Annotated in this window: 51 protein-coding genes (1 of these 51 cut by a window edge); 21 read left to right on the top strand and 30 right to left on the bottom strand. The window is 65.4% G+C overall.

Going from position 1 to position 56,084, the window contains the following annotated elements; genetic code table 11:
* Positions 1-523: 523 nt before the first annotated feature.
* Positions 524-793: a DUF1427 family protein gene (locus HAP48_RS07630; protein WP_166214264.1), complete on the bottom strand. Its 270-nt coding sequence runs from the start codon at positions 791-793 to the stop codon at positions 524-526.
* A gap of 10 nt (positions 794-803) precedes the next feature.
* The gene (locus HAP48_RS07625) at positions 804-1,772 is read right to left on the bottom strand and encodes a quinone oxidoreductase family protein (RefSeq protein WP_166214265.1); all 969 of its coding nucleotides are present in this window, start codon (positions 1,770-1,772) and stop codon (positions 804-806) included.
* Positions 1,773-1,883: 111 nt separating this feature from the next.
* On the opposite strand from HAP48_RS07625, the gene HAP48_RS07620 reads away from it, so the two are divergent.
* A complete protein-coding gene (locus HAP48_RS07620; protein ID WP_166214266.1) occupies positions 1,884-2,783 on the top strand; it encodes a LysR family transcriptional regulator in 900 nt (299 codons plus the stop codon).
* Between the two features lie 78 nt (positions 2,784-2,861).
* Here HAP48_RS07620 and HAP48_RS07615 read toward each other — a convergent pair whose 3' ends face one another.
* The 7 genes from HAP48_RS07615 to HAP48_RS07585 all read right to left on the bottom strand — a co-directional run bounded on the left by HAP48_RS07615 (position 2,862) and on the right by HAP48_RS07585 (position 11,113).
* Entirely contained in the window at positions 2,862-4,625 is a 1,764-nt protein-coding gene (locus HAP48_RS07615) for an MOSC and FAD-binding oxidoreductase domain-containing protein (RefSeq protein WP_166214267.1), read from the bottom strand.
* Between the two features lie 71 nt (positions 4,626-4,696).
* Positions 4,697-5,560 carry a DUF427 domain-containing protein gene (locus HAP48_RS07610; protein WP_166214268.1) on the bottom strand — a complete coding sequence of 288 codons (864 nt, stop codon included), beginning with the start codon at positions 5,558-5,560 and terminating at the stop codon, positions 4,697-4,699.
* A 262-nt stretch (positions 5,561-5,822) separates the two neighbouring features.
* Positions 5,823-6,059 (bottom strand): hypothetical protein, encoded by a 237-nt coding sequence (locus HAP48_RS07605; protein ID WP_176399261.1) that lies wholly within the window; start codon positions 6,057-6,059, stop codon positions 5,823-5,825.
* A 144-nt stretch (positions 6,060-6,203) separates the two neighbouring features.
* Complete coding sequence (locus HAP48_RS07600) at positions 6,204-6,926, bottom strand: SDR family NAD(P)-dependent oxidoreductase (protein ID WP_166214269.1); 723 nt, start codon at positions 6,924-6,926, stop codon at positions 6,204-6,206.
* 109 nt (positions 6,927-7,035) lie between these two features.
* Positions 7,036-8,280: an acyl-CoA dehydrogenase family protein gene (locus HAP48_RS07595; RefSeq protein ID WP_166214270.1), complete on the bottom strand. Its 1,245-nt coding sequence runs from the start codon at positions 8,278-8,280 to the stop codon at positions 7,036-7,038.
* Positions 8,281-8,406: 126 nt separating this feature from the next.
* On the bottom strand, positions 8,407-9,342 hold the full coding sequence (locus tag HAP48_RS07590; RefSeq protein WP_166214271.1) for a helix-turn-helix domain-containing protein: 936 nt from the start codon (positions 9,340-9,342) through the stop codon (positions 8,407-8,409).
* 166 nt (positions 9,343-9,508) lie between these two features.
* Positions 9,509-11,113: a TonB-dependent receptor domain-containing protein gene (locus HAP48_RS07585; protein ID WP_224496950.1), complete on the bottom strand. Its 1,605-nt coding sequence runs from the start codon at positions 11,111-11,113 to the stop codon at positions 9,509-9,511.
* Between the two features lie 47 nt (positions 11,114-11,160).
* Between HAP48_RS07585 and HAP48_RS07580 the strand changes: the two genes are divergently transcribed.
* Complete coding sequence (locus tag HAP48_RS07580) at positions 11,161-11,451, top strand: hypothetical protein (RefSeq protein ID WP_224496949.1); 291 nt, start codon at positions 11,161-11,163, stop codon at positions 11,449-11,451.
* A gap of 466 nt (positions 11,452-11,917) precedes the next feature.
* Here HAP48_RS07580 and HAP48_RS07575 read toward each other — a convergent pair whose 3' ends face one another.
* Together HAP48_RS07575 and tuf are read right to left on the bottom strand one after the other, a co-directional pair.
* Complete coding sequence (locus HAP48_RS07575) at positions 11,918-12,289, bottom strand: DUF2946 family protein (protein WP_166214272.1); 372 nt, start codon at positions 12,287-12,289, stop codon at positions 11,918-11,920.
* A gap of 196 nt (positions 12,290-12,485) precedes the next feature.
* Complete coding sequence (tuf, locus tag HAP48_RS07570; RefSeq protein ID WP_166214273.1) at positions 12,486-13,691, bottom strand: elongation factor Tu; 1,206 nt, start codon at positions 13,689-13,691, stop codon at positions 12,486-12,488.
* 363 nt (positions 13,692-14,054) lie between these two features.
* Between tuf and HAP48_RS07565 the strand changes: the two genes are divergently transcribed.
* Both HAP48_RS07565 and HAP48_RS07560 read left to right on the top strand, forming a co-directional pair.
* Entirely contained in the window at positions 14,055-14,675 is a 621-nt protein-coding gene (locus HAP48_RS07565; protein ID WP_166214274.1) for a hypothetical protein, read from the top strand.
* 122 nt (positions 14,676-14,797) lie between these two features.
* Positions 14,798-15,565 carry an SDR family NAD(P)-dependent oxidoreductase gene (locus tag HAP48_RS07560; RefSeq protein WP_166214275.1) on the top strand — a complete coding sequence of 256 codons (768 nt, stop codon included), beginning with the start codon at positions 14,798-14,800 and terminating at the stop codon, positions 15,563-15,565.
* 226 nt (positions 15,566-15,791) lie between these two features.
* Here the strand turns inward: HAP48_RS07560 and HAP48_RS07555 are convergent, their stop codons facing one another.
* Complete coding sequence (locus HAP48_RS07555; RefSeq protein WP_275949031.1) at positions 15,792-18,275, bottom strand: TonB-dependent receptor; 2,484 nt, start codon at positions 18,273-18,275, stop codon at positions 15,792-15,794.
* Between the two features lie 327 nt (positions 18,276-18,602).
* Positions 18,603-19,277, bottom strand: coding sequence for an RraA family protein (locus HAP48_RS07550; protein WP_166214276.1), 675 nt, complete (start codon positions 19,275-19,277; stop codon positions 18,603-18,605).
* Positions 19,278-19,515: 238 nt separating this feature from the next.
* Here HAP48_RS07550 and HAP48_RS07545 point away from each other — a divergent pair, with 238 nt between their 5' ends.
* A complete protein-coding gene (locus tag HAP48_RS07545; protein WP_224496526.1) occupies positions 19,516-20,682 on the top strand; it encodes an integrase core domain-containing protein in 1,167 nt (388 codons plus the stop codon).
* A 169-nt stretch (positions 20,683-20,851) separates the two neighbouring features.
* Here HAP48_RS07545 and HAP48_RS07540 read toward each other — a convergent pair whose 3' ends face one another.
* Genes HAP48_RS07540 through HAP48_RS07525 form a run of 4 tightly spaced genes read right to left on the bottom strand, consistent with a single transcriptional unit; the run spans position 20,852 to position 25,631 of the window.
* A complete protein-coding gene (locus HAP48_RS07540; protein WP_166214277.1) occupies positions 20,852-21,877 on the bottom strand; it encodes an amidohydrolase family protein in 1,026 nt (341 codons plus the stop codon).
* A gap of 22 nt (positions 21,878-21,899) precedes the next feature.
* Entirely contained in the window at positions 21,900-23,228 is a 1,329-nt protein-coding gene (locus HAP48_RS07535; RefSeq protein ID WP_166214278.1) for an MFS transporter, read from the bottom strand.
* A 29-nt stretch (positions 23,229-23,257) separates the two neighbouring features.
* Positions 23,258-24,589 (bottom strand): MFS transporter, encoded by a 1,332-nt coding sequence (locus tag HAP48_RS07530; RefSeq protein WP_166214279.1) that lies wholly within the window; start codon positions 24,587-24,589, stop codon positions 23,258-23,260.
* A gap of 55 nt (positions 24,590-24,644) precedes the next feature.
* Complete coding sequence (locus tag HAP48_RS07525; RefSeq protein ID WP_166214280.1) at positions 24,645-25,631, bottom strand: hydroxyacid dehydrogenase; 987 nt, start codon at positions 25,629-25,631, stop codon at positions 24,645-24,647.
* Between the two features lie 196 nt (positions 25,632-25,827).
* Here HAP48_RS07525 and HAP48_RS07520 point away from each other — a divergent pair, with 196 nt between their 5' ends.
* The gene (locus HAP48_RS07520; protein ID WP_029082783.1) at positions 25,828-26,763 is read left to right on the top strand and encodes a LysR substrate-binding domain-containing protein; all 936 of its coding nucleotides are present in this window, start codon (positions 25,828-25,830) and stop codon (positions 26,761-26,763) included.
* A gap of 101 nt (positions 26,764-26,864) precedes the next feature.
* Here the strand turns inward: HAP48_RS07520 and HAP48_RS07515 are convergent, their stop codons facing one another.
* Positions 26,865-27,761, bottom strand: coding sequence for a LysR family transcriptional regulator (locus HAP48_RS07515; RefSeq protein WP_166214281.1), 897 nt, complete (start codon positions 27,759-27,761; stop codon positions 26,865-26,867).
* 119 nt (positions 27,762-27,880) lie between these two features.
* Here HAP48_RS07515 and HAP48_RS07510 point away from each other — a divergent pair, with 119 nt between their 5' ends.
* Positions 27,881-28,759 carry an NmrA/HSCARG family protein gene (locus HAP48_RS07510; RefSeq protein ID WP_166214282.1) on the top strand — a complete coding sequence of 293 codons (879 nt, stop codon included), beginning with the start codon at positions 27,881-27,883 and terminating at the stop codon, positions 28,757-28,759.
* Here HAP48_RS07510 and HAP48_RS07505 read toward each other — a convergent pair.
* The 3 genes from HAP48_RS07505 to HAP48_RS07495 form a co-directional block, all read right to left on the bottom strand.
* Positions 28,756-29,466: a type 1 glutamine amidotransferase gene (locus tag HAP48_RS07505; protein ID WP_166214283.1), complete on the bottom strand. Its 711-nt coding sequence runs from the start codon at positions 29,464-29,466 to the stop codon at positions 28,756-28,758. The two genes, HAP48_RS07510 and HAP48_RS07505, sit on opposite strands and share 4 nt — an antisense overlap.
* 85 nt (positions 29,467-29,551) lie before the next feature.
* Positions 29,552-30,511 (bottom strand): hypothetical protein, encoded by a 960-nt coding sequence (locus tag HAP48_RS07500; protein ID WP_166216776.1) that lies wholly within the window; start codon positions 30,509-30,511, stop codon positions 29,552-29,554.
* Positions 30,512-30,713: 202 nt separating this feature from the next.
* Complete coding sequence (locus HAP48_RS07495) at positions 30,714-31,202, bottom strand: Lrp/AsnC family transcriptional regulator (RefSeq protein ID WP_029082788.1); 489 nt, start codon at positions 31,200-31,202, stop codon at positions 30,714-30,716.
* 126 nt (positions 31,203-31,328) lie between these two features.
* On the opposite strand from HAP48_RS07495, the gene ald reads away from it, so the two are divergent.
* On the top strand, positions 31,329-32,444 hold the full coding sequence (gene ald, locus HAP48_RS07490) for an alanine dehydrogenase (protein WP_166214284.1): 1,116 nt from the start codon (positions 31,329-31,331) through the stop codon (positions 32,442-32,444).
* A gap of 255 nt (positions 32,445-32,699) precedes the next feature.
* Here ald and HAP48_RS07485 read toward each other — a convergent pair whose 3' ends face one another.
* Positions 32,700-33,488: an IclR family transcriptional regulator gene (locus HAP48_RS07485; RefSeq protein ID WP_166214285.1), complete on the bottom strand. Its 789-nt coding sequence runs from the start codon at positions 33,486-33,488 to the stop codon at positions 32,700-32,702.
* 145 nt (positions 33,489-33,633) lie between these two features.
* On the opposite strand from HAP48_RS07485, the gene leuC reads away from it, so the two are divergent.
* Genes leuC through HAP48_RS07455 form a run of 6 tightly spaced genes read left to right on the top strand, consistent with a single transcriptional unit; the run spans position 33,634 to position 39,580 of the window.
* Positions 33,634-35,037, top strand: a complete 1,404-nt coding sequence (gene leuC, locus HAP48_RS07480) for a 3-isopropylmalate dehydratase large subunit (RefSeq protein ID WP_166214286.1) — start codon at positions 33,634-33,636, stop codon at positions 35,035-35,037.
* A 2-nt stretch (positions 35,038-35,039) separates the two neighbouring features.
* Positions 35,040-35,690: a 3-isopropylmalate dehydratase small subunit gene (gene leuD, locus HAP48_RS07475; protein WP_166214287.1), complete on the top strand. Its 651-nt coding sequence runs from the start codon at positions 35,040-35,042 to the stop codon at positions 35,688-35,690.
* Positions 35,687-36,820 carry a 3-isopropylmalate dehydrogenase gene (gene leuB / locus HAP48_RS07470; RefSeq protein ID WP_166214288.1) on the top strand — a complete coding sequence of 378 codons (1,134 nt, stop codon included), beginning with the start codon at positions 35,687-35,689 and terminating at the stop codon, positions 36,818-36,820. Before leuD ends, leuB begins: the two co-directional genes overlap by 4 nt.
* Entirely contained in the window at positions 36,820-37,881 is a 1,062-nt protein-coding gene (locus HAP48_RS07465; protein WP_166214289.1) for an ABC transporter substrate-binding protein, read from the top strand. The genes leuB and HAP48_RS07465 overlap by 1 nt, the downstream gene beginning before the upstream one ends.
* Positions 37,878-38,711 carry an ABC transporter ATP-binding protein gene (locus HAP48_RS07460; protein ID WP_166214290.1) on the top strand — a complete coding sequence of 278 codons (834 nt, stop codon included), beginning with the start codon at positions 37,878-37,880 and terminating at the stop codon, positions 38,709-38,711. The genes HAP48_RS07465 and HAP48_RS07460 overlap by 4 nt, the downstream gene beginning before the upstream one ends.
* Positions 38,708-39,580, top strand: a complete 873-nt coding sequence (locus HAP48_RS07455) for an ABC transporter permease (protein WP_166214291.1) — start codon at positions 38,708-38,710, stop codon at positions 39,578-39,580. Before HAP48_RS07460 ends, HAP48_RS07455 begins: the two co-directional genes overlap by 4 nt.
* A gap of 51 nt (positions 39,581-39,631) precedes the next feature.
* Here HAP48_RS07455 and HAP48_RS07450 read toward each other — a convergent pair whose 3' ends face one another.
* Both HAP48_RS07450 and garD read right to left on the bottom strand, forming a co-directional pair.
* Positions 39,632-39,808 (bottom strand): hypothetical protein, encoded by a 177-nt coding sequence (locus HAP48_RS07450; RefSeq protein WP_166214292.1) that lies wholly within the window; start codon positions 39,806-39,808, stop codon positions 39,632-39,634.
* Positions 39,809-39,971: 163 nt separating this feature from the next.
* Positions 39,972-41,513 (bottom strand): galactarate dehydratase, encoded by a 1,542-nt coding sequence (gene garD, locus HAP48_RS07445; protein WP_166214293.1) that lies wholly within the window; start codon positions 41,511-41,513, stop codon positions 39,972-39,974.
* A gap of 166 nt (positions 41,514-41,679) precedes the next feature.
* Here garD and HAP48_RS07440 point away from each other — a divergent pair, with 166 nt between their 5' ends.
* A complete protein-coding gene (locus HAP48_RS07440) occupies positions 41,680-42,906 on the top strand; it encodes an integrase core domain-containing protein (RefSeq protein ID WP_420869824.1) in 1,227 nt (408 codons plus the stop codon).
* Positions 42,907-43,105: 199 nt separating this feature from the next.
* Here HAP48_RS07440 and HAP48_RS07435 read toward each other — a convergent pair whose 3' ends face one another.
* The 5 genes from HAP48_RS07435 to HAP48_RS07415 form a co-directional block, all read right to left on the bottom strand.
* The gene (locus HAP48_RS07435) at positions 43,106-44,554 is read right to left on the bottom strand and encodes an aldehyde dehydrogenase family protein (RefSeq protein ID WP_166214294.1); all 1,449 of its coding nucleotides are present in this window, start codon (positions 44,552-44,554) and stop codon (positions 43,106-43,108) included.
* Between the two features lie 18 nt (positions 44,555-44,572).
* Positions 44,573-45,928, bottom strand: a complete 1,356-nt coding sequence (gene gudD, locus HAP48_RS07430) for a glucarate dehydratase (protein WP_166214295.1) — start codon at positions 45,926-45,928, stop codon at positions 44,573-44,575.
* A gap of 58 nt (positions 45,929-45,986) precedes the next feature.
* Positions 45,987-46,928 (bottom strand): 5-dehydro-4-deoxyglucarate dehydratase, encoded by a 942-nt coding sequence (gene kdgD / locus HAP48_RS07425; RefSeq protein ID WP_166214296.1) that lies wholly within the window; start codon positions 46,926-46,928, stop codon positions 45,987-45,989.
* A gap of 126 nt (positions 46,929-47,054) precedes the next feature.
* Positions 47,055-47,951, bottom strand: a complete 897-nt coding sequence (locus HAP48_RS07420) for a LysR family transcriptional regulator (RefSeq protein ID WP_166214297.1) — start codon at positions 47,949-47,951, stop codon at positions 47,055-47,057.
* A gap of 128 nt (positions 47,952-48,079) precedes the next feature.
* A complete protein-coding gene (locus HAP48_RS07415; protein ID WP_166214298.1) occupies positions 48,080-49,417 on the bottom strand; it encodes an MFS transporter in 1,338 nt (445 codons plus the stop codon).
* Positions 49,418-49,634: 217 nt separating this feature from the next.
* On the opposite strand from HAP48_RS07415, the gene HAP48_RS07410 reads away from it, so the two are divergent.
* Entirely contained in the window at positions 49,635-50,666 is a 1,032-nt protein-coding gene (locus HAP48_RS07410) for an alpha/beta fold hydrolase (protein ID WP_166214299.1), read from the top strand.
* A 14-nt stretch (positions 50,667-50,680) separates the two neighbouring features.
* Positions 50,681-51,631, top strand: coding sequence for a fatty acid desaturase (locus tag HAP48_RS07405; RefSeq protein WP_166214300.1), 951 nt, complete (start codon positions 50,681-50,683; stop codon positions 51,629-51,631).
* 3 nt (positions 51,632-51,634) lie between these two features.
* Here HAP48_RS07405 and HAP48_RS07400 read toward each other — a convergent pair whose 3' ends face one another.
* Positions 51,635-52,246: a TetR/AcrR family transcriptional regulator gene (locus HAP48_RS07400; RefSeq protein WP_166214301.1), complete on the bottom strand. Its 612-nt coding sequence runs from the start codon at positions 52,244-52,246 to the stop codon at positions 51,635-51,637.
* Between the two features lie 151 nt (positions 52,247-52,397).
* Between HAP48_RS07400 and HAP48_RS07395 the strand changes: the two genes are divergently transcribed.
* The 4 genes from HAP48_RS07395 to HAP48_RS07380 form a co-directional block, all read left to right on the top strand.
* Positions 52,398-53,423, top strand: coding sequence for a histone deacetylase family protein (locus HAP48_RS07395; RefSeq protein WP_166214302.1), 1,026 nt, complete (start codon positions 52,398-52,400; stop codon positions 53,421-53,423).
* Between the two features lie 217 nt (positions 53,424-53,640).
* Complete coding sequence (locus HAP48_RS07390; protein ID WP_166214303.1) at positions 53,641-54,570, top strand: Gfo/Idh/MocA family protein; 930 nt, start codon at positions 53,641-53,643, stop codon at positions 54,568-54,570.
* Between the two features lie 2 nt (positions 54,571-54,572).
* Positions 54,573-55,643 carry an aldose epimerase family protein gene (locus tag HAP48_RS07385; RefSeq protein ID WP_166214304.1) on the top strand — a complete coding sequence of 357 codons (1,071 nt, stop codon included), beginning with the start codon at positions 54,573-54,575 and terminating at the stop codon, positions 55,641-55,643.
* A 35-nt stretch (positions 55,644-55,678) separates the two neighbouring features.
* Positions 55,679-56,084: the beginning of an SMP-30/gluconolactonase/LRE family protein gene (locus HAP48_RS07380; RefSeq protein ID WP_166216779.1), read on the top strand. Its footprint extends 473 nt past the window's final position; the window shows 406 of its 879 coding nt (coding positions 1-406); its start codon is at positions 55,679-55,681; its stop codon lies beyond the right edge, outside the window.

Raw genomic sequence — 56,084 nt, 5'->3', positions numbered from 1 at the left:
TTGAGCAGAGGGCGCAGGGAAAGCCGGGTGCCGATCGCACCCATGGGTCCGGTGCAACAAAAAGCACCGGGGGTAGGACCACAGGTGTAACCGGGAACATCCCGGCTTTCCCTGCGCGATGGTTTTACGGCTTACTTCGTGCTCTCCCCGGCGAGACTGGGCTTTTTTGTCACCGCCTTCGCAAAACGCTTTCGCGCTTTGCTTGGGGACACCGGCCGCTAGGGCGTCAGGACCACACGACTTCACCGTCCGCTTCATGCGCATTCGTCGACTGCGCGCTCGGCGTCCACCGCATCTCACCGCAACACCCGTGACGATGCGCAGCGCCCCTCGATCGGGTGAGACGGGACAATTCATACACTGAGTTGGGTGTGCCGATAAACAGAAATATTTCTGCGCGAGGGGCTTGCGCCGTCGGGCAACTCAGTGGCAGGGGCGGCCGCAGGAGCTGGTCCGCGACATCGAAACGTCCTTACCCCGGCCGATCTTTCACCACGACGCCGACCATCGATTGCAATTCGTGTCATGGAGACCGTGCCGCACCGTCGATGCGGTTCGGCATTTGCCTGGCGGAACGGCCGTGCGGATCCAGATGTGCATCGTCGGCCTGCGCAATGGGTGTTGAAGCGGGCGCGAAATGATGCCGGGCCGTATTGATCATCCGTTCTCCGACCACCATGCCCAACAGGCCAACCAGCGCGATCAGCGGCGGGGCTGGCGAGCGAACCTGGACGAGGCCGTAAGCGACCCCGGCGGCAACGCCCATCAGCAGGGACAGCATGTAGCCGATCATCGTCGTTCTCCTATTGCTGCGGCTTGATCACGATGCGACCTGCCGTGCCGGCAGCGACCTTGCGATAGCCGTGCGCGGCGTCAGCCAGCCCGCAGGTGTCCGCGATCGGGGCCGCGCGATAATCGCCGGCGATGAAGCCGGGCGTGAGCGCGTCAAGCACATCAGCTGAGGCCGCAAGATCGCGCTTCAAGGTATCGACGCCGAGCAGCCGGCTTTCATTGTGGTAGAAATCGGCGAGATCGAAGTGCACCTCGCGCTGGCCGGTCGCGGAAATTTCCACCAGCCGTCCGCGCAGCGCGAGGCTGTTGACGGCGCTGCGGAACACGACGCCGCCGACGAGGTCGAACACGACATCGGCGCCGTTGCCGCGGGTGACCGCGCGGATTTCCGCCGGCACGTCCTTCGCTCCGATGATCAGATGCTCCGCAATCGCATGGACAGGCGCGTCGGCATGCGGCGCATGCCGGTCGACGCCGATCACCCGCGCGCCGATGCGCCGGGCGATCTGGGCCGCGGCGCCGCCGACCCCGCCGCCGGCGCCGATCAGGACGATGGTCTCGCCGGCCTTGAGACCGGCGGCCTCGATGCCGCACCAGGCGGCGACATAGTTGACGCCGACCGATGCCGCCTGCTCGAAGCTGAGATTGTCCGGCTTCCGCCGCAGGCTCGTGACCGGCACCGCGAGCAGTTCGGCATGGGTGCCGTCGCGGGTGAAGCCGCTATCTCCGCCGGTGCCCCAGACCGCGGCGCCGCGCCATTCGGCCGGTCCCGCCTCGACGATGCCGGCGTAATCCCGGCCGGGGATGCGCGGCAGCGTGGTCTGGCTCATCGCGCCAGCCACGTTCTTGACGTCGCTGGGGTTGATGGACGCGGCGACGACGCGCACCAGCGCCGTCGCCGCGTCCACGGTCGGTGCCGGGACTTCGGTCAGTTTCAGCACCGAGGGATCTCCGAAGGTCTCGAACCGGATTGCGTGCATGAATCTTCCTCCTCATCTTTCCTAGGCAGGAAAATGGACCGGTCTGAGAGGGCCGGAAAGATGCCGCGAAGGATGCTATGCTTCCACTAGGTGAAAACATCGGAGGCTGGCGTGTCTGACAGCATCGGGGATATCGAGCTCTTCTGCGGCGTCGTTGAAGCGGGCGGAATCTCCGCCGGTGCCGTGGCGCTGCGCTCGTCGCCGCCCGCCACCAGCCGGCGGCTTGCCGCCCTCGAGGCCCGGCTCGGTGTGAAGCTTGCGGAACGCAATGCGCGGCGGTTTCGACTGACGGAAGAGGGGGCGCTGTTCTACGAACACTGCCGAAAGCTGCTTGCCGCGATGCGCGACGTCGAAGCGGAAGTGTCGGCCCGGGGCGCAACGGCGCGCGGGCTCTTGAAGGTCGGCGCGCCGATGGAACTCGGCCGACGGCGGATCGCGCCGTTGCTGGCGGAATTCGCCGGCCGGCATCCGGGACTGGAGGTCCATCTGGTGCTCTCCGATGCCGGCCTCGAGGTCGGACAGGACGGCATCGACGTTGCGCTTCGCGTTGACCGGCCCGACAATCCGGCGCTCATGACGCGCAAGATCGCGACCACACCGCGCGTGCTCTGCGCTGCGCCATCCTATTTCGCCAAACGCGGGATGCCCGAGCGGCCAGCCGATCTGATCGATCACGAATGCCTGCGCCTGGCGCGCCGGCATCATCTGCACGATCGCTGGCGGTTCCGGACAGCGCACGGCGTCGAGGAGGTCGTCGTGAAGGGTCACCTGTCCAGCAGCAGCGGCGACGTGCTCCACGGCTGGGCCCTCGAAGGCCGGGGCCTGTCATCGGAAGCGTTATGGGACGTGTCCGAGGACCTGCAGGCCGGGCGTCTGGTGGCCTGTCTTGCCGATCACGCGTGCGATGAAATCGAGCTGTTCGCCACGTTTCAGCCGGGCCATCCCGTGCCGCCACGCGTCCGCCTGTTCGTCGATTTCATCGCCGCGTCGCGCTTGAACCAGGCGTCGTAGCGGGACGCTTGGATCAGCTATCTCACAGCCGCGCGCGGATGGCGCTCGTTCGGTTCGGACACGTGCCGCGCTTGCAGTTCAGAGATCGATGACGAGATCACCAACCGGCCGTGAGCAGCAGATCAGGAGATTGCCGTCCGCGGGCCTGTCGAGCGGCTCCGGACCAAAAGCGACCGTGCCTGAAACCAGGCCGCTTTCGCAGTTGTGACAAACGCCGCTCCGGCACGCCCAGCGCACCGGGACATCGCATGCCTCGGCGAGCTCGAGGATGCTTTGGTAGGCCGACGCTTTCCAGTGCGCGGCAACGCCGCTTCTGGCGAAGGAGATCAACGGACCGGTGTCCGCGTCGTCGCTCGGCGGATGTGGAGCTCGGGTTGCGGCGCCGACGACGCCCGGTGTCATCGACTCGCTGCCGTTGAAGATTTCGAGATGAGTTCGCTGCGGCGCCACGCCGAAGGCCGTCAGCGCGTCTTTCATGTCGGCCATGAAGCGCGTGGGTCCGCAGAGGTAGACGTCGGCCTCGCTGGGAATGCCGATCTCGCCGAACACCTGTCGCGACAGATGGCCGCTGCCGTCGAAATCGACGCCCTTCCGGTCACGTGAGGCCGGCCTGCTGTAGCAAACGTAGCTGCGACCGTGGGTGAGGGCAGGCATCAGGCGGCGGACTTCGGCGGCGAACGGATGATGTTGCCCGTCGCGAGCCGTGTGCAGCCACAACACCTGTCGTGTCGAGCCGGTCTTCGCCAGGGCGTGCAGCATTGCCAGCACGGGCGTTGCGCCAATTCCCGCGCTGAGCAACACGACGGGCCGCGCTCCGGCCTGCAGCACGAAGCTTCCGCGGGGCGAACTGACGTCGAGACGATCGCCGGGCCGGATCTGCTCCCGCAGGTAAGATCCGGCAGCGCCGTTCGGCTCGAGCTTCACACTGATCCGGTAGCGCTCCGTCGAAGCCGGACCCGAGAGCGAGTAGCTGCGAAACAGCTGCGGCCCGTTGCCGGCGGGTCGAAGGCGCAGCACGACATACTGACCGGGCAGGGCCGTTGGCAGCTTCCGTCCGTCCGGATCTTGCATCGACAGCGAGAGGACGTCCGCGGCCTCGTGATCGATCGCGGCGACCACCAGCGGACGAAATCCCGGTGCAGCGGGATGCGCAGCCGCTGCCGGCGCCAGCCCCGCGTTGCCGGTGCCCGTGCCACTCGCCTGGTTCTGCAGTAAAGCCTCGAACGACGCCCGCCATCCCGGCGAGAGTTGCTCGATGCGCAAGGCGCGCTCCAGGCGATCACCCGGATGGTTCGGCGAATAGAGCAGCGCGTTGATCTCCGCGACGGTCATCCGCTCTTTCGTCTCGCCCACCTTCACGATGTCGTCGCCGGCGCCGACATCGCCTTCCCTGAGGACGCGGAAGTAGAAGCCCGGCCGCCCGCTTGAGGTCAGCAATGCCGGCATCAGCGGCTCGTTGACGCGAATGCCGACGCGGTAGCACGTCACGCGAGGCTGGGTGATCTCGAACAGCGCGCTGCCGATCTGGTAACGGTCGCCGATGCACACGGCATCGTCGGGCAAGCCCTCGATCGTGAAGTTCTCGCCGAACTGGCCGTGGGCGAAGTCGTCTCGCTTCAGCTCTTCCTGCCAGTGGCGATACGATTCGATCTGGTAGACGAAGACGGCGCGATGCTCGCCGCCGTGGCCTGCGAGGTCGCCCTGGCCGTCTCCGGCGAGATTGAGCCGGCCGACCCGGCAGCGGCCAGGCACCGGGCTTTTCCAGACTCCGGTGTGAACTGTGCGGCCCTTCCACTCAATGTCGCGCGGAAGCCCGACGTTCACGGATAGCAGTCGCGCCATGTTCTGCTCCGCCTTGAATGAGAATCGGACGCCTTCCCCGCGGCTCGCAATGGCAGCAAGCCGCCGGAGGCCTACTCGCGGACGATCTCGGCGACGTCGAGGTTGCGATCCGGGCCGTGCGGCACGACGGTCTGGCCCGGCTCGAGATGCAGCTGAACGCCGTCGAGATGGACGGTGACGATATCGGGTTCGAACGACACCAGGCCGGAGATGCGGCGCACCTCGGGATAGGCGTCCGGATAGGACCATGCCGCCTGGCGTGCCTCACCGATCGCGTAATAGCTGCACAATCCCTTGTAGGGGCAGAAGGTCTGGAGCTTGACCGGAACCAGGGCGGACTCGTCGAAATCGGCGCGCGGAACGTACCAGCGCGGCGCGAAGCCGGACTCGTAGAGCACCAGCGGCCGCCTGGTGTCGGCAATGGCGCGCTCGCCGTGGCTGACCACGAGATGACGGGAGGCCTGGCGGATGTCGATGCGATGGTAGGGGTCGGCGGCGTGACCGACGATCCGCTCGTCCTCCTCATAGAAGGCATCCATCGCCCGCCAGGCGAACGCGACCCGGCCTTGCAGTTCGCTTGCGTGGGCCGGCAGGCCGGTGTGCCGCCACGCGCCCCGCGCTGCGATATGCTGCTCGTCGGCGCGGACCCTATACCAGGACGTGGATCCGAGATCGGCGTGCTGGGTGACGTGCTCGGTGCGTTCCAGGACACCCGAAGCAACATCGGCTTCCGGAAAGTAAGCGACAGGATAGCGCGCCGGTTCGAACAACAGGAGGACCTGCTCGCTGTCGGCGATCCAGCGGTCGGCGAAGCGCACGCGCATGCGCCGGCGCAGCCGTTCGACGAACAACAACCTCTTGGGCAGCGGTTCGGGCACGAGGAACCGGCCGAGTGCTCCCGCCGAGAGCGGACCTTGTTGCCAGGACAGTCCCATTGTTGCCTCCCGCGAAGATTTGACGATCGAGGCTGGTACGATATCCGCGGAGCATTTGTTACGCCGAACGCGAATTCGACAGCAATAACGCGGATCCGACAGCAAGTTTTCACAATAACGATGGCAACTTTCGGGCCTGTCTGGCGCTTGCCCGCCGCACCCGGGTTCCGCGCAATGCGCGGTCGGCGCGGAGGCTCATGCCCGCGGGGGAAGGACGAGGCGAGCATCGCGGAGATCGCAGCGCAAGCGAGGCGCTACTCGTTCATCGCCATCGGCGATACGACAAATCCAGGCACTGCCGGACCCAGAAGCCATTCACATGGATGAGCTGGCACGGGCTCGGAGGCGGCTCCTTGATGATCGGGTAGCCGTGGATGTCGATGTTCGTCGGGGCGGTGACGCCGCGCCAAAACACCGCGTTGGCGGTCCGGGGACTGAAGGCGGCAGCGAATGCCGCGACCGCAAGGCAGCTCAAAAGAAGTTTGCGTGCGCACGCCATGCTTTCCGCTCCTTCCCCAAAAGTTGACGGGAGAAGCTTCCCGCAGCCGGCAGCGGAGCGCAAGCGGGGTTTTTACGGAGCGAGTGCCTGGTCCTCGTCGTCAATGACGACGGACGGCTCCTCGCGTAGTGCCTCTTGCATGCATCAGCCAGGCATGTGGTGGCCGGCAGCCTGTCCGCCGTCGACGTGGAGCACTTCGCCGGTCACGAAGCCTGCGCCGTCGAGGTAAAGCACCGCGTCGACGATGTCGGAGATCTCTCCCATCCTGCCGACCGGGTGAAGCGCCGCCAGCGCCTGATGCGCCTCTGCCGGGTGCATCGGGGTCTTGATGATTCCGGGCGACACCGCGTTGACGCGGATTCCGGTCCTTGCATATTCGATGGCGAGTGCGCGGGTTGCGGCGTTCAGGGCGCCCTTTGTCAGCGAGGCGAGGGCGGCCGGAACGCTGCTCATCGGCTGGTCGACAAGACTTGTCGTGATGGTGACGACGTGACCGTGGCCCTGTTTGCTCATCACCTCCAGCGCGCGCCGGGTCATGTTGAAAAAGCCCGTCACGTTGGTGGAGATGTAGGTGGCGTAGTCATCCTGCGTGTAGGCCGTGAACGGTTTCGCCATGAAGATTCCGGCGTTGTTGACCAGCGTGTCGACGCGGCCGAAACGCTCCATCGCCGCCTTGAACACGCTCGCAGCCGTATCAGCTGCGCCGACGTCGCCTGGCATCGTGAAAAAATCCACATCAGTGGCCGGCTTGATCGAGCGCGATGTCGCAACGACCCGAAAGTTGCGATCCCTGAATGCCTGAACGATGCCGGCGCCGATGCCTTGCGATGCGCCGGTGACGACAGCCACTTTCCGCTCTGTGCTCATGATCGCACTCCTTCGAAATTCGATTCTTGTTCTGACGCGTTTTCTTTGCGCGAACCGGTATCTACCCCGCATCACGAGCGGGGCAGGCTTCGCTCGAAAACGCTGTGGCCTACGCCGCGCCGCTTGCCGCAAGCGGGCTGTAGTCGCGGCTCTTGAACATCGTGTGCAGTTGCCGCCGCCTTATGCCGAGATTGCCGCCGTCGAAGATCGGCAGCGCGAGCGCGTCCTGCAGCAGGCCGCCGAACGGGGCTTCATGGTCATAGCTGTCGATCCCGACCACCCGCATCAGATCGGTGATGACGCGCACGGCGGCCTCGGAGCCGAAGATCTTGGCCTGCACCGCCAGCTCCTCGGCGGCCGGCGACTGGGTGTCCAGGGCATGGCAGGCGCGCCAGCTGAGAGTGCGCGCCGCCTCGATCGTGGTCTTGGCATCGGCGAGCGCGTATCCGACCGCCTGATGCTCGATGATGGGATGGACGCCGCCGCGCTTTTCGGTGTGGGCAAAATCAAGCGCGAACGCGAACGCTGAGCGCATCAGCGCGACGCCGAAGATTCCGACCAGCGCCGCGGTGCCGGTGAACGCCGCCGCCGTCAGCGCCAGGCCTGACCCCTGCTGTCCGAGCAGATTGTGGTGCGGCGCCACGACATCCTGAAAGCCAAACTCCGGGACGAGATGCGCGCGATGACCGATGCTGTCGATCGCGCGTTCGAACACAAGACCGGTCAGCGGTCCTTGCACGGCAATGATCGAGATGGCCGCGTCCGCCGCTGCCGCCGGATCGGTCCGGCACACGATGGTCAGGAGATCGGCGCCCTCGCGATTCCAGCCGGTGGCCGAGGACACCCATTTCTTGCGGCCGTTGATTACCCAATTGTCGCCCTCGCGCCGGGCCGTGGTGCGGACGCCCTCGCCGGGCGGCGGCGAGGCGGCGTTGGCGCTGCCGCCCGGCTCGCTGGAGCAGAAGGCGGCCAGCGGCGCGCCGCTGGTCTTCAGGAACGGCGCGAGCAACCGCTGGCATTGCTCGGGCGTGCCGCCGAGCAGCAACGGCAGCAGGCCGAGCACGCTGCCGAGCATCGTGAGCGTCACGCTGGGATTCACGCTGTAGAATTCCTCGGCCAGGATCGCCATGTCGATCATGCCGGCATTGTCGCCGCCTGCCGGCGCCGGAATGCACTTGCGCATATAGCCGGCCGCCACCATCGCCTCGTAGGTCGGTTTGGTCGCGAGAAAGCGCTGCTCCGGCGTTGCCAGCTTTTCAGCGGCCCTGGCCTCGGCCAGCACCTCCCTGGCAAATTTGCGGGACGCGAGTTGCAGCTCGCGCTGCTGCGCCGTGAGCGTGAAATCGATCGCCATGCCAATGCCCTCTGACCCTTGTGTCCTGGGTCAATCGCTATCCCGGAGTGCTCAAAAAGTCTTGGACGGCAGCGCCCGATTTCTTGGCGCGGAGTGAACCGGGTTGTGAACCGGTCTTGTCGTGCCTCAGTGCGCGGCGGCGCGGCGGAACTCGCGCGGGGCGAGGCCATTGTGGCGCTTGAACAGGCGGTTGAAATGCGAGATGTCGCGGAAGCCCGCGGCAAAGGCGATCTCGGCAATGGTCCTGTGAGCAGAGCTGCGATCGAGCAGGGCGCGCGTGCACGCGGCGATCCGCTGCTCGTTGACGTGTTCGCCGACGGAGCGGCCGGTGGTCGCAAACAGGCGGTGCACATAGCGCTCGGAGCAGCGGAATTTCGTGGCCAGCGCCGGGGCGCCGAGCTCGGGGTCGTCGCTGTGACGGGCGATATGGTCAAGCATCATCGACAGCAGCACCGGCGTATGCACGCGCTCCGCCGACATGTCGGCGAGGATGTCGGGTGCGTGCGCGATCAGCTCGGCGATATGCGTGCCGAGCATCGCCGAGGTCGTTGCGAGTTGACGGCTGCTCAGGCAGAGCTCGGCGTAGCTCGCCAGCGTTCGCGAGAGCGCGCGGCCGGTTTCGGTCGCCGACAGGCCGAGCCGTGGGCGGTCGAACAGCGCGTCCGGCAACAGGCGTCGCGGCACCGCAAAGCAAAAGAGCTTGAAATTGTGGCGGTGGGCGATCTCGAACGGCTGCGTCGTATCGGCAACCGCGAGATCGCCGGGCGCGCTGATCTGCTCGTGGCCGCGCTGCAAGGTGCGTCCCAGCCCTTCGAGCTGGAGGTTGACAAAGCAAAGGTCGTCGGTGCTCGCAGCGATGTGCGACGGCAGCCGCAGCACGGTGTGTCCGCTCGCCGTGACCCGCGAGATCTGCAGCGGCGCGGCGTCGATCTTGCAGATCGTGCCGACAAAGGACTCCTCGGCAATCCGGCGCGGCTCCAACCGCACGAAGGCAGCCGCGAGGTCATCAGCCCAACTGCCGAAGGGCTGATCCGGACGGGCCGGCCTGGTCGACCATTCCATGTGCGCCTCGAATAGACTGTCACTGCGAAGGGCCCAGCGCACGAAAGATATCGCCGGCAAAACCGGCGGTCAAATAGTGCCAGCCCGCGGGTCTCGGGACACCCGCGGACCGGAGCAATGACGATGCTGTGGGCATCGCCATCCCCCGGTTGACGTCGGCCTTTCGTCAAAACTTCTGGGTGATGCCGGCATAGACGCCGCGCCGCGGTCCGTATTGCGGCGCGAACACGCCGATGCCGGAGCCGTCGCGGATCTGGTAGACGGTATCGAACAGATTGACGACATCGAGACGCAGCGTGGTCGGCTTGTTCGGCGCGACAAGGTAGAAATCGTGCGAGACGCCGAGGTTGACCTGCGCGTAGGGCGGCACGGTGCCGATGTTGGCAAAGCCGTCGCGCAGGCCTGAGCCGTAGATCAGCGAGGCGCTGAACTTGGTGTCGTGCCACTGATACCAGCCGCCCACCGATGCCGTCAGGGTCTGGGCATGATCGGTGTTGACGTAATTGTTGGCGATGTAGGCCAGTTCGTCCGGATCGAACAGATACTGGTTCGACACGACGTTGGTCGCGACCTGTCTTGCGATGGCGACGTTGCCGTAGAGGTGCAGGTTCTCGTGGTCGTATCTCGCCGTCAGCTCGACGCCTTCGTTGGTGCCTTTTGCGTAGTTGAAAGCGGTCAGGACGTAGGCCGCGCCGAACTGGCCGTCGTCGAGCAGGTCGGTCGCGATCTTGTAATAGGCATCCATGCCGACTTCGAGGCCCGGGATCGCATAGACTTTCTGCGTGACGCCGACGTCGAACACGTGCGAGCGCTCTGGCAGCACGGGGTCGTTGGCGGTGACCGGCGGCTGCGCCGTGGTGTTCTGCACCAGTCCCAGATTGGTCGGCGCCGCCAGCACCTGCTCGGGCGGCGTGAAGTTGCGCGCATAGCCGGCATGGAAGGTCGTGCCCTCGAGGGGCTTCCAGGTCAGGCTGATGCGGGGGCTGAGCTGGTTGGCATCGACATATTGCCACATCTGGTCGAAGCGCAGCCCGGCGTTGAGCGTCAGCTGGTTGGTGATCTTCCACTCGTCGCTGATGTAGGTGGAGAACAGGTATCCGGTCTTGGCGCTGGAATCGAACACCGAGAGCGGCGCGTCGACGGGGTTGCCGGTATCGTCCAGCGGCAGCACGGTCGAGCCGTTGTTGACCAGCGACCGCTCGGCGCTAAAGGACACACCGAACTTCAGCGTGTGCGCGAAGCCTACTCTGTAGGACGTGTCTTCCTGGATGCCGTTGATGAAGCTCTGACGGTAGACGTCGGATGCGACCCCGTTGAAGACGAGATCGCCGACCGGATCCGGCGTGAAGTGCAACTGGCTGTAGCGGTTGAAATAGGCGATCTGGTAATCGAGCCCGTCGGCCGATTTCTGATAGGCCACGACGTTGAACTGGTTGAACTCCTGCTGCCGCTCGTTGAGCAGCGCGGAATCGAAATTGGAGACGCCGTAGGCGGTGAAGGCCGGCGACTGGCCCGGATTGTTGGGGATCTGATAGGCGCCGTTGGAGACGCCGCCGATATAGGTCAGCCGGCTGGTCGGATCGAGCGCCGTCGAGACATAGGCAAAACCCTTTTCCTGATCGGTCCGGTCGTGGATCGCGTTGTAGGCCGGCGTCGGATTCTCGATGCCGACATCGCTGCCGAAATAGCGTCCCGAGACCGTAATACTGCGTCTGTCCGATGGTGCCGCCGTAGTCGACGCTGGTCGTGAAATTGCCGTGGCTGCCGCCATAGACACTGACGCTGCCGGAATTGTTGAAGGCGTCGGTCTTGGTCTGGATGTCCAGCACGCCGGCGGTGCGCAGGCCGTATTGCGCGGGCAGCGCGCCGGTGAACAGCGCCATGCTGCCGACGATGCCGGTGTCGATGATCTGGCCGAAGGCGCCGACGCCGTCCGGCAGCATGATGCCGTTGATGCGGTATTGCAGGTTGGCGTGCTCGTTGCGCACGTGCAGCTCGCCGCTCGCGGCGGAGTCCTGCGAGACCCCGGGCGCCTGCAGCAGCGCCTTGTCCAGGGTGGTGTTGGTGCCCTGCGGCAGCGACTCCAGAAATTGCCGGCTCATCTCGTAGGTATTGGCGCCGGTCGGCGCGGGCCTGGTCGAGCCGCGCGTTCTGGCCTGCGACCCCACGAGCCTGAGCTTGCTCGGCGGATTCGGGCGCAGCCGATACCGCACCGGTTCTTCGCGCGCGTCGACCGGCTCCGGCGGCAACGTGTGTCTTCGGCTTGTTCGGCGCAGACGGCGCGGTGTGGTGCAGCGGCGCCGTTACCGTGATGTCAGGAAGTTCTGTGGTCGGCGCGGTCGTCTGCGCCCATGCGGCGCCGTTCATCCCGCAGACCAAAAGCGATGCCGCGCCTGCGGCGGCGTGTCGTCTGATACGTCCTGACATGTTGGTTTCCGATCTCACGAGGCCGCGATCCGGATCCTTCCGACGAGGACGCGGTCGAGCCCGCCGTCGATGCGCGACGGCCAGATTCCCCATTGATCAAACGGCAGCCGATGCGTGGCCGCGTTCGAAGTTCAGTTGTGCCGGGATGTCAGGAGATCGGAGGTGCGCGCGGCTGAAAGTGCGGCCGGCCGAACTCGACCGGGGCCGCATAATTGTCGACGTGCCAAGGAAGCAGACCGACGGCATCGGGCAGTTGCAGCGGCGGCAGCGCCGGTGCTGGCGTCGCCGTGTTGACCATCGCCACGACGGCGCAGACCGCGCAAAGGTCCGCGGCCTGATCGGAATCAGGGGCAGAACGCGGCTCGTCGCGCGAGGCGTTCTCGACATGCGCCGCGAACGAGGCCGTCGCCTGTGCCGATGCGATGGCATGAAAATGCCCGAACGACAGCGCGAACTGGATCGCCAGCGCGAAAAGCGCCAGCCCAGCCCCGTGCCTGATGTTCGAACGAAACCACTTCATGACGACGCCATTCCGCGTCGATGGTCACAACACCGACGGACGGCGCGTGCGACGCGGTGCCGCACCTTTTCGAAAACGTGCCAGCCTGTCAATCCGCATTGCTGAGCGGTGCGATCAATTTCTGAGCTGTTTTCTCGCCGGTCGTAGCGCTGCCCGCCTTGAAATGGGGGCCCGGCTCGCGCCAGGCCCCCATTCCTCACTCCACGATCGCGGTGACGACGCCGGCACCGACGGTGCGGTTGCCTTCCCGGATCGCAAAGCGCGACCGCTCCTCGAGCGCGATCGGCTTGTTGAGCTCGATCGTGAACTCGGCGCTGTCGCCCGGCATCACCATCTCGGCGCCGTCCGCGAGCCGGACGGTGCCGGTGACGTCGGCGGTCCGGAAGTAGAACTGCGGACGATAGTTGGCGAAGAACGGCGTGTGCCGGCCGCCTTCGTCCTTTGTCAGCACGTACACTTCCGCCCGGAAGGTCCGGTGCGGCGACGCACCGCCCGGGTGCGACAGCACCTGACCGCGCTGCACGAGAGCCTTGTCGATCCCGCGCAGCAAGCAGCCGACATTGTCGCCGGCCTGTCCCAGGTCGAGGATCTTCCGGTAGCTCTCGATGCTGGTCACGACCGACTTGCGGGTCTCGCCGAGGCCGACGATCTCGACCTCGTCGCCGAGCCTGATTGTGCCGCGCTCGACGAGCCCGGTCACGACCGTGCCGCGTCCTGCGATCGACTGCACGCCCTCGATCGGCATCAGGAACGGGCGATCCTTCGGCCGCTCGGGCAGCTCGATAGTGTTGTCGAGTGCCTCGAACAGGTTGAGGATCGCCTGATCGGCCAGCGGACCGCGCTCGCCGCGCAGCGCCGCCATCGCCGCACCGCGCACGACCGGCGCGTTGTCGCCGTCGTACTGGTACTTCGACAGCAGATCGCGCACCTCGATCTCGACGAGATCGACGAGCTCCGGATCGTCAGCGACGTCGCACTTGTTCAGGAACACCACGATGCGCGGCACGCCGATCTGGCGCGCGAGCAGGATGTGCTCGCGCGTCTGCGGCATCGGCCCGTCGACAGCGGAGACGACCAGGATCGCGCCGTCCATCTGCGCCGCGCCCGTGATCATGTTCTTCACATAATCGGCGTGGCCCGGGCAGTCGACATGCGAGTAGTGGCGCGCCGCCGTCGAAAACTCGACGTGGCTCGTCGCGATGGTCAGGATCTTCGTATCGTCACGTGTACCTTGCGCTGCCGACGCCCTGGCAACATCCTGATAGGAGACGAACGCGCCCCAGCCGTGATCGGCTGAAACCTTCGTCATCGCTGCCGTCAGCGTCGTCTTGCCATGATCCACGTGGCCGATCGTGCCAACATTGCAGTTGGGCTTGAGGCGGATGAACTTCTCTTTGGCCATGGGACACCTGTGGTGTTCGAGCTCCCGTGCTGGGTTTTCACGACTCGAGGCACCGTGAGAGCTCGTTCGGCGCCCGGAGCCGCTTCCGCTCCGGGCTGCCTTCCAATGTCAGGTGTGACGTGAGGTCAGGTCCAAAGCAGAATAGCGGCGGCTGAGGGCAATAGCCCTCCCGTCATCAGCATCGTTGCTTGCTGTGATCGCCGCATGTTGGAAACCTGGATCGCTCGCTCAAGAAAAGGAGGCGTGTACATAAGGGGTGGCCGCGCGATTGGCAAGAGGCGGGCGTGTTGCCGTGGAGCGGTACGCTGGCATTGTCGGCCTCCGGAGCGTATAGTTTGCGGGCACAAAATGACGGTCTCCGGAATGTCGGTCCTCGCAAGCAAAACCGGTCTCGCAATCATCTTGGCAGCGCTGTGTCTCGGCGGCCAGCAGGCTCATGCTCAGGCTGGCCCGGTGCGCTACTGGACGCCGGGGTCGCTGTTCGGCTTCGGCGGCAGCCTGGCCGATGGCCAGAAGGCGGACACCTATGGCAACTTTCCGGGCTTCGACGCCGCCGGCGCGCAGGGCGGCGATTTCTCGTATCTGAATGGCCGTCCGGACGGCTGGTTCATCGGCGGCGAAGGCGGCCGCGTCGGCTGGAACACGCTCAATCAATCGGCGGCCTTCGGCCCGCTCGAATATCAGGGCGCGCAGTTCGGCTACAATTTCAAGGGCGTCGGCAATACACCCGTGACGTTCTTCGCCGGCTTCGACACCTTGAAATACAATCCGCCCGGCGCCGGCGGGCCGTTGGCGCCGTTCAGCGGCAATCCCGGCGTCAACGCCGGCTATTCGGCGCGCGCGGGCCTGGAGTTTCGCCCGAGCTCGAATGTCACCCTGTCGTTCGGGGCCGGTTTCACCCAGCTAGGGGCGGAGCGGATGGACAGCGACATCCATTCGCAGCTGCTGCCCGGCCAGTCTCCGGTTCTGTTCGGCGGCCGCTAGCGTATTCCCGCGCAGATCGGGCGGATAGCGCTTCAGCGCAAGACTGCATCGCTGCGGTCCTGATCCAACCAGAGCCGAGAAGGCTCAAGGTCAAGAGCACAGCCGGGATCGAAAACGTGGACATGCAGGGCAAGATCGCGCTCGTCACCGCCGCAGCGTCGGGCGCCGGCCGCGCCGGAGCGCGCATCCTCGCCCGCGAGGGCGCATACGTCGCAGTGGTCGACCAGAACGAGGCCGGCGCGAAGGCGGTGGTCGACGAAATCAAAAAGGGCGGCGGGCGCGCGCTGGCGCTGACCGGCGATCTCCGCGACGACGGCTTTTCGCGCGAGATCGTCACCGCGACCGTGAAGGAATTCGGCGCGCTCGACTGCGTCTGGAACCATCTCGGCATTCCCGGTCCGTCAGTGATCGACGACATGGAGGGCTGGGACCTCAGCATCGATCTCAATCTGCGCTCGCAGCTGATCACCACCAATGCGGCGCTCGGTCAAATGACCGCGCGCCGCAAGGGCAGCATCCTGTTCACCGCATCGACCTCAGGGCTGACAGGCTCGCCGTGGAGCCCGACCTATTCCGCGGCCAAGGCAGGTGTGATCGGCCTCGCGCGGGCGCTCGCCAAGCGCCACGCCAAGGACGGCGTCCGCGTCAACGCGATCTGTCCCGGTGCGATCGACACGCCGATGCTGCGGGTGTTCGTCAACCGGCCGGACCAGCCGGGGCGCAACGAGGCCGATCCGGAGGAACTGATCAAGGCCGCGGTGACCCGCAATCCGATGGGCCGCGCCGCGCGCCCCGAGGAGATCGCGGAGGTCGCGGTGTTCCTGCTGTCGGACAAGGCGTCGTTCGTCACCGGCATCGCGATGCCGGTCGACGGCGGGACGCTGGCTTAGACACCCGCATCGTCATGGCCGGGCTTGTCCCGGCCATCCACGTCTTTGCCTGCGCGAGTGGAGATAAAGACGTGGATGCCCGGCAGCCGGCTACGCCAAGGCTTCGCCGGGCTTTGCTGTCGGCCTCGCCGAAGCTTTAGCGAAGGCGGGCACAAGGCCGGGCATGACGAGTTTCGCTGAAGGCTCCTTGCCCTCCCTCTGAGTCAGGCTCTCAGGGGCACTCGCCCTAAAACTTCGCCCTGATGCCGGCATAGGCGGCGAGCGGCATGCCGGGCACGAAGGTGCGGGGATCGCTCAGTTGCGCCATCAGGTTGGTGACTCCAGGCGTGGCGCTGGCAAAGCCGCCGGTCTGATAGAACGCGCCACTCAGATAGTAGTGCTGGTTGAACACGTTGTTGATCAGGCCGAACACCTCGATGTTCTTTGTGATCTGATATGAGGTGTGCAGATTGACGACCGAATAGGCCGGCACCTTCGGGCTCTGGTTGGTGTAGTCATGGATGATCCACTGGCTGCCCACGACGTTGAGGTCGGCGCCGACCTTCCACGCCTCGGTGACGTTGTAGTCGACGCCGGCCTTGAAGCGGTGCGCGGGAATGCCCGGGATGTGGTCACCCGGCGTGACGTTGACAAATTGCGCGCCGGCGTCGTTGGTCAGGGCATTCGGATTGTTTGGCGAGGACAGCGTGATCGCGCTTCGATAGGTCGCGTCGACATAGGTGTAGTTGGCGTAGGCGTTCCAGCTGTTGTAGCGGTATTCGAGCTTGGCCTCGATGCCTTGCCGCAAGGTCTGCCCGGCATTCTGGAAGAAGCCGAAATTGTTGACGCCGAGCGGGCTCGTCACCTGGATGATGTCATCGTCGGACAAGGTCCGGAACGCGCCCAGTGCCCAGGTCAGCACGCCGGTCCTGGCATCGCGGCCCCAGCCGCCGCGCAGGCCTGCCTCCACCGTATGCGCCACCACCTGCTTGAGCGGCGGATCGGCCACCAGGAAGGTGTCGATCATGCAGGGATGGTTGGGATCGGAGCAGCCGAGCTCCAGCGGCGTCGGCGCGCGGTTGGCTTCCGAATAGCCGGCATAGGCGGTGAGGTTCGGGGTGATCTTGTAGGTGCCGCCGATCACCGGGTTGAAGCGCTGGAAGCGATTGCTGCTGTTGAGCAGGTCATTGGTCCCGGTCTGGTCCCGCAGCTCGATCTGGGCGTAGTTGAATCGTCCACCGGCAGTGACCGAGAACCTGTTCGTCACGTCGAACGTATCGGTGAGGTAGACGCCGGTATAGGTGTTGGTGGCGCGCAAATCGACCGGGCTGAGACCGGCATCGGGCTGGTTGATGAAGACACCCGTGCCTGTCACGAACAGGTTATTCGGGTCGATTGTTCCGAGTTCGCTGCTCGCCGTGAACTTTGTATTGCCATGGTCGACACTGACGCCCATCACGACGTGGTTGTCGTGCCCGAATAGCCTGTCTGTATTGGTCAACTGGGCCGTGCCGCCGAAGCTGTTGGTGGCGACGCGGTTACGGTCGAGTTCGCCAAGGAAAGCTGTGCCCAGCGTGTTCGGAGTCGCGGGACCGTCCACTGGGCCGAACACCGGAAGGCCGTTGCCGATGCACAAAGTCGTGGGATCGTCGCACGGCTCGACGTCGGTGCCGTTGCCGTCGACATGAGACTGCCGGAAGCCGCGGAAATAGGCGTTGCCCTGGAACGACCAGGTGTCGGAAAAATTGTGGTTCAGGGTGGCGTTGACGAAGGCGAGCTGCAGCAGCGTCGACTGCGGCCAGGTGTAGACGCTCGACCAGCGCTGATTGAGCATCTGGACCGGCGTTGCAGCGACATTGCCGAGCAGATTGTTGGCGCCGGTGAAGTTGACGTGGAATTCGGTCAGGTCGTTGCGCGCGCCGACGTCGACATACATGCGGTTGACGTGCGACGAATTGGCGTAGTCGCGCCATCCGCGGTCATAAGCGGATTCGAACGCCGCATAGGCGGAGATGTTGTCCTTCTGGCCGCCGGCCTGCACGCTGCCCTGCACGCGGCCGTAGGAGCCGCCGAACGCCTCGCCCTCGACGCCCTGATAGGTAAAGCCGTTCTTCATCTGGATGCTGAGCGCGCCGCCGATCGCGTTGAGGCCGAACACGGGGTTGTTGGGAACCAACGACACCCGGTCGATGGCCTTTTCCGGGATGAAATCCCAGTTGACCACGTCGCCCCAGGATTCGTTGATGCGGACGCCGTTCTGATAGACCGCGATGCCCTGCGGCGTTCCCTGAACCGGCGAGGCGACGAAGCCGCGGTAGTCGAGATTGCGCTGGAACGGATTGCCGGTCTGGTCGGTGAGGGTGACGCCGGGCAGCTTGCGGTTCACCGCGTCCAGAAAATTTGTCGAATAGTTGTGGCTGAAATCCGCCGAGGTCAGCACCTCGGTGTTGGACGGGATCTTGTCGCGGTCGAGCAGGCTAGCGTCGCGGTCGGAGGCGCCCGGAACGCCGGCGCCGCCTTCGGGCGCCGCCGCGGTTTGCGCCGGCGCGGCCCGCGTTCTTGTGGTCCGCGATGTCCGCACCACCGGCCGGGCCGCCGGCTTGGCGCTGCGCGTGCCGGATAGCGGCGAGGGGGCAATCACGGTGACTGGTGGCAACTCGGTCGGGGCGGGTGCGGGGGTCTGGGCGTAAACAACGGTCAGCGGCGCCGCTGCGCCGATCGCCGTGAGCACGGCCGCGGCGCCACGCGTGTGTACCGAAGAAGACAAAAATCGTGTTGCCGTACGCAACAACGCACCAGCCATGACGCCCACCCCAAAGTCGCGGTTCGACTTTTGTCCCCGACGAACCTTGGTTTTAAGACTGCGGGAGCGCTAAGGCTTTGGCAAACAAGATGTGTCCCGGAGGATCGGGATTCTTTTCCAGATATATTCGGGAAAAATTCCCGATGCCGGTGGACGGACGCGCGAATCCGATACGGGGCGGTGATTCTGGCCGGCTTTACGCAGGTTTGTGCCTAAGAGACGGGCATTCCCGCCTCTTAGGCAACGGTATCGTGTCTAGTCCTTGAACTCGCAGCCGAGGCGCTGCAAGGCCTCGTCGACCCAGCGGCGGTCGCTGGTGCCGGCGAGGATCTGCTGAATGGCCTTCTCCTCGGTCGCCTTCTTGGCCTCGGTCAGCTTGCAGATGGCCTCGGCGTCGTCATAGGGCACGCAGAGCACGCCGTCGTCGTCGGCCACGATGAGATCGCCGGGCTCGACGATCATGCCGTCGATCGAGATGGCACAATTGATCTCGCCCGGGCCGTCCTTGTAGGGGCCGCGATGCGCGACGCCGGCGGCGAACACCGGGAACGCACCGGCGCGGATCGCGCCGGCATCGCGGATCGAGCCGTCGATCACGAAGCCCGCCACGCCCTTCTTCTCGGCCAGGGTCGACATGATCTCGCCGATGATGGCGTTGACCAGGACGCCGCCGGCGTCGACCACGATGACGTCGCCCGGCTGGGCCAGGTCGATCGCCTTGTGCACCATCAGATTGTCGCCGGGCCGGGTCTTCACGGTCAGCGCCGGGCCGCCGAGCCAGCCGCCGGCATGCATCGGCCGCAGCCGGTTGGTGCCCGCGATCCGCGACATCGAATCGCTGATATTGGCGACCGGCAGCGGCTGGTAGCGCGCGACGAGGTCGGGCGAGACTTTCCGCTTCGCCTTGTGAATTGCAAATCCTATGGCCATCGGTTTTCTCCGGAGTCTGCTTGAGCGTGATTGCTTAGAGCACGATTGGATTGGGTCAGATTGCGGCCACGCAGGAGGTGTGCTCCCTCTCCCGCTTGCGGGGGAGGGCTGGGGTGGGGGCTCTCTCCACGGTACAGACCGGATAGATACCCGACAGTTTAGACCGGCATGATTGCCGACAGGTTTCTAGAAGCATCGGCGGGAGGGCCCGACGATGCCGTTCAGAGAGACCAGTCGGATGGAAGAGCGTATCCGGATGCTTATGGAGTACGAGAGCGGGAACTGGAGCGTGTCGGAGTTGTGCCGCCGTCACGGTATCTGCCGCGACACGTTTTACGCATGGCGCCAGCGGAAGCAGAGCGGCGATCCGGAGTGGTTCAGGGACCGTTCGCACGCGCCGCAGCAATGCCGACAAACGACCGATGCGGCGATTGCAGAGAAGGTGATCGCGGCTCGGCAGCGCTTTCCCTATCTGGGACCGCGCAAGCTGCTCGCCCTGCTTGACCGCCAGGCGCCGGAGATCGATTGGCCGGCGGCGTCGACGATTGGGAGCATTCTCAAGCGCGCGGGGCTGATCTCGCCGGTGAAGCGCCGCCGCCGTCCGCTCGACCAGCGGCGTCCCTGCACGCCGGTGCAGGAGCCGAACGACGAGTGGAGCGTGGACTTCAAGGGTTGGTTCCGCACCCGCGACCAGTGCCGGATTGATCCGTTGACGGTGGCTGACAGCCACAGTCGCTTCCTGATCGAACTGCAGATCGTCGCACCGACGACCGAGGGCGTCCGCCCCCGCTTCGAGAGGGCTTTCCGCGAGCATGGCCTGCCGCGGGCAATCCGCTGCGACAATGGTTCGCCGTTCGGCTCGCGCGGCGCCGGCGGTCTCACCACATTGTCGGTCTGGTGGCTGAAGCTCGGCATTACGCCGCACTTCATCCGTCCGGCCTCGCCGCAGGAGAACGGTCGCCATGAGCGCATGCATCGCACCTTGAAGGCGCAAACATCGAGCCCACCGGCAGATAATGCGTCCGAGCAACAGGCCCGCTTTGACGCCTTCCGAGAGCATTACAATAAGGAACGTCCTCACGAAGCGCTGGGCCAACGGCCGCCGGAGGACGCCTATCGAGCATCTCAACGCACCATGCCGGATCGCGAGCAAGACCCCTGGTATGACGCCGATCACCAGGCCCGCCGTGTTCGCGGCAATGGGGAGATTAAATGGAAAGGCAAGTTCGTCTTTATCGGTCAGGCGCTGGTGAACGAACTTGTCGGCATCGCCGAACTCGATACCGGTGACCACGTCGTCCGCTTCTGCGACCTCGACGTCGGTCTCATCGACCGCCGCGGCCTGTTCACCCGGTTCGCTCCGCCTCGTGAGGGGCTGCGCGAACCGGGCGAACAGACCGCTTAACCCAAACTGTCGGGGATCATGCCGGTCCAAAATGTCGGGAATCATGCCGGTTGAACACGCGAGTCATACCGCGGAGAGAGCCCCCACCCGCATCGCATCCTGCGATGCGACCTCCCCCGCAAGCGGGAGAGGTGAAGCGGGTCTGCGGCCAGATCGGTTCAACCATCAACTAATGCGCGCGGTGGTCGAGATGGGCGTTGAGGCGGGGATAGACGCGGCGGGCATTGCCTTCGAATATCTTGGCCTTGTCCGCCGCGCTCAACGGCAACGCGTCGATGTAGCGGCGGGTGTCGTCGAAGTGATGGCCGGTCTCGGGATCGATGCCGCGGACCGCGCCGACCATCTCGGACGCAAACAGGATGTTCTCGGCCGGGATTACCCGGGTCAGCAGTTCGATGCCGGGGAGATGATAGACGCAGGTGTCGAAGAACACGTTCTTCAGCAGATGCTCCGACAGTGGCGGCAGCTTCATGTCCTGCGCCAGGCCTCGGTAGCGGCCCCAGTGATAGGGCACCGCGCCGCCGCCATGCGGGATGATGAACCGCAGGGTCGGGAAGCGCTTGAAGATGTCCGAGGTCAGGAACTGCATGAAGGCGGTGGTGTCGCCGTTGAGGTAATGCGCGCCGGTTCCGTGGAAGCACGGATTGCAGGACGAAGAGACATGGACCATGGCCGGCACGTCGAGCTCGACCATCTTCTCATACAGCGGGTACCACCATTCGTCTGATAGCGGCGGATCGCACCAGTAGCCGCCGGCGGGATCGGGATTAAGGTTGCAGCCGACGAAGCCGAGCTGCGTCACGCAGCGCTCCAGCTCCTCGATGCAGTTGGCAGGCTTGACGCCCGGGCTCTGCGGCAGCTGGCACACGGGAACGAAGTTTTGCGGGAACAGCGTGCAGACCCGGTGCACGAGGTCGTTGCAGATCGTGGTCCATTCCCGGCTGGTCGCTTCCTTGCCGACATGATGCGCCATGCCGGCGGCGCGCGGCGAGAAGATGGTGACGTCGGTGCCGCGTTCCTTCTGCAGGCGGAGCTGGGCGCCCTCGACGCTGGTGCGGATCTCGTCATCGGTGATGCCGAGATTGGTGGTGAGCGGCCGGCGCGATTTGTCGGCGAGGCCGGCGAGCTGCTTGTCGCGGAATATCTGCAGCTTGGCCGGCTCGGTGGTGTAGTGGCCGTGACAATCGATGATCATGGTTGCTTCCTTGCGAGGGTTGTCAGTGGGCGACGGATGACGGGATAGCTCCCGCAAGCTCCGTCTCGCGCGGTTTGACGCGCATGGTGGCGGCGATGGCGGAGGCGATGAGCAGGAAGCCGGCAATGCCGACCAGCGCCCAGGAGAAGCTTCCGGTCGAGTCCTTGATCAGGCCGATGCACCACGGGCCGATCAGGCCGCCGAACTGCGCCAGCGTGTTGACCATGGCGATTGAGGCGGCGCCGGCGGCGCCCGTCAGCAGCGAGGCGTTGATGCTCCAGAACAGCGGGTTGCCGGCATTCAGGCTGAAGCCGACGATACAAAGGAACACGAAGGCCAGCACCGGGCTCGCAACATAGGCGCTGCCGAGCATCGCGATGGCCGCGAGCAGATAGACGGCCGCGAGATGAAACTTGCGATCGCCGGTTCTGTCCGAACTGCGGCTGACCACGATGGTGCCGATCACACCGAGCAGCGGCGGGATCGCCGAGAGGAAGCCGACCTCGATATTGCTGAGATTGCCCATGCCCTTGATGATCTGCGGCAGCCACAGCAGCAGGCCATAGATGCCTACCAGCGCGCAGCCGAACAGCGCCGCCAGCAGCCAGACCCTGATATCGATGATACATTCGATCAACCTGTGCTGCCCCTGTCGTTCGATCTCGGCCCGCTCGGCGGCGAGTTCGCCCTCCAGCCAGGCGGCTTGCTCTTTGCTCAGCCAGCTCGCCTTGGCCGGGCGGTCGGTCAGATAATAGAGCGTGAACAGGCCGAGCAGAATGGTCGGCACGCCCTCGGCGAGGAACATCCATTGCCAGCCATGCAGGCCGGCGGCACCGTCGAGGAAGGTCATGATGCTCGTCGAGATCGGTCCTCCTAATACCGCGGAGAACGACCCGGCGATGATGTATCCGGCCACCGCGCGGGCGCGATAGCGCGCGGGGAACCAGTAGGTTAGGTACAGCACGACGCCAGGCATGAAGCCGGCTTCCGCGACACCGAGGCCGAACCGCATCACATACAGGCTGAGCGGATTCCAGACGAAGGCGGTCAGCGTCGCAACGAGGCCCCAGGTGATCAGGATGCGCGCCAGCCAGATCCGCGCGCCGAGCCAGTGCAGCATCAGATTGCTCGGCACCTCGAGCACCATGTAGCCGAGGAAGAAGATGCTGGCCGCAAAGCCGAAGATTGCGGGGCTGAGGCCGAGATCCTTGTTCATCGTCAGCCCGGCATAGCCGAGATTGATGCGATCGAGATAGTTGAAGAACATCATCACGAACAGGATCGGGATCAGCCGCCAGTAGACGCGGCGGATGGTTTGCTGTTCGAGTTCGCTGACGGACGCTCCGGCCATTAAGATCCTCCCGTTCGTTGTGATGGCGTTCATTGGGTCGCGACGCCATTTCGGATGTTGTTGGGGTGGACGGCCTCTCGTTCGGGAGGCAGCCGTTCGGCTCCGTCCGGAGCCGGGCCTGCCGCCATCGTTCTGAGGTCGATGCCCTGCTGTTCGGGCAGCATCAATGCAGCGCAGAACGCAGCCGTGTAGCCGCAGATGGCGCAGATCGCCATTGCGTCGCCGAGATGCATCCGGGTCGACAGGATGCCGACGGTTGCCGGCACGATCGAGCCGAGGCCGCGCCCTGCGCTGAGCGCAAAGCCGGCGCCGTTGGCGCGGATGTTGGTCGGAAACAACTCGGCAAAGGTCGGCATCAGGCCCGAGGCAAGGCCGGCCTGCAGCGCGCCGAGGAAGAATCCGAGGATGATGGTGATGCCCTGGCCGATCGGCGCCTGGGTGTAGACCGCGACGTTCAGCGCCTGGCAGAGCAGGAACAGCATAAAGCCTTTGCGGCGGCCGATGCGGTCGGCAATCAGGCCGAAGGCGATCGGACCGACGAACGATCCGAAGATATTGACGGCGAGATAGCCGGCGGTGTGCATGACAGGCAGATGCAGGCCGGTCTGCAGATAGGTCGGCAGCCAGGTGATCATCACATAGGCGGCGCCGAGCGTGCCGGTGGTGAAGAAGGTCGCGACCAGCGTCTTGAACAGATGCTCGCCGGTGAAGATGGTCCAGAAGCTGTGCGTCGACGAGGCGCCGCGTTGCGCCTTCTCCTCGACGAAGATCGCGGATTCCGGCACGAAGCGGCGGACGAAGAAAACCAGCAGCGCGGGGAGGATTCCGATCGCGAAGAACACGCGCCAGGCCATGTCCTGCGACAGCCAGCCGAAGATGAGCGGAAATGCCGCCACCGACAGCGCGTTGCCGACGGCATATCCGCTCTGGATCGCAGCCGCGACGCGGCCGCGCATGCCGGCCGAGACCACCTCGGCCACCAGCACGGCGCCGACCGCGGCTTCGCCGCCATAGCCCATGCCCTGGACGGCGCGCGCGACCAGGAGATACCAGAAGCCGTCGGCGAAGGCGGCGGCGAATGTCGAGACCGCGACCAGCAGGATGGTGAATTGCAGCACGCGCACCCGGCCGAACCGGTCGGCGGCAATGCCGGCGATCCAGCCGCCGGCGGCGGTGCCGATCAGCGAGCTCGAGGCGAGAATCCCGGCGTCAGGCCGCGACAGGCTCAGCGTCGCGATCAGCGCCGGCGTGACCAGCGCATAGATCGTCGTGTCCATCGAATCGAGCGCAAGTCCGCCGAAGGCGGCGAAGAATGTCTTGCGTTCGACGGCGGACAGCTTGGACAGCCACCCCAGATTCATTTTCGTTTCCCCCTGATGATCTCGGCCTCTTGTTGTCGGGCCGTTGCTGAAAGGCTTAAGGCGGGTCCAGAGCCGCCGGGTTGACGACGTTGGCGCGATCGATGTCGCGACGCATCAGCACTGCTGCGATGTTGCGCGCGGCCTCGACGCCGGTCCGTGTGATCGACGCGCCGGTTTGAGCCGCGATATGCGGCGTCACGATCAGGTTCGGCGCTTGGAGGATCGGCCGGTCCTTGGCGGGCGGCTCTTGCGCCAGCGTGTCGAGGCCGGCGCCGGCGAGATGGCCGCTCTTCAATGCCGTGCACAATGCGTCCTCGTCGACCAGCGCGCCGCGTGCCGTGTTGATCAGGATGGCGCCGGACTTCATGGCGTTGAGGCGCGCGGCATCGATCATGCCGCGGGTCGCATCGGTCAGCGGCGCGTGCAGGCTGACAATGTCGGAGACGGTGAGCAGCTCGGCGAGGTCGGCGGCTTCGCGCGCCAGCGCCGGATCGACACGGCCCTTGCTCCGGCCAAGCGCGACCACGTTCATGCCGAGCGCCGCCGCTGTCCGCGCGACGTGGCGGGCGATGCGGCCGAACCCGACGAGGCCCAGGGTGCGGCCGCGGATTTCGCGGCCGCGATAGGTGGCGCGGTCCCAGGCGCCGGAATGGGTTCGCGCGTTCAGGCTGACGACGTCACGCCCGAGCGCGAGGATCAGCGCGATGGTGTGTTCGGCGACCGCGGGCGCGTTGGCGTCGCCCGCCACCATCACCAGCACGCGCTGCTTGGTTGCGGCATCGATATCGACGCCGTCGACACCCGCGCCGTGCTTGGCGATCACGCGCAGATGCGGATTGCTGGCGATGACGGCGGAGGAGAATACCGGATTGCCGCGCATCAGGATCGCCTGCGTCGGCGCTGTTGCCATCTCGTGCGTGAGGCGTTCAGGCGTGACGGCATCGCGCATCAGCACGACATCCGCGCCGATCTCGCTGAGGACATTGACGGCGGCGGGCGCGAGGTTGTCGCCGGTGACGAGAACGCGGAATGGATCGGCCATCGCCTATCGTCCGCTGCGATATTGCATGGCTGCCCCGCAGCGTGCGCCGCGCCATACTGCAAGAACCTGACGCATATTCCGCGCTTCTCCCTTCTTGTCCCTTGGAGCATTGCTGATTTCGCGCGAAGATCGGGAAACGGCCCTGTGAGGTCAAATACCTTGTTGACCCCCCACTTATAGGGAAACGGAATAAGCGATGGATTACAGGCAGCTTCGTTACTTCATCGCGGTGGCCGAAGAACTCAGCTTCAGCCGGGCCGCGAAGCGTTTGCATGTCAGCCAGCCGCCGCTGAGCACGCAGATCAAGGCGATGGAGGCGGAGCTCGGGACGCGCCTGCTGGCGCGGACGCGGCGCGCTGTGGAACTCACGCAGGCCGGGCAATTGCTGCTGGAGCATGCGCGGCGCGCGGTCAGCGAGCTCGATCTGGCGTCGGAGACGGTGCGCCGTGCGGCGCGCGGCGAGGCCGGCATGATCCGCGTCGGCTTCACCGGCTCGGTGCCGATGCTCGACATGTTCGCAGAGCTGTTCCGCAGCTTTCGCGCCAGCTATCCGCGGGTGAAGATCGAGCTCCGGCACATGTCGACGGCGACGCAGCTGCGCGCGCTCGCCGACGCCGAGCTCGATGTCGCGATCATGCGGCCGCCGCTCGATTTCAGGCCGGCGGCCGACCTGCAGGTCCATGTGGTGTGGCGCGACCGGCTGATGGTGTTTCTGCCGCTCGATCATCCGCTGGCCGGCGCGAAAGGTGCGCTTGAGATGGCCGATCTCGCCGATCACGAATTCGTCGGCATGGCCGAGAGCGGCTGCGGCGTCGGCGATCAGGCCGCGATGCTGTGCCGGCGGGCGGGCTTTGCCCCGCGCGTGGTGCAGGAGGCGCATGAATTGCGCACCGTGCTCAGTCTTGTCGCGGCCGGGATCGGGCTTTCGATCCTGCCATCCTGCTACCAGCAGGCCGGCGTCATGAATGTGGTGGCGAAGCCGCTGGACACGCCGGATGCGGAGAGCCGCATGCTGGTGGCGATGCGCGCGAACGCCTCGCTGCTGCCGCGCCGCTTCGTCGAATGCGCATTGCAGGCGGCGTCGCGAAGCGCACCGCCGCTCGTCCCCGAGGTCGCCGCAGCGAGCCGCTGACGCCGCAAGTGAGAGAATTGCTTTGTCGCTTCAGCGCAAGATTGCTTGGCAATTTTGTCGCGAGCTGCGCCAATGACGGTGGTGCAGGGCGTCACAGGGTTTCAGGCCGGCGGAACGAAGACCCGGTTCGGGAACGCCTGCTCGACGACGTCGAGAAACGCGCGAACCTTGGCGCCAACCAGCCGTCGCGAGCTCTGCAGCGCCCAGATCTCGACCGGAGGTCTGGCATCGGTTCCCCAATACGCAAGCCGGCCCGCGGCAATGTCGTCGTCGACGAGCAGCTTGGGCAGCAGGGCCGCGCCGGCGTCCGCCTGCACCGCATCACGGATCATCAGCATGGATGAGAGACGCAATACTGCCCGTGGCCTGAGCGTGGTCTCATCGTGTTCATTCCGGATGCGCCAGACGGTGTCCGGTGGCGTCTGCGACATGAGAACGGCATCGACGGAGATGCCATCTGTATCGCAAGCGGAGGTCGTCGGCCGTTGTCGATCGGGATGCGCCACGACCAGCAGCTCATCGTTGAGGAAGCGGCGGCCGACGAGACGTTCATCCGGTGACGGGTTGATGCGGATGACAAGGTCATAGCCGTCCTCGACCGGATCGACCACGCGATCCTCGGCGACGATCTCGAGCTGGACGTCCGGATAGGCGTGCGCAAAGCGCGCACCGATCCGACCGAACGCGACATGCGCCAGCAAGACCGGCGCGCTGACCCGCAACCGGCCACGCGGCGTCGACGCGCCGAGCACCACGGCTTCGCCAGCTTCGGCGATGTCGGACAGCGGACCGCTGGTGCGCTCGTGCAGCGTGCGGCCCTCATCGGTCAGTCGAAGGCTCTGCGAACCACGCTCGATCAAGCGGACGCCGAGACTTTGTTCGAGCTCGGCGACGCGCCGGGAGAGGGTGGCCTTGGCCCGTCCGGAAGCCCGGCTGGCGCGGCCGAACCCGCCATGCGCCGCGACCAGGTTGAAATCGGTGAGCGCCTGAAGGTCCATCGAATGTGTTCCATATTCGAGACGGCATGTCCAAATATTGGCACCTTCAAAGGAAAATTGGAACGGGTAGCTTCTCTCAACGGCGGCGGGCGGTCTGCCGCAAAGAGGGAGTATTCGACATGGCTATTCTGGTGACAGGCAGCACAGGCACCATCGGCACCCAGGTTCTGAACCATCTCGCCGGTCACGGCGTCGAGGTTCGGGCTCTGACGCGCTCGCCCGGCAAGGCTCAGTTCCCGCAACACGTGAAGGCGGTTCGGGGCGATCTGACGGACATGGATTCGGTCCGCGCGGCGCTTGATGGCGTCAGCACGCTTTTCCTGCTGGTGCCGAATGTCGCCGATGAGCTGACCCAGGCGATGCTGACGCTGACCGCAGCGCGCGAGGCCGGCGTCAAGGGCATCGTCTATCTCTCGGTGTTCAAGGGCGAGGCCTATGCCGACGTGCCGCATTTCGCCGGCAAGCATACGGTCGAGCGGATGATCGAGGCGCTCGATCTTCCCGCGACCATTTTGCATCCGGCCTATTTCATCCAGAACGATCTTCGGCTGAAGGAACCGCTGGTTAATTTCGGCGCCTACGGCATGCCGATCGGCGCGAAGGGCATCTCGATGGTCGACATCCGCGACATCGGCGAGGCCGCGGCGATCGAGTTGGTGCGTCGCGAGCGTGCGCCGGCACCGCTCGGCCGCGAGACCTATGCGCTGGTCGGTCCCGACGTCATCACCGGCGAGGGCGCCGCTGCGATCTGGCGCGACGTACTTGGCCGCGCCGTCAGCTATGGCGGCGACGATCTCGCAGCGACGGAGCAGCGTCTCAAGGCCGCGATGCCGGCCTGGCTCGCGCTCGACATGCGCCTGATGCTCGGCCGTTACCAGAGCCATGGCGCGGTCGCGACGGCGGATGATTTGGCGCGTCTGACGCGATTGCTCGGCCGCGCGCCGCGTGCCTATCGCGATTTTGCCCGCGATGCTGCCGCGCAGTGGCGCAAGGGTTAGATTCGCCCGGGCACGAGGAAGCGCGTGACCACGCCGCCGAGCGTGGCGTGGTCGAGCGGCGCGGCGAGCGATGTCTTGGCGGTTTCGACCACAGCGTCCGGCGCGAGGCCGCGGCGCAGGTCGCACAGCGCGTCGGCGTAATCGGCGGTGAATTCCGGATGCGGCTGCACCGACAGCGTGGTGCCGTTGCCATAGAGCAGCCCGGCATGCGGCGTGAAGTCTGATGACATGATGGTGCGCGCGGAGGCGGGCGGGGTGATCACCTGGTCCTGATGCGAGCAGGCCGCGGCGATCGTCTCGCCCGCGATCAGCCCATTGTCCGGCGCCAACTGGTAGACGTGACGGCCGATGCCCCAGCCCTTCTCCGACTTGCGCACGGTGCCGCCGAGCGCCTGCGCGATCAGCTGATGACCGAAGCAGACGCCGACCATCGGAATGCGCTGGTCATGCGCGGCGCGCACGAAGGCCTCGAGCGGCGCGATCCATTCGACATCGTCGTAGACGCCGGCAGATGATCCCGTGATCAGGATCGCATCCAGAGCCGACGGATCCGGCAGCGCTTCGCCGTTGGCGACGCTTACGACGTCGCAGGCAACAGATGGATCGGCGGCTGAGACCATCCGCTGGAACATCTGCGGATAGCTGCCGTGGCGCTCGCGGAATTGCGGGCTGACGAGCCCGGTTTCGATGATGGTGATGCGGGGCATGGGGCGCGCGGGTGAATAAGCGGGGACGCCTCAGCCTTTACTCCGAAAGCGCTGTTGGCCACAAGCCGCGCGCGGCGGCCGCCGATCAATTGCGGGGCGTCGCCGCAGCTTCGATCGTTGCGGTGTGCTGCGCCGCTGGCGTCGCGCTTGCGATCGCCGACGCCGTGCTCGTGCTGACGATCACCGGCTCGGTGCGGTAGCGCGGCAGTTGATCCTCGAGCGAATAGCCGACGCAGAGCGCAAGGCTCGACCACACCGCCATGCTGAAATACAGCGACATCCAGGCGATCTCCTCGCGCCACTCGGCGATGTCGTGGGTCACGACCCAGCGCCGGCTGACGTCGCGCAGGCCCTCGAGCGGGTGCAGCAGCGTGCCGCCGGCGGCGAGATTGGCGCGCCAGCGGTTCAGATACATCGGGACGTCGACGGTCATCAGGAAGGCGAGGAAGGCGGCGATGCCGACGATCGCGACGATGAAGGCCCAGCGCACCGGGCCATGAAACTCCGGCAGCAGCCGGCACAGCGCAATCCCGACCAGGAAGAACACCACCGCCCAGATCGAGTTCTCGATCGCGTTGCAGAGATAATGGGTGGTCAGCACCGCGTACCAGGAGAAGCATTCCGCGATCACGATCAGCGGCACGATGATCCAGGCGATGGTCACGGTGGTCTCGGCGCCGGTCATGGTGCCGAGCTGATACAGCACGATCGCCCATTGCGCGGCGAAGCAGACCTCGGCGACGGTGGCAACGGTGCGGCCGACCACGACGCTCGACAGCCAGGTGTCGAACAGACAGATGCGCTGCACGTCGGCGCGCGGCAGCACCGAGCGGAACGCGCAGCCGAACACATAGGCGGCGCAGAGCAGCAGCATCAGCCCGATGCCGGAGGTGTTGCTCAGGCTGCCATTGGCCTGCTCGTGGAACTGGCGGTAAAGCCCGAACCAGACCGCGATGTTGGCGGCGCTGACAAGGCTCAGCATGCCCCACCAACGGACCACCGGATTCGACCAAGCCAGCGAAACCGGCCGTGCCCGCCACTCCATGCTCATTCACCGCTCCGCGCGTAACCGAATTGACATTTCAATGTATTAATTCTGTCATAGACGATCGAGAATCACGACTAAAAAATGCGTGTGGAGCGGGCACGGCTCCGATTATGACAGCGAGATTTGTGACAACGAGATTTGTGACAACGAACGCGTGGCGCGCTCCGGAATAACGATGGAGAAAGCCTGCTCGCCGGCTTTAGCCGCGCAGCGCCGTTTCCGGAATGGTGCGGCGGACCACCTCGCGCATCGCGAAGCTGGAATGGATGCGCGCCACACCGGGCATCCGCGATAGATGCTGCTTGTGGATGCGCTCGAAGTCGGCGATGTCTCGGGCTATGACCTGCAGATGATAATCGTCGCTGCCCGACATCAGATGGCAGGACACGACGTCGGGGCAGCGCGCGATCGCAGCCTCGAATGCCGCCAGATAGTCCTCGCTCTGCTTCTCCAGCGTGATGGTGACGACGACCGTTGTCACAAGTCCCAGCGCGCTCGGCTCGAGATCAACGCGGTAGCCGCGGATCACTCCGATCTCCTCGAGATGGCGGATGCGCCGCGCGCAGGCGGTCGGCGACAGCCCGACCTTTTCCGCAAGCTCGATCTGGCTCGCGCGGGCATCAGTGACCAGCTCGCCGAGGATTCTGAGGTCGATACGATCGAGACCGTCCACGCAGTTTTCCTTCAAGGGCTGAGCCTGTGACGAAGGATACGAGCGTATCTGGATGTGCACAAGCCGGAATTCGCTGAGAAACGCCGTGTGACGGGGAATACGCTTGAGGCTGGCGGAAGCGAACCATTCAAGGAGCGGACCATGCGCATCGGCGTGCCCAAGGAGATCAAGGTCGAGGAATATCGGGTCGGGCTGACGCCCGCCTCGGTGCGGGAGTATTTGGCGCACGGACATGAGGTCGTGGTGCAGCGTGGCGCCGGCGACGGCATCGGTGCCGGCGACGACGTCTACACACAGGCCGGCGCGCGGATCGCCGATACCGCCGATGAGGTGTTTGCCGTCGCCGACATGATCGTGAAGGTGAAGGAGCCGCAGCCGGCCGAATGGGCCCGGCTGCGCGAGGGACAGATCCTCTTCACCTATCTGCATCTTGCGCCCGACGTTCCGCAGACCAAGGGCCTGCTGGCTTCCGGCTGCACGGCGATCGCCTATGAGACCGTGACGGATGTGCATGGCGGGCTGCCGCTGCTGGCGCCGATGAGCGAGGTCGCTGGCCGGCTCGCGATCGAGGCCGCGGGCGCTGCGCTGCGCAAATCCGCCGACGGCATGGGCAAGCTGCTTGGCGGCGTGCCGGGCGTTCCGCCGGCAAGGGTTGCGATCATCGGCGGCGGCGTCGTCGGTACCCATGCAGCGCGGATGGCGGCCGGGCTCGGCAGCGACGTCACCATCCTCGACCGCTCTTTGCCGCGGCTCCGCGCGCTCGACGACCTCTTCATCGGCCGTGTCCGCACCCGCTACGCGACGCTGGAAGCGATCGAGCAGGAGATCATCGCCGCCGACGTCGTGATCGGCGCGGTGCTGGTCCCGGGCGCCAGCGCGCCCAAGCTCGTCTCGCGCGCGCAACTCGCCAGCATGAAGCGCCGTGCGGTGCTGGTCGACGTCGCGATCGACCAGGGCGGCTGCTTCGAGACCTCGAAGCCGACCACGCATCAGGCGCCGACCTATCTGGTCGACGACATCGTGCATTACTGCGTCGCCAACATGCCGGGCGCGGTGCCGGTCACCTCGAGCCACGCGCTCAACCACGCCACTTTGCCGTTCGGCCTGGCGCTGGCGTCGAAGGGGCTGCGCGCGCTGGTCGAGGATCCGCATCTGCGCGCCGGCCTCAACGTCCATCGCGGCCGCATCACCAACCGCGCCGTGGCCGAGAGCCAGCATCTCGCGGTCGTGATGCCGGAGGAGGCGCTGGCGTCGTAGGCGGTTGAGGCCAAGCTCCTTCACTTAACTCCGTCATGCCCGGCCTCGTGCCGGGCATCCACGTCTTTGCTTCCACCCGCAAGAATAGACGTGGATGGCCGGGACAAGCCCGGTCATGACGAAATTGAGGCATCGTAGCCCCGATGAAGCGAAATGAAATCCGGGGCTGGTCTCTCCGCGGAGGGACTGTCCCCGGATTGCGCTTCGCTTCAGGCTACGGTTCTGTCACCCGCACGCGTCAAGCGTCCTGAGAGGTCATTTCTCGACGAATCCTGGCCTGGCTTCATTTGCCAGTTTCTTCAGCCGGCTCTGCATGACTTCAATGATGCGCGCGCGCTTTGCCGCGATTCGTTCGATTGGCCCGCCGATGCCGATCGCGAGCGGAGCGCGTCTCCTGGGTAGGGGTACAAGCATGCCTATTGTGTTTGCGCCCGGCGTCGTGCGGCCGCTGGACTCGGAAAAGCCGCGGCGGCGAATGCGCTCGACCTCTTCGAGAAAGGCCGATTCGCGAACGCGCGCCGACTGACTCGGCTCCTCGGAGTTATTGCGACGAATGATGCCGCGAATTTTGGTGTTTGGCATTTGGCTCAGCAGCACGTGTCCGAGCGCGGTACGAACCATCGGTCGTATTTGACCAGCATGTGTAATGAACTGAAGCTGATAGCCGCTGCGTACAACGTGTAGATACTGCATCCCGGCGGCGCCTGCCTGTTGTCCAAGCATCACGGTTTCGCCGCCAGTCGCGGTCCAGAGTTCCTCCATCAGATCGGTGAGCTTTGCATCACGGAATGGAGAACGACGGATCCAATCACCAAGCAGATTCACCCGGTAGCTAGGGATGAAACGCCGGGTCTGTCGGTCGTATTCAAGGTAGTTCAATTCAACGAGACTGCTGAGCAACACTGACGTGCTCGATTGGGGCATCTCCAACGCGGAAGATATTTCAGTCACGGAAGCAGCCCGCTTTGTTTCCCGAAAGAACTCCAGAACGGCAAACGTCCGCATGGCCGATTTGACAATGGCCGTCTTATTCGAGTTCGGCATGGCTGTCTCCGCGGCGGGTCAATGACCGCGCCTCCATCACATATGTGATGTTAGGCCGAAACTGCTTCACTTGACGACAACTTTGGCACAGATTGGCGCCAATTAGATCAAGCCGCATGGAAACGCAGAGCGCAGGGGAAGGCGGATGCCCGGACGAAGTTTGCTCGAGAAGATCTGGGACCAGCATGTCATTGCCCGCCTCAGCGAGGACACCGATCTCCTGCATATCGACCGCCATCTGCTGCACGATCTCGGCGGCTCGCGCGGCCTACTCGACCTGAAGAGCCGTGGCCTCAAGGTTCACAATCCCGAACTGGTCTTTGCGACGCCGGACCATGCGCTGTCGACGGCGCCCGGTCGCGCCGGAACCAGCAAGATCGGCATGGAATTGCTGGCCGCGCTTCGCCTCGAGACCGCGGCGAGCGGCATCACGCTGTTCGATGTCGACCAGCCCGGCCAGGGCATCGTTCACGTCATCGGGCCGGAACTCGGCTTGAGCCTGCCGGGCGCGACGATCGTCTGCGGCGACAGCCATACCTGCACCCATGGTGGCCTCGGCGCGCTCGCCTTCGGCATCGGATCGAGCGAGCTCACCCATGTGCTGGCGACGCAGGCGCTGATCCAGAAGCGTCCGAAAACGATGCGCGCGCGTTTCGAGGGCAAGCTGCCGCTCGGCGTCACCGCCAAGGACATGATCCTGGCGCTGATCGGGCATGTCGGCGCCGCCGGCGGCACCGGCTATGCCGTCGAATATGCCGGCAGCGCGATCCGGGCGCTGCCGATCGAGGGCCGGCTCACGATCTGCAACCTCTCGATCGAGCTCGGCGCCAAGATGGGGATGGTGGCGCCGGACGAAAAGACCTTTGAATTCCTGCGCGGCCGCCCCCATGCGCCGCAGGGCGAGATGTGGGACCTCGCGGTGAAGGCGTGGCGCGAATTGCCGAGCGAGCCGGACGCGGTGTTCGACCGCGAGGTCGTGATCGATGTCGAAAAGATCATCCCGCAGGTGACCTGGGGCATCAGCCCCGAGCACGTCGTCGGCGTCGATGGCGTCATTCCCGATCCGAAGACGGTCGACGATCCGGCGCGGCGCGCCGCGATCGAAACCGCGCTTGAGTACATGGGCCTGCAAGGCGGAGCGCCGATCGCCGGCACGCCGGTCGACTGGGTGTTCATCGGCTCCTGCACCAACAGCCGGCTGAGCGATCTGCGCGCCGCGGCCGAGGTCGCGCGTGGCCGCAAGGTCGCGGCCGGCGTGCGGGCCTGGGTGGTGCCGGGCTCTGAAAACGTCAAGCGCGAGGCGGTCGCCGAGGGGCTCGACAAGATCTTCATCGACGCCGGCTTCGAATGGCGCGAGCCGGGCTGCTCGATGTGCCTTGCCGCCAATGGCGAGGTGGTGGCGCCCGGGCAGCGCTCGGTCTCGACCTCGAACCGCAATTTCGTCGGCCGCCAGGGGCCGCGCGCGCGGACGCATCTGGCGAGCCCCGCGAGCGCCGCGGCCTCGGCCATTGCCGGCGTGATCGCCGACGTCAGGATGATGGGACGCTGAACATGCCGAAACCGTTCGACAAGCTCACCGCGACCGCCGCGCCGATCATGCGCGCCAATATCGATACCGACGTCATCATCCGCATCGAGCGCCTGGTCGGCAACTCGATCCGCGGCACGCTCGGCAAATGGGCGTTCGGCTCGCTGCGCTATCTCGCCGACGGCTCGGAGAATCCGGAGTTCATCCTCAACCGCGAGCCATACCGCGAGGCCGAGATCCTGGTGACGGGGCCGAATTTCGGCTGCGGCTCGTCGCGCGAGGGCGCGGTGTGGTCGCTGCAGGAGCGGGGCATCCGCGCCATCATCGGCTCGGGCTTCGGCGACATCTTCTTCGCCAACTGCTTCCAGAATGGAATCCTGCCCGTCATCGTCGACAAGGCGGTGGTCGATCAGCTTGCCGCCGACATCGAGGCGACGCAGGGCGCGGGCAAGGTCTCGATCGATCTCGAGGCGCAGACCATCGTCTCGCCGTCGGGCGCGCGGCATTCGTTCGAGATCGACCCGCGGCGGCGCGACGGGCTCCTGAAGGGGCTCGACGAGGTGGCGCTGACGCTGCAGCGCGACGACGAGATCCACGCCTTCCAGGCCGCCGACCGCGCGGCGCGGCCCTGGATTCATTCTACAAGGACACCCGCTTCAAGGACATCGGCATGAGCACGCAATCCAACATGGTCAAGGTCGCCGTCGTCGGCGGCGAGGGCATCGGCCCCGAGGTCACCGCGCAGTCGCGCCGCGTGCTCGACTGGTTCGCAGCGAAACGTAACGTGCCGATGACGCTGCGCGAGGCGCAATACGGCCTGATCCCGTATCTGGCGACCGGCAAGGTGCTGCCCGAGGACACGGCGGAGGCGATGGACGAGGCCGACGCGATCCTGTGGGGCGCGACCGGCGGGCCGGAGACGACCGAAGTGCCCGCGGCGGCGCGCAAGGCTGGCAGTCTGCTCGGCCTGCGCAGAAAATACGATCTCTACGCCAATTTGCGGCCCATCGTGGCGAGCCCGGCGCTGTCGGCGTCGGCGCCGCTCAAGGCCGAGGTACTCGACGGCGTCGACTTCGTCATCATCCGCGAATTGACCAGCGGCATCTATTTCGGCGAGCCGCGCGGCATCGAGACATTGCCCGATGGCCAGCGCCGCGGTTTCAACACCGAGCAATACACCACCAACCAGATCCGCCGCGTGGCGCGCTCGGCTTTCGAGCTGGCGCGGACCCGGCGCAACAAGGTCTGTTCGGTCGACAAGGCCAATGTGCTGGAGACCAGCGTGGTCTGGCGCGAGGAGATGATCAGGCTGCACAAGGAGGAGTTCTCCGACGTCGAGCTGACCCATCTCTATGTCGACAACGCCGCGATGCAGATCGTGCGCGAGCCGCGGCAATTCGACGTGATGGTGACCGGCAACATCTTCGGTGACATCCTGTCCGACTGCGCGGCAATGGCTTCGGGCTCGCTCGGCATGCTGCCGTCGGCCTCGCTCGGCCCGGTCGATCGCTTCGGCCGGCGCAAGGCGCTGTATGAGCCGGTGCATGGCAGCGCGCCCGACATCGCGGGCAAGGGCATCGCCAATCCGCTCGGCTCGATCCTCAGCGTTGCGATGCTGCTGCGCCTGACATTGAACCGGCCTGAAGATGCGGACCTGCTGGAAAAGGCGGTGCAGACCGCGCTGGCGTCCGGCGCGCGCACGGCGGATATTGCGGAAGCCGGCGCGAAAAAACTGTCGAGCGTCCAGATGGGCGACGCGGTGCTCGGCGCGCTGGACAGGATCTCGGCCAAGGAGCACGCGTGATGCCGCGCGTCACCATGCCCCATGTGTCGAGGCGATCGGCCCTGACGGTGATCGCCGCGGGCGGCGCGGCGCTGGCTGCGGGGCGTGCGTGGGCGCAGGCGGCCACCGGCCGTGCGATCTATCCGGTCGCGGTGCCGGTCTATCAGACGCAATTTGTTGCGGATCGCATCGGCTACTTCAAGGAAGCCGGGCTCGACTGCAAGCTGGTGCAGGGCGGCAGCGGCGTGAAGACCCGCGAGATCATCGCCTCGTCGCAGGGCGATATCGGCATCGGCGACGTCACCCATCCGATGCAGCTGACCAATCACGGCCGCGCCGCGCGCGTGCTGCTGCCGGTCGACACACGGTCGAACTCGGTGATGTTCATCATCCGCAAGGATCTGAAGGACCAGGGCATCAACTCGCTGGAGGCCTTCACGCAGTGGAAGCGGCCCGACGGCCGCAAGCCGATCGTCTCGGTGTCCTCGCTCGGCGGCACCAACCATGTCTGGGCGTCCTACTACATGGAAACCATGGGGCTCGACGACAAGGTGACCTGGATCGGCACCGGCAATGTCGACACCATGCTGGGATCGCTGAAGTCGAAGCAGGTCGATATCCTGGTCAGCTCGCTGTCGCTGTTGAACGAGGCGCAGCAGCAGGGTTGGGGCGAACTGCTGTTCGACGGCACCGACGAGGCGATCTGGAACAAGCATATCGGCGGCAAGGTGCCGGTGACCGCGCATTTCACGCTGCAGGCGACCATCGACAAGGACTCGGCGAAGATGCAGGCCTTCGTCACCGCGCTGTGGCGTGCGTCGCAATGGATCAAGGCGCACAAGCCGACGGAGGTCTATGACGCCATCGAGCCCTATGTCGGCAGCACCTCGCGCGATGCCAATCTGCTCGAGATCACGGCGATCCAGAAGGTCGCGGACTATGAGGGCACGATCGACGCCGCAAGCTTTGCGCGCGGCGAGAAGGTCTGGTTCCGCGAGATGACCGGCATCAAGCCGCTCAAGATCGCCGACGTGGTCAACTCCAACCTGATCGACGCGGCGCGAAAGGCCTATCCGGGTTGAGCGCCCTCGAGACAAGCGCCACTCTGTCGCCGCGCGCCTCGGCCGACCGCCGCGTCGAGGTCAATGGCCTGTGCAAGTCGTTCCAGCTCGCCAAAACCACGATCGAGGCTGTTCGCGACGTCACTTTCGACGTCCGGCGCGGCGAGTTCGTCGCGCTGCTCGGGCCGTCGGGCTCGGGCAAGAGCACCGTGCTCAACATGATCGCCTCGCTGATCCGCCCCACCGGCGGCGAGATCCTGATCGACGGCAAACGCGTCGTCGCCGGCAAGGCGACGCCAAATGTCGGCTACGTCTTCCAGCGCGATACGTTGTTTCCGTGGCGGACCGTTGCCGACAATATCGGCTATGGGCTGGAGCTGGCAGGCGTGCCGATGAGCGAACGGAAAGAGCGCATCGCGGAATCCGTCGCGCAGGCGGGACTGAAGGGATTTGAGAATGCCTATCCGTCCGCGCTGTCGGGCGGCATGCGGCAGCGCGCGGCGTTGATGCGGACCCTGATCGTCGAGCCGCAGATCCTGTTGATGGACGAGCCGTTCGGCGCGCTCGACACCCACACCAAGATCGACATGCACGAGGTGCTGCTCCGGATATGGGAACGCGAGCAGCAGACCGTGCTGTTCGTGACCCACGATCTCGGCGAGGCGCTGACGCTCGCCGACCGCATCATCCTGTTCTCGGCGCGGCCGGGCCGGATCAAGGACATGTTCGAGGTCGATTTCGCCCGCCCGCGCGATGCGGTGAAGGTGCGCGAGACCCCGCACTATGCCGAGCTGTTCCAGCACATCTGGCATTCGCTCGGCGAGGAATTCGTCAAGGGTCGCAGCCCATGAAGCGTTACAGCATGATGAACACGATCGGCTGGCAGATCCTAATCTGCGCAATCGTGCTGTCGGTATGGCAATGGGGCTACGACCTGCGCACGAAACTGCCGTGGCTGGTGCCGGATCTGCTCGACCCGTACTTCATCTCGAAGCCGTCGATGATCTACGAGAATTTCCTGATCCAGAGCTGCCTCAAATCGAAGCTCGGCGTCTTCAACGGCTGGTTCAACGGCGACTTCGCAAAGTGCCGGGCGCGCAACGAGAACAATCTCTGGGCGGCGACCGCCATCACGCTGAAGAACACTTTCTTCGGCTTCGTCACCGGCGTGGTCAGCGGTTTCGTCGCCGGGCTGATCCTCGGGCGATCCGACCGCCTGAGCGCGATCTTCCAGCCCTTCATCACCGCGGTGAATTCGATCCCGCGGATTGCGCTGGCGCCCATCATCGTGCTGGCGTTCGGGATCGGCGACATGTCGAAGATCGTGACCTCCTGGATCGTGGTCGTGTTCCTGGTGTTCTTCAACACCTTCGAGGGCGCGCGCTCGATCGACGAGGGTTTTACCAATGCTGCGCGTCTGCTCGGCGCCAGCGAGTGGCAGATCACCCGCACCGTGGTGATCCCCTCGACCATGGCATGGGTGTTCGCCTCGCTGACACCTGCGATCTCGTTTGCGCTGATTGGCGTGATCGTCGGCGAATTCATCGGCGCTGAGCGCGGCATCGGCCGTCTTATCATCGAGTCGGAGGCGCGCGGCGAGGCTTCGGGCATGATGGTCGCGGTCGTGGTGCTGATGCTGGTCGGCGTCGTGCTGTCGGCGATCATCTGGCGGCTGCAGGCCTATCTCTTGCGCTGGCAGCGGCAACGCAGTGCGGAGTAGAAAGTGGCCCGCGGCGACATCGCATTCGTCGCGCACGTGCCACCTTCGGTGTTAGGCCGCGTTTTCCGACGGCGAGCTCTCGCCGTCGAGCCAATCCTGCTCCTTTGCCAGAGCGCGCCAGGCCGCTTCCATGCGCTTGAAGCGATTATAGGTCGGCTCGTCATCGGCGCGCTCGGCAAGCTGCGCGCAGTTCTCCGCATTGTCGAGGAAGTGCTGCGATTGTCTCATGGAACGTCCTCCTGTTGATGAGAACGTGGGACATCAATTCGGGCGATTCAACGCATGGAACATGATCATTTCGCCACGCTGATGAATGTCTGTTCAGCGAGTTCCATGCGCGATGTTCCGCGCTTGCGCGTGTGCATCTGCAGCAGGGTCGTTGACGCCAGTCCTAGGTCACCGGCGCCGGGTTGAACAGCGTCAGATCGTTGTGGATGCCCCAGCGGTCCGACCATGGCTTGGTCCGGCCGCTGGCGACATCGAGGATCAGGCGGAACAGGTCCCAGCCGGTCTCCTCGATGGTCTTCTCGCCGGTCGCGATGCAGCCGGCGTCGAAATCGATCAGATCCTTCCAGCGCCGCGCCAGTTCGCTGCGGGTCGCGACCTTGATGACCGGTGCTGCGGCAAGGCCATAGGGCGTGCCGCGGCCGGTGGTGAACACCTGCAAGGTCATGCCGGAGGCGAGCTGCAGCGTGCCGCAGATGAAGTCGCTGGCGGGTGTCGCCGCAAACAGCATGCCCTTCTGCCGCGCCTTTTCGCCCGGCGACAGCACGCCGGCGATCGGGCCGGAGCCCGACTTGACGATCGAGCCCAGTGACTTCTCGACGATGTTGGCGAGCCCGCCCTTCTTGTTGCCCGGCGTGGTGTTGGCGCTGCGGTCGGCGCCGCCGCGGGCGAGATAGGCGTCGTACCATGCCATCTCGCGGATCAGCGCGCGGCCGACATCCTCGTTAACGGCGCGGCGGGTCAGAAGCTGGATCGCATCGCGCACCTCGGTCACTTCCGAGAACATCACGGTGGCGCCGGCACGAACCAGCAGGTCCGCGGCGAAGCCAACCGCGGGATTCGCGGTGACGCCGGAGAACGCATCGCTGCCGCCGCCTTGCAGGCCGATCACGAGATCGGCGGCCGGGCAGGTCTCGCGCGTGCGGGCGTTGAGCACCTTCAGGCGGGCCTGGGCCTGGGTCATGATCGCCTCGACGATGGCGCCGAAGCCGTCAAAGGCTTCGTCCTGCATCCGCACGACAGCGTCGCTGATGCCTTCCGGCACCAGCCGCTCCGGCGCGAGCTTCTCGCAGCCGAGCCCGACCACCAGGATCTCGCCGCCGAAATTCGGATTGAGCGCGAGATTCTGCAGCGTGCGGATCGGCACCACGGCGTCGGGTGCCGTGATCGCGACGCCGCAGCCATAGGCATGCGTCAGCGGCACGACATCGTCGACATTGGGATATTTCGGCAACAGCTCGGCGCGGATGCGCTTCACGGCATATTCCATCGTGCCCTTGACGCATTGCACGGAGGAGGAGATGCCGAGGATGTTCTTGGTGCCGACCGAGCCGTCGGCGTTGCGAAAACCTTCGAAGGTAAAACCTTCGAGCGGCGGCAGGGCAGGCGGCACCGCGGTCGCGATCTCGAGCTGATCGAGCGGCGGCGCCTCGGGCATGCGGATGCGCGCCTCGTCGACCCATTCGCCGGCCAGGATCGGCGACAGCGCATGGCCGATCACCTCGCCATAGCGGATGATCGGCGCACCCTCGGCGATGTCTTCCAGCGCGGTCTTGTGGCCCTGCGGCACGAAGGCGCACAAGGTCAGGCCCGAGGCGAAGCGGGAGCCCGCCGGCAGGCCGAAATCATTGACGACGATCGCGACATTGTCGCGTTCGTTGAGTTTGATGTAGCGGGGCTGCTCCTGCGCGCCGATCGACTGGTCCATGAGGGCTCCTCAAGAGCGGTGAGAGTTCTGATTAGGACGCATCCGCAGGCGTCCACCTCTCCCCGGCGGGGAGAGGTCGGCGCGGGTCCTAACCGGCTACATAGGTAACAGAATAGACCGGCGACATAGGTAACGGGTCAACTGATCGGCAAGGAGGAACTTGCCGATGGGGTGGATGGAGACCTGTGCTGTGGATGAACGGATGCGGTTTGTGGTGGCGGCACAAAAGCACGAGGAGTCGTTTGCGGCGGTGTGCCGGCGGTTCGGAGTGAGCCGTCGGGTGGGCTACAAATGGCTTGCACGGTTCGAGGAAGAAGGCGCGGCCGGACTGTTCGATCGTCCGCGAGCTCCGCTGCATCGTCCACAAAGCGTTGCGGAGAAGATCGCTGAGCGCTGCCTTGAGGTGCGTCGGGCGCATCCTAGCTGGGGGCCGATCAAGGTGCTGGCCTTTCTCGAACGGAAGTCACCTCGGACGGCATGGCCCGCGGCAAGCACGATCGGCGAGCTGTTCGATCGTGAGGGGCTGACGGTGAAGCGCAAGCTGCGCCGGCGCGGGCCGCCCTCGAGCGCGCCCTTTGCCGGTTGCGAGGCGGCCAACGACGTCTGGTGCATCGACTTCAAGGGCTGGTTCCTGACCGGGGACGGCATGCGCTGCGAACCGCTGACGCTCACCGATGCCTATAGCCGCTATCTGCTGCGCTGCCAGGCCTTGGCACGCACCGACACGGATCATGTCTGGCCTGTGCTGGACGCTGCGTTGCGCGAGTTTGGGTTGCCACTCTACATGCGCTCGGACAACGGCTCGCCGTTTGCCTCGCGCGGCGCCGGAGGATTGTCACGACTGTCGGTCAAGCTGATCAAAGCCGGCGTGACGCCGGAGCGCATTGCACCGGGCAAACCTCAGCAGAACGGCCGCCATGAGCGGATGCATCTGACGCTGCTGCAAGACGTTGCCAATCCGCCGGCTCCCACCATGCGCGAGCAGCTCAAGCGCTTGCACAGCTTCCAGCATCTCTACAACGAAGAGCGTCCTCACCAATCGCTCGACAACGCCACGCCAGCCGACCGTTACCAGGCCTCCTCGCGCCGCTTCGACGGTGTCTTGCGCAAGCCGGAATACGCTGACGGTCAGGACGTCCGCTCGGTCCGGCACAACGGAGAGATCAAGTGGTTGGGCAACACGATCTATATCAGCGAAGCGCTGATCGGTGAGCCCGTCGGCTTGGCCGAGGACCCGGACGGCTGGACCGTCAGCTATGGCCCGATCGTGCTCGGCACGATCGCCCATCGCGGTGACCAACTCCGCAGACCCAAACGCAAGGCAAAAGGCTGTGGACTTGAGGACAACGCTACGCGTTGCCCTCAGGGTCCACAGCCCCAACAACAGACCTGAACGAAACGAGAATTGTGTTACCCATGTCGTCGGTCTGAACCGTTACCCATGTCGCCGGTTGCTCACGCGCAGCGCCGGGTGAGGGGCCGCAGGTCCCCGCGAGAGAGCGTAACCCCTCACCCGGATCGCTCGCGCGATCCGACCTCTCCCACAAGGGGAGAGGTGGGTACCGTCGTCGCCGCCAGACCTGCACCATGCTTTAGCCGGGATAAGTATAAGCCGTCTTCACCGTAGTGTAGAACTCGCGGGCATAGGCGCCCTGTTCGCGCGCGCCGTAGCTCGAGCCTTTGCGGCCGCCGAACGGCACGTGATAGTCGACGCCGGCGGTCGGCAGATTGACCATCACCATGCCGGCCTCGCTGTTGCGCTTGTAATGCGAGGCGTATTTCAGGCTCGTGGTGCAGATGCCCGAGGCGAGGCCGAACTCGGTGTCGTTGGAGATCGCGAGCGCCTCCTCATAATCCTTGGCGCGGATCACGCAGGCGACCGGCCCAAAAATCTCCTCGCGCGCGATGCGCATGGTGTTGGTGGCTTCGGTGAACAGCGCCGGCTGCAGATAGAAGCCGGGCGTCTCGCGGTTCAACAGCTCGCCGCCCCCATGCAGGCGGGCGCCTTCGTCCTGGCCGATCTTGATATAGCGGAGGTCCTGATCGAGCTGGCTCTGGTCGACCACAGGGCCGACATGCACGCCGCTCTTCAGCGCGTCATCCACCGAGAGCCCCTTCATCCGCTCGGTCATCGCGGCGACGAAGCGGTCGTGAATTCCTGCGGTGACGATCAGGCGCGAGGACGCCGTGCAGCGCTGGCCGGTGGAGAAGTAGGCGCCGTTGACGGCGACCTCGACCGCGACCTTGAGGTCGGCGTCGTCGAGCACGACCAGCGGGTTCTTGCCGCCCATCTCGAGCTGGAACTTCTTCATGGGATTGGAAAGCACGCAGGCCTGCGCGATCTTGCGGCCGGTCTGAACCGAGCCGGTGAAGGAGATCGCGGCGACATCGGGATGTTCGAGCAGGGTCTGGCCGACCACCGAGCCCGAGCCGACCACGAGGTTGAACACCCCTGCCGGAATGCCGGAGCGCGCGATGATCTCGGACAGCGCATGCGCCGAGCCCGGCACCAGCTCGGCCGGCTTGAACACCACTGAATTGCCGTAGCAGAGCGCGGGCGCAATCTTCCAGGCGGGAATCGCGATCGGGAAATTCCACGGCGTGATCATGCCGACGACGCCGACCGGCTCGCGGGTGATCTCGACGTCGAGGCCGGGACGAACAGATGCGCCCTTCTCGCCGATCAGCCGCAGCGCTTCGCCGGCAAAGAACGCGAAGATCTGACCGGCGCGCGCCACCTCGCCGATGCCTTCCGGCAGCGTCTTGCCTTCCTCACGCGCGAGCAGGCGGCCGAGCTCTTCCTTGCGGGCGAGGATTTCGACGGAAATCTTGGTCAGCGCGTCAAAGCGCTCCTGCGGCGTTGAGCGCGCCCAGGCCGGGAAGGCGGCCTTCGCCGCGGCGATCGCCTTTTCGGTCTGCGCCTTGTCGGCCTTGGCGTATTCGCCGACCACATCGGCTGTGTTGGAGGGATTGATGTCCCGCGTGATGCCTGTTCCGTCGACCCATTCGCCGGCGATGAAGTTCTTCTGGTGGGCTGTCATGTTTCCAACCTTTCTTTTTTAGCGCACGAGGCAGGGACGCTTGTCGTCGAAGGTCCAGCCGGGGATCAGGAACTGCATGGCCAGCGCGTCGTCGCGGGCGCCGAGGCCATGCTGCTTGTATAGCGCGTTCGCAGCTTCAATGGCACCGCGATCGAGCTCGATGCCGAGGCCCGGACGGTCGGGGATCGCGATCTTGCCGCCCTTGATCTGCAGCGGCTCTTTGGTCAACGCCTGGCCGTCCTGCCAGATCCAGTGGGTGTCGATCGCGGTCACCTTGCCGGGCGCGGCGGCGCCGACATGGGTGAACATCGCCAGCGAAATATCGAAATGGTTGTTGGAGTGCGAACCCCAGGTCAGGCCGTTGTCGCGGCAGGTCTGCGCCACCCGCACCGAGCCCTGCATGGTCCAGAAATGCGGATCGGCGAGCGGAATGTCGACGGCCCCTAACCGCAGCGCATGAGAGAGCTGACGCCAGTCGGTCGCGATCATGTTGGTTGCGGTCGGTAGCCCCGTAGCGCGGCGGAACTCGGCCATGATCTCGCGGCCGGAGAAGCCGGCCTCGGCGCCGCAGGGGTCTTCGGCATAGGCGAGCACACCATGCATTCTGCTGCAGAGCCGGATCGCCTCGTCGAGCGTCCAGGCGCCGTTCGGGTCGAGCGTGACGCGCGCATTCGGAAAACGCCTTGCGATCGCGGTGACGGCCTCGATCTCTTCTTCGCCGGCGAGCACGCCGCCCTTGAGCTTGAAATCGGCAAAGCCGTAATGCGCCTGGGTCGCCTCGGCGAGGCGCACGATCGCGTCCGGCGTCATGGCGACCTGATGGCGCAAGTTGAACCAGTCGGGCTTGCCGGTCTCGCCTTCGACGTAAGGCAGGCTGGTCTTGCTGCGATCGCCGACGAAGAAGAGATAGCCGAGCGTCTCGACGCTCGCGCGCTGCTGGCCTTCGCCGAGCAGCGCCGCGACCGGGAGATTGAGATGCTGGCCGAGCAGATCGAGCAGCGCGGATTCCACGGCGGTGACCGCGTGAATGGTGACGCGGAGGTCAAAGGTCTGCTTGCCACGGCCGCCAGCGTCGCGGTCGGCGAATGTCCGGCGCATCGACGCCAGGATGTTGTTGCAGGCGCCGATGGTCTGGCCGACGACGAGGTCGCGTGCGTCCTCGAGCGTCTTGCGGATCTTTTCGCCGCCCGGCACCTCGCCGACGCCGGTGTGGCCGGAGTTGTCGGTGAGGATGACGAGATTGCGGGTGAAGAACGGCGCATGCGCGCCGCTCAGGTTGAGGAGCATGCCGTCGCGGCCGGCAACCGGAATCACCTCCATCGCCGTGACGACGGGGGCGCCGCTAAAGCCGGTGCGGATCGTGTCTTGAATCATCTGCTCCTCCCTTTGTGTTCTTTCCGCTGTCTTGTTCCGGTTTCTTGGGCCGTTCGGCCTACTCTGCTGCCTGCTGGGTCGCGGCCTGCGGCAGCTTCGCCACCAGTGCCGCGAGCTCGGCGATCTCCTGCTCGGTCAGGTCGGTCAGCGGCGGCCGCACCGGACCGGAATCGCGGCCAATCACCTTCATGCCGGCCTTGATGATCGACACCGCGTAGCCCTTCTTGCGGTTGCGTATCGCGATCAGCGGCAGGATGAAATCCTTCAACCCTGCATGGATGGTCTGATGATCGCGCCGGCGCACCGCGGCGTAGAAATTGGTGGCGAATTCCGGCACGAAGTTGAACACCGCCGACGAGTAGGTGGTGACGCCCATGTCGAGATAGGGCAGCGCAAAGGTTTCCGCGGTGGGGAGCCCGCCAATATAGGTCAGGCGGTCCCCGAGCCTGGTGTAGACGCGGGTCATCAGCTCGATGTCGCCGATGCCGTCCTTGTAGCCGACCAGGTTCGGGCAGCGCTCGCACAGCCGCGCCAGCGTATCGGGCTGCAGGATCGCATTGTCGCGGTTGTAGACGATGACGCCGATCTTGACCGACGCGCACACCGCCTCGACATGCGCAGCAAGTCCGTCCTGCTCGGCATGCGTCAGATAGGGCGGCAGCAACAGCAGGCCGTCGGCGCCGGCCTTCTCGGCGCCGATCGCGATCTCGCGCGCGATCGCGGTGCCGTAGCCGGTGCCGGCCAGCACGGGAACGCGGCCCTTGGTCTCCTCGACCGCGACCTTCACGACCTGTGGTACCTCGCTCGGCGTCAGCGAGAAGAACTCGCCAGTGCCGCCGGCGGCGAACAGGCCGGCGACGTCATAGCCGCATAGCCAGTCCATGTTGGCGCGATAGGTCGCCTCGTCGAACGAATGATCCGCCTTGAACGGGGTCACGGGGAAGGAGAGGAGGCCGCCACCGATTCTCGCGGCCATCTCCTGAGGGGTCATCTTGCTCATGGCGCCACTCCTAAAATACTTATGGGAAACGGATGCGCGAGCAGCGCGCGTCCATGGCGAGATTTCTAGGAAATCGTTCGATGCGCGTCCAAGCCAAACGCGGTATCGAGCGATACACAATCTGCATCAATCGCCGCGCAGGTGCGGGCCGGCGATTTCGGTCGCGATCTCGATCAATGCCGGCAGCAGCTGGTTCTCGTGATCGCGCCGCCATACCATGAACAGTTCGACCGGCACGGGCGTGCGCAGCTTCAGCGGCTTCAGCCGGACATCCGCGATCTTCAGGCTGGCGGCCGCCTCCGCGACGCCGAGCCCGGCGCGCACCATGGCGAGGATCGAATGGATCTGGCTGAGATGCTGGACATAGCGCGGCAGCACGTCGGCGCGGGTGAACATCGAGACCAGCAGATCGTGGAAGTAGCGCGCCTCATAGGGCGAATACATCACGAACGGCTGGTCGTCGAAATCCTTGATGCTGACGGTCTCGGCGGCGGCCAGCGGATGCTTTTTCGGGATCGCGGCCAGCAGCGGCTCGGCCACGACGCGCCGGCTTGCGAATTCCGGCCGCGCGATCGGCGGCCGCAGCAGGCCGGCATCGATCTGGCCGGTGGTCAGCGCCTCGAACTGATCGCCGGAGACCATTTCCTTCAGGGAGAAATCGACCTCCGGCAGGCGGGAGCGGGCGGCTGCGATCAGGTCGGGCAGGAAGCCATAGGCGGCCGCGGCCGTAAAGCCGATCTTGAGCGAGCCGGTCTTGCCGAGCGCGATGCGGCGGGCGACCTGCGAGGCGGACTCCGCCAGTTTGAGGATGCGCCGCGCTTCCGGCAAGAAACTGCGTCCCGCCGGTGTCAGCCGCACCGAGCGGCTGGTGCGCTCCAGCAGCGGCGCATCGATGATGTGCTCGAGCACCTGGATCTGCCGGCTCAGCGGTGGCTGCGTCATGTTGAGACGCGCGGCGGCGCGGCCGAAGTGCAATTCCTCGGCCACCGTGACGAAACAGCGGAGCTGGTTCAGGTCGAACATCGATGCTAGCCTGGAATGGATCGTTCGAGGATTTGTACGTTCTAGCATCGATGCCTCCCACCGGGGAAGAAGACAAAGACGGCGGCCGCAGCCGCCGTTGACGTGTCGTTGCTGCCGTAGCAGCCGGCTCAGGCCGCCTTCAGCTGCACCCGCTTGATCTCGCCGACGATGAACAGATAGGCGATTGCCGCGACCAGCGCGTTGGCGCCGACGAACACCAGCGCGCCGTTGAACGAGCCGGTGGCGGCCAGGATGTAGCCGATGATGATCGGCGTGGTGATCGAGGACAAATTGCCGAAAGTGTTGAACAAGCCGCCGGAGACGCCACCGGCTTCCTTCGGCGAGGTATCCGAGACCACGGCCCAGCCGAGCGCGCCGATGCCCTTGCCGAAAAAGGCGAGCGCCATGAAGCTGACCACCAGCGCCTGGCCGTCGACGTAGTTGCAGGCGATGATCGACATCGACAGCAGCATGCCGCCGACGATCGGGATCTTGCGCGCGATGGTCAGCGAGCCGGTGCGGCGCAGCAGGTAGTCCGAGATCACGCCGCCGAGCACGCCGCCGATGAAGCCGCACAGCGCCGGCAACGTCGCGACGAAGCCGGCTTGCAGGATCGAGAGCCCGCGCTCCTTCACCAGATAGATCGGGAACCAGGTCAGGAAGAAGTAGGTCAGGGTGTTGATGCAGTACTGGCCGATATAGACGCCGAGCATCATACGGTTGGCGAGCAGTTGGCGGATGTGGTCCCAACTCGGGCCGCTGTCGTGCGTCTTGCCGTCCTTCGCCGCGTCCATGTCGACCAGCGCGCCGCCCTGCTTGATGTAGTCGAACTCGGCCTCGTTGATCGCGGGATGCTCCTTCGGCTCGTAGATCGTCTTGATCCAGGCGATGCCCATCACGATGCCGAGCCCGCCCATCACGTAGAACACGTGGCGCCAGCCGTGCTCGTGCGCGATCCAGCCCATCAGCGGCGCGAAGATCACGGTTGCGAAATACTGCCCGGAATTGAAGAAGGCCGACGCGGTGCCGCGCTCATTGCCGGGGAACCAGGCCGCGACGATGCGGGCATTGGCCGGAAACGACGGCGCTTCGGCGATGCCGACGAGGAAGCGCAGTCCAAACAGCAGGAGCACGGCCGTGCCCGCGGAGAGGAACCCGACCAGGCCCTGCAGCGCGGTGAAGATCGACCAGACGATGATGCTGATCGCGTAGACCCATTTGGAGCCGAAGCGGTCTAGCAGCCAGCCGCACGGCACCTGCGCGATCACATAGGACCAGCCGAACGCCGAGAACACGTAACCCATTGCCACGGGATCGAGATGCAGTTCCTTGGAAAGGGCGGGGCCGGCGATCGAGAGCGTGGCGCGATCGGCATAGTTCACGGTGGTGACGAGGAACAGCATCGTCACGATCAGAAGCCGGACGCGGGATCGCCGCGCGTCCGCAGCGGACACAATCGCGCTCATTAGCGCCTCCTTGAAAAAATTTCCTCGGGGTCTGTCCTAGAGAGATGACGACAAGGGGTCCAAGCCGAAACGGGTATTGATCCATACCGATTTTGAATGGATCGGCCCGGTGCGATGCCACCTTCGCCGCTGTTGCCTCGGTTCCCAAATTAATGTACTATTCGTACAGTTATTGCGGGCGCAGCGTTGCGCCCCGCATACTTGGGGTCGAATGCGCATGACCACGCCACGCGACTATGAGGTGTTCGAGGCCGGTGACGTGACCCTGCAGGGCGGCGCCGTGTTTCCGCAGCTCAGGCTGGCCTACAAGACCTACGGCACGCTCAACGCGGCCAAGGACAACGTCATCCTCTATCCGACGTCGTTCGCCGCGCAGCATTACGACATCGAATGGCTGGTGCAGCCGGGCGGCGCGCTCGATCCCGAGCGTTACTTCATCGTGATCGCGAACCTGTTCGGCAATGGCCTGTCGTCCTCGCCCTCGAATTCGAGCGAGGTGCTCGGCGGCGGGCCGTTTCCGGCCTTCACCTGTCATGATGCCGTTGCCATTCAGCGGCGGCTGCTGGTCGAGCGGTTTGGCGTGACGAAGCTCGCGCTGGTCTATGGCTGGTCGATGGGCGGCATGCAGGCCTATCACTGGGCCGCGCGCTACCCCGACATGGTGGAGCGCGCAGCCGTGGTCTGCGGCAGCGCAAGGTGCTCGCCGTATAACCATGTGTTCCTCGAGGGGGTGAAGGCCGCGCTGACCGCCGATCCGGCCCATCGGGACGGCCGCTTCGTCAGCAAGCCCGTGGCCGGCCTTCGCGCGATGGGGCGCGTCTATGCCGGCTGGGCGATGTCGCATGAATTTTATCGCGAGGAAGTCTGGCGCGAAGCCGGCTTCAGCTCATTGGAGGACTATCTGGCGGGATCGTGGGACGGCGCATTCGCACGGCGCGATGCCAATGATCTGCTGGCGCAGGTCGCGATCTGGCAGGCCGGCGACATCAGCCGCTGCGAGGAATTCGGCGGCGACTTTGACCGGGCGCTGGCCGCGATCAAGGCGCACGTCCTGCTGATGCCCGGGCGTACCGACCGCTATTTCGACCCGCGCGATAACGAGGATGAACTCGGCCGCCTGGTCAATGCGCGCTCCGCGGCGCTGCACGCCATTCCGTCGATCCACGGCCACCGCGCCGGCAATCCCATCAACAACCCCGCAGACCGCGCCTTCATCAACGCCGAGATCTCGGCGCTGTTGCAACGCTGACAGGTGAGACGACCATGAGCACCGCAGAGACCAGTGATGCCGGACCGCGCCTGAAGCCGCTCAGCCCGCTGATCCTCCGCGATCTGTCGATCAAATCGAACCTTGCCGGCGCGCTGCGCGCAGCGAGCCATTACGGCATGATCGTTGTGGTCGGCGCGCTGATCTCGCTGGCTTCGTCGCGCTACGGCCTGCTATGGGCGCTGCCGCTGATTGCCGTGCAGGGTTACTTCGTCGCGTTCCTGTTCATGGTGGTGCATGAGACCGCGCACAAGACGGCGTTCCGCAGTCACACCCTCAATCCGGCGGTCGGCAATCTGTCCGCCTTCATGATCGGACTGCCCTATCAATATTACTGCCTGTTCCACTGGGACCATCATCGCTACACCCAGGATCCGGAGAAGGACCCGGAGCTGATCGTCGGTCCCAAGCCGGCGTCGGACACCCAGCTCGCGATCGCCTATTCCGGATTGCTGCAGGTGCTCGTCCGCATCCGGCTGATGTTGCGGCACGCGCTCACCGGGAAGGTGAGCGTGCCGTGGATTCCGGAGCACAAGCGGGCGGCGATCGTGCGGGAAGCAAGACTCTATCTCGCGGGTTATCTGCTGCTGCTGGTGGCATCGCTCGCGCTGCAAAGCGCGATCCTGCTCTTTGTGTGGATCGTGCCGCTGCTGGCCGGTCAGCTCATCCTGCGTCCGTATCTCTATGCCGAGCACACCGGGTGCGAGCGGACGCGGAGCGCGTTCGAGAATACGCGGACCACGATGACCGGCCGGATCATGAAATGGTTCGCCTGGAACATGCCTTACCATGTCGAGCACCACGCCTATCCGACGGTGCCGTTCCATGCGCTGCCGAAGCTGAACGCCATCGTCGATGGCCACATCGTGTATCGCGGCAGCAACTACCGCGCCGTGACGCGCGAGACCTGGGCCTGGTTTCGTCGCCAGCGGCAGCACTCTGCTTGATATTCACGTGTCGGCGTTCGGCCGCAGCACCAGATTGACGAGGTTGCGGGCATAGGCCGGGGTCAACGGCTTGATGCCGAAGACGTAGCGATAGAACAGGCTGCCATAGATCGCGTCGTAGATATCGCCGGGCACGCCCGGCGCGCCGATGCTGCCGTCCTTCTGGCCGGCGGTGATGATCTCCAGCATCCTGCTGCGGCGCAGGCCGAGGTAGCGCTCGTAGAACAGTCCCGCCGTACCGGTCTTGGATATGCATTCCGAGATCACCGCGAGCTGCACGCGCCCGAACTCGCCCTGCAACGCCTCGACATAGGTCGCGACATGGCGGCGGATGCGGGCCACCGGATTGCCGGTTTCGGGCAACGGCACGGCGCGCGAGGCCTGGTCGAGGAAGGCATCGATCAACAGAGCTTCGCGCGACGGCCACCATTTGTAGATCGTCATCTTCGAGACGTTGGAGTGCCTGGCGATCGCGTCGATGGTGGTGGCGGCAAGGCCGGTGGTCGCCATTTGCGTATAGGCGCTTTGCAGGATCGCGGCCGTGGTCGCGGCGGAGCGCGGACGGCCGCGCCGCCCCGTTGTCGCATCCTCCGTCTCCGCCTTGCCGCTCGCCATGACCGGGATTCGTATCCTGCGTCTTTGAATCATTGCGCTGCATGCGGACATAGCATGAAATCGCGCGCTGTTTCAGATCATTGCCGCCGCTGATAGTGTACAACGCGCGAGCGAAGGCTTAGCCCCGCCGCCGATCGAACAGGAGCGTCCCGTGAAGGCCGTCTACAGTGATCTGCACCGCAGCCATGATCCGCAATTCTTCCTGGTCCGCGGTGTCGTCCAGCGCACCACCGAGCAGCCCGAGCGTGCCGACCGCCTGCTGGCGGGCCTGAAGGCCGGCAAGCACACGCTGATCGAGCCGACCAAGTTCGGGCAGGGGCCGCGGGCGCGGGTGCACAGTCCGGAATATCTGAGCTTTCTCGCGGAGGCCTGGGATGAATGGTCCGCGCTCGGCAATGCCGGGCCGGAGATGATCGCGAACATGCACCCGGTGCGCAACGCCGGCACCTACCCGAGCCATATCGTCGGCAAGCTCGGCTGGCATACGGTCGACACCGGCTGTCCGATCGGACCGGGCACCTGGGCCGGCGCCTGCGCCTCGAGCGACGTCGCGGTCACCGCCGCGCAAATGGTGCTGGATGGCGAAGACGCCGTCTACGCGCTGTGCCGACCGCCCGGACACCATGCCTATCGCGATCTTGCCGGCGGCTTCTGCTTCCTCAACAACAGCGCGATCGCGGCCGAGCATCTGCGTCAGAGGCACGAGCGCGTCGCGATCCTCGATGTCGACGTGCATCACGGCAACGGCACGCAGGGCATCTTCTATGAGCGGGCGGATGTCTTCACCGTCTCGATCCACGCCGATCCGTCGTTCTTCTACCCCTTCGTCTGGGGTTACGCCCATGAGCGCGGCGCCCGCGGTGGTCTCGGCACCAATCTCAACATTCCGCTGGCCAAGGGCACCGGCGACGACGACTACATGAAGGCGCTGGCGGCGGCGGAAAGGGCGATCCGCTCCTTCGCACCGACCGCGCTGGTGGTCGCGCTCGGCCTCGACGCCTCCGAGAAGGATCCGCTCGCCGGCCTCGCCGTCACCACCGACGGCTTCCGCCGCATCGGCGAGGGGCTGGCGCGGTTCGGTCTGCCGACGGTGCTGGTCCAGGAGGGCGGCTATCTCTCCGATATCCTCGGGGCCAATCTGACGGCGGTGCTGGGCGGGTTCGAGGCCGCGCGCTAGACGCATATCCGAGCGACGTGGCGATTGGCCCGCGTCTGGAAATCTCGTCAAACAAGAATCCGGGGCATCGATCTTCAGCCGCCTGCGCCGCAACAAAGCGTGGTTGGCTTGCATGTTTGCAACCAAAGTCAGATCATGCGGTTGGTATTCGGCGCTGGCTTATGATTCTTGCCTGCCGGCATCAGCCGGCCAGGTGGACAGCAACGCGAGGACGGCCATGAGTGACCTGCTTCGCATCGCGATTGTCGGTTTCGGCGAGATCGCGCGCCGGCAACATGTGCCCGCGATCGCGAAGACGTCCGGCGCCGCACTCGTTGCGGTCGCCGATCCGGCGCAGACCCCGCCCGGCCTGCCGCACTTCCGCGATTTGCAGGAGTTGCTGCGCGACGGCCCGGAGATCGACGCGGTCGCGCTGTGCACGCCGCCCCAGATCCGTCACGCGCAGGCCGCCGCCGCACTCGCCGCGGGCAAGCACGTGCTGCTGGAAAAGCCGCCGGGCGCCACCGTTGCCGAACTCTCGCCGTTGATCGCGGCGGCGCATCAGGCAGGCCGGACATTGTTTGCCACCTGGCATTCGCGTTATGCGCCCGCGGTCGGGCCCGCGCGCAAGCTGCTCGCCGGCCGCACCATCAACAAGGTGACTATCATCTGGAAGGAGGACGTGCGCGTCTGGCATCCGGGCCAGGCCTGGATCTTCGAAGCCGGAGGTTTCGGCGTGTTCGATCCCGGCATCAACGCGCTCTCTATCCTGACCGAGATCCTGCCGCGTCCACTTCTTGTCAGGAGTGCGATGCTGGATTTCCCCTCCAATCGGGAGGCGCCGATTGCCGCGGAACTTGAGCTCACCGACGAGAGCGGCCTGCCGATCCGTGCCGAATTCGATTTCCGCCAGACCGGTCCGCAAACTTGGGACATCCTGTGTGAAACCGATGCCGGGCCTGTGACACTGTCCAAGGGCGGCAGACAGCTGCGCGACGGCAGCATGCTGGTCGTCGATGCCGCCGACGAGGAATATCCCGCGCTGTATCGCCGCTTCGTCGCGCTGACGTCGGACGGCAAATCCGATGTCGATCTGGTGCCCTTGCAGCTTGTCGCCGACAGCTTCATGCTGGGACGGCGGCGCCTCGTCGAGGCGTTCGAGGACTGACAATGACATCATCCAGCGTTGCTCGCGCGCCCTTCGGCACGTTGCCTGATGGTACCGTGGTCGAGCGCGTCACACTGCGCGGCGAGCACGGCTTTGAGGCCGCCATCCTGCCCTTTGGCGCCACGCTGCAGGCGCTAGTAACCCCGGATCGCGACGGGCAGTGCGACGACATCGTGCTCGGTCACGACGCGTTCGACGGCTATCTCGCGCAGCGCAAGTTCTTCGGCGCGACCATCGGACGCTACGCCAACCGGATCGCCGGCGCGCGCTTCATGCTCGATGGCGAAACGGTGCAGCTCGACGCCAACAACGGCCCCAACGCGCTGCATGGCGGGCTGCAGGGCTTTGATCGCAAGCTGTGGCGGATCGTCGAACTCAGCGACGGTCCGGAGCCGACGCTGGTGCTGGAGCGCGAGAGCCCGCATGGCGAGGAGGGCTATCCGGGCAATCTCGCGACGCGAGTGACCTATCGCGTGCGCAGTCCGATGGAGCTCTCGGTGACATATGAGGCGACCACCGACCGGCCGACCTGCCTCAACCTCACCAATCACAGCTTCTTCAATCTCGACGGCGCGCGCTCAGGCACGCAGATCCTCGATCATCACCTTACGATCGCGTCCGACCATTTCCTCGGGGTCGACGCCACGGCGATCCCGCTACAGGGGCCGCCGCGGCCGGTCGACAGCACGCCGTTCGACTTCCGCAAGCCGGTCGCGATCGGCGCGCGGATCAGGCTGAATGACGAGCAGCTGCGGCTCGGGCGCGGCTATGACCACAATTTCTGTCTGGCCGCGGGGACCGGACCCCGTTTCGCCGCGCGCCTCGAGGCGCCGCACAGCGGCCGCGTGATGGAGCTGTTCACCGATCAACCGGGACTGCAGTTCTATTCCGGCAATTTCCTCGACGGCTCGACCGCCGGCAAGGGCGACCGGCTGTATCGCCAATCCGATGCGCTGTGTCTCGAGCCGCATGCCTGGCCCGATGCGCCGAACCGGCCCGACTTTCCCTCGGCGCGGCTCGATCCGGGGCAGACTTATCGGCGCACCGCCATCTATCGATTCTCGACCGTGTGAGTGATGCCATGACTGACCGTGCCGCCGAGCCGCTGATGGAAGAGGTACCGACATCGGTGCTGTCGGCTGAGCGCTGTCATCTCGGCGAAGGGCCGACCTACGATGCGTCAACCGACACCGCCTGGTGGTTCGACATCCGCGAACGTCGCCTGTTCGAGCATCGTTTTGCGGACGGCCGCACCGTCATTCATGAGTTGCCGAAGATGGCAAGCGCATTGGCGCGGATCGACGGCGAGCGGCAGCTTGTTCTCACCGACGACGGGCTCTATGTCCGGCAGGTCGCCGATGGCCGCATGGAACTGTTCGCTGCGCTCGAGGCCGACAACCCGGCGACGCGCTCCAACGACGCGCGCGTGCATCCGTCCGGCACATTCTGGCTCGGCACCATGGGGCGCCAGGCCGAGCAGGGAGCGGGCGCGATCTACGCCTTGCATCGTGGTC

Origin of the sequence: Bradyrhizobium septentrionale (genome assembly GCF_011516645.4) — a bacterium.
GTDB classification, from domain to species: domain Bacteria; phylum Pseudomonadota; class Alphaproteobacteria; order Rhizobiales; family Xanthobacteraceae; genus Bradyrhizobium; species Bradyrhizobium septentrionale.
This window is presented reverse-complemented; position numbering and strand designations above follow the sequence as displayed.

What these genes read in the sequence shown, in the direction of transcription:
- HAP48_RS07630 (WP_166214264.1), bottom strand. Translation starts at nt 793, where the DNA reads ATGATCGGCTACATGCTGTCCCTGCTGATGGGCGTTGCCGCCGGGGTC.
- HAP48_RS07625 (WP_166214265.1), bottom strand. Translation starts at nt 1,772, where the DNA reads ATGCACGCAATCCGGTTCGAGACCTTCGGAGATCCCTCGGTGCTGAAA.
- HAP48_RS07615 (WP_166214267.1), bottom strand. Translation starts at nt 4,625, where the DNA reads ATGGCGCGACTGCTATCCGTGAACGTCGGGCTTCCGCGCGACATTGAG.
- HAP48_RS07610 (WP_166214268.1), bottom strand. Translation starts at nt 5,560, where the DNA reads ATGGGACTGTCCTGGCAACAAGGTCCGCTCTCGGCGGGAGCACTCGGC.
- HAP48_RS07605 (WP_176399261.1), bottom strand. Translation starts at nt 6,059, where the DNA reads ATGGCGTGCGCACGCAAACTTCTTTTGAGCTGCCTTGCGGTCGCGGCA.
- HAP48_RS07600 (WP_166214269.1), bottom strand. Translation starts at nt 6,926, where the DNA reads ATGAGCACAGAGCGGAAAGTGGCTGTCGTCACCGGCGCATCGCAAGGC.
- HAP48_RS07595 (WP_166214270.1), bottom strand. Translation starts at nt 8,280, where the DNA reads ATGGCGATCGATTTCACGCTCACGGCGCAGCAGCGCGAGCTGCAACTC.
- HAP48_RS07590 (WP_166214271.1), bottom strand. Translation starts at nt 9,342, where the DNA reads ATGGAATGGTCGACCAGGCCGGCCCGTCCGGATCAGCCCTTCGGCAGT.
- HAP48_RS07585 (WP_224496950.1), bottom strand. Translation starts at nt 11,113, where the DNA reads ATGGCGGCAGCCACGGCAATTTCACGACCAGCGTCGACTACGGCGGCA.
- HAP48_RS07580 (WP_224496949.1), top strand. Translation starts at nt 11,161, where the DNA reads ATGTCCAGCACGCCGGCGGTGCGCAGGCCGTATTGCGCGGGCAGCGCG.
- HAP48_RS07575 (WP_166214272.1), bottom strand. Translation starts at nt 12,289, where the DNA reads ATGAAGTGGTTTCGTTCGAACATCAGGCACGGGGCTGGGCTGGCGCTT.
- tuf (WP_166214273.1), bottom strand. Translation starts at nt 13,691, where the DNA reads ATGGCCAAAGAGAAGTTCATCCGCCTCAAGCCCAACTGCAATGTTGGC.
- HAP48_RS07565 (WP_166214274.1), top strand. Translation starts at nt 14,055, where the DNA reads ATGTCGGTCCTCGCAAGCAAAACCGGTCTCGCAATCATCTTGGCAGCG.
- HAP48_RS07560 (WP_166214275.1), top strand. Translation starts at nt 14,798, where the DNA reads ATGCAGGGCAAGATCGCGCTCGTCACCGCCGCAGCGTCGGGCGCCGGC.
- HAP48_RS07550 (WP_166214276.1), bottom strand. Translation starts at nt 19,277, where the DNA reads ATGGCCATAGGATTTGCAATTCACAAGGCGAAGCGGAAAGTCTCGCCC.
- HAP48_RS07545 (WP_224496526.1), top strand. Translation starts at nt 19,516, where the DNA reads ATGGAAGAGCGTATCCGGATGCTTATGGAGTACGAGAGCGGGAACTGG.
- HAP48_RS07540 (WP_166214277.1), bottom strand. Translation starts at nt 21,877, where the DNA reads ATGATCATCGATTGTCACGGCCACTACACCACCGAGCCGGCCAAGCTG.
- HAP48_RS07535 (WP_166214278.1), bottom strand. Translation starts at nt 23,228, where the DNA reads ATGGCCGGAGCGTCCGTCAGCGAACTCGAACAGCAAACCATCCGCCGC.
- HAP48_RS07530 (WP_166214279.1), bottom strand. Translation starts at nt 24,589, where the DNA reads ATGAATCTGGGGTGGCTGTCCAAGCTGTCCGCCGTCGAACGCAAGACA.
- HAP48_RS07525 (WP_166214280.1), bottom strand. Translation starts at nt 25,631, where the DNA reads ATGGCCGATCCATTCCGCGTTCTCGTCACCGGCGACAACCTCGCGCCC.
- HAP48_RS07520 (WP_029082783.1), top strand. Translation starts at nt 25,828, where the DNA reads ATGGATTACAGGCAGCTTCGTTACTTCATCGCGGTGGCCGAAGAACTC.
- HAP48_RS07515 (WP_166214281.1), bottom strand. Translation starts at nt 27,761, where the DNA reads ATGGACCTTCAGGCGCTCACCGATTTCAACCTGGTCGCGGCGCATGGC.
- HAP48_RS07510 (WP_166214282.1), top strand. Translation starts at nt 27,881, where the DNA reads ATGGCTATTCTGGTGACAGGCAGCACAGGCACCATCGGCACCCAGGTT.
- HAP48_RS07505 (WP_166214283.1), bottom strand. Translation starts at nt 29,466, where the DNA reads ATGCCCCGCATCACCATCATCGAAACCGGGCTCGTCAGCCCGCAATTC.
- HAP48_RS07500 (WP_166216776.1), bottom strand. Translation starts at nt 30,511, where the DNA reads ATGGAGTGGCGGGCACGGCCGGTTTCGCTGGCTTGGTCGAATCCGGTG.
- ald (WP_166214284.1), top strand. Translation starts at nt 31,329, where the DNA reads ATGCGCATCGGCGTGCCCAAGGAGATCAAGGTCGAGGAATATCGGGTC.
- HAP48_RS07485 (WP_166214285.1), bottom strand. Translation starts at nt 33,488, where the DNA reads ATGCCGAACTCGAATAAGACGGCCATTGTCAAATCGGCCATGCGGACG.
- leuC (WP_166214286.1), top strand. Translation starts at nt 33,634, where the DNA reads ATGCCCGGACGAAGTTTGCTCGAGAAGATCTGGGACCAGCATGTCATT.
- leuD (WP_166214287.1), top strand. Translation starts at nt 35,040, where the DNA reads ATGCCGAAACCGTTCGACAAGCTCACCGCGACCGCCGCGCCGATCATG.
- leuB (WP_166214288.1), top strand. Translation starts at nt 35,687, where the DNA reads ATGAGCACGCAATCCAACATGGTCAAGGTCGCCGTCGTCGGCGGCGAG.
- HAP48_RS07465 (WP_166214289.1), top strand. Translation starts at nt 36,820, where the DNA reads ATGCCGCGCGTCACCATGCCCCATGTGTCGAGGCGATCGGCCCTGACG.
- HAP48_RS07455 (WP_166214291.1), top strand. Translation starts at nt 38,708, where the DNA reads ATGAAGCGTTACAGCATGATGAACACGATCGGCTGGCAGATCCTAATC.
- HAP48_RS07450 (WP_166214292.1), bottom strand. Translation starts at nt 39,808, where the DNA reads ATGAGACAATCGCAGCACTTCCTCGACAATGCGGAGAACTGCGCGCAG.
- garD (WP_166214293.1), bottom strand. Translation starts at nt 41,513, where the DNA reads ATGGACCAGTCGATCGGCGCGCAGGAGCAGCCCCGCTACATCAAACTC.
- HAP48_RS07440 (WP_420869824.1), top strand. Translation starts at nt 41,680, where the DNA reads ATGGGGTGGATGGAGACCTGTGCTGTGGATGAACGGATGCGGTTTGTG.
- HAP48_RS07435 (WP_166214294.1), bottom strand. Translation starts at nt 44,554, where the DNA reads ATGACAGCCCACCAGAAGAACTTCATCGCCGGCGAATGGGTCGACGGA.
- gudD (WP_166214295.1), bottom strand. Translation starts at nt 45,928, where the DNA reads ATGATTCAAGACACGATCCGCACCGGCTTTAGCGGCGCCCCCGTCGTC.
- kdgD (WP_166214296.1), bottom strand. Translation starts at nt 46,928, where the DNA reads ATGAGCAAGATGACCCCTCAGGAGATGGCCGCGAGAATCGGTGGCGGC.
- HAP48_RS07420 (WP_166214297.1), bottom strand. Translation starts at nt 47,951, where the DNA reads ATGTTCGACCTGAACCAGCTCCGCTGTTTCGTCACGGTGGCCGAGGAA.
- HAP48_RS07415 (WP_166214298.1), bottom strand. Translation starts at nt 49,417, where the DNA reads ATGAGCGCGATTGTGTCCGCTGCGGACGCGCGGCGATCCCGCGTCCGG.
- HAP48_RS07410 (WP_166214299.1), top strand. Translation starts at nt 49,635, where the DNA reads ATGACCACGCCACGCGACTATGAGGTGTTCGAGGCCGGTGACGTGACC.
- HAP48_RS07405 (WP_166214300.1), top strand. Translation starts at nt 50,681, where the DNA reads ATGAGCACCGCAGAGACCAGTGATGCCGGACCGCGCCTGAAGCCGCTC.
- HAP48_RS07400 (WP_166214301.1), bottom strand. Translation starts at nt 52,246, where the DNA reads ATGGCGAGCGGCAAGGCGGAGACGGAGGATGCGACAACGGGGCGGCGC.
- HAP48_RS07390 (WP_166214303.1), top strand. Translation starts at nt 53,641, where the DNA reads ATGAGTGACCTGCTTCGCATCGCGATTGTCGGTTTCGGCGAGATCGCG.
- HAP48_RS07385 (WP_166214304.1), top strand. Translation starts at nt 54,573, where the DNA reads ATGACATCATCCAGCGTTGCTCGCGCGCCCTTCGGCACGTTGCCTGAT.